At 44.7% G+C, this 57,671-nt stretch carries 48 protein-coding genes and 2 pseudogenes (1 of these 50 running past the window's edge); 26 read left to right on the top strand and 24 right to left on the bottom strand.

Features of this window, described 5'->3' with window-relative positions:
* The 3 genes from malG to malE all read right to left on the bottom strand — a co-directional run.
* Window positions 1-456, bottom strand: partial view of a maltose ABC transporter permease MalG gene (gene malG, locus R8N49_RS00250; RefSeq protein WP_005375275.1) — the 5' portion only. 435 nt of this gene lie to the left of the window's left edge; the window shows 456 of its 891 coding nt (coding positions 1-456); its start codon is at window positions 454-456; the stop codon falls past the left edge of the window.
* A 12-nt stretch (window positions 457-468) separates the two neighbouring features.
* A complete protein-coding gene (gene malF, locus R8N49_RS00245; protein WP_005375273.1) occupies window positions 469-2,043 on the bottom strand; it encodes a maltose ABC transporter permease MalF in 1,575 nt (524 codons plus the stop codon).
* Window positions 2,044-2,122: 79 nt separating this feature from the next.
* Window positions 2,123-3,301: a maltose/maltodextrin ABC transporter substrate-binding protein MalE gene (gene malE, locus R8N49_RS00240; RefSeq protein WP_005375272.1), complete on the bottom strand. Its 1,179-nt coding sequence runs from the start codon at window positions 3,299-3,301 to the stop codon at window positions 2,123-2,125.
* 672 nt (window positions 3,302-3,973) lie between these two features.
* Here malE and malK point away from each other — a divergent pair.
* From malK to R8N49_RS00155, 17 genes are all read left to right on the top strand, one after another.
* Window positions 3,974-5,092, top strand: a complete 1,119-nt coding sequence (gene malK / locus R8N49_RS00235) for a maltose/maltodextrin ABC transporter ATP-binding protein MalK (RefSeq protein ID WP_005375271.1) — start codon at window positions 3,974-3,976, stop codon at window positions 5,090-5,092.
* 421 nt (window positions 5,093-5,513) lie between these two features.
* Window positions 5,514-6,914, top strand: a complete 1,401-nt coding sequence (locus R8N49_RS00230) for an undecaprenyl-phosphate glucose phosphotransferase (protein WP_033906767.1) — start codon at window positions 5,514-5,516, stop codon at window positions 6,912-6,914.
* A 10-nt stretch (window positions 6,915-6,924) separates the two neighbouring features.
* Complete coding sequence (locus R8N49_RS00225; protein WP_186585141.1) at window positions 6,925-8,130, top strand: outer membrane beta-barrel protein; 1,206 nt, start codon at window positions 6,925-6,927, stop codon at window positions 8,128-8,130.
* A gap of 12 nt (window positions 8,131-8,142) precedes the next feature.
* Entirely contained in the window at window positions 8,143-8,676 is a 534-nt protein-coding gene (locus R8N49_RS00220; RefSeq protein ID WP_005375265.1) for a polysaccharide biosynthesis/export family protein, read from the top strand.
* A 15-nt stretch (window positions 8,677-8,691) separates the two neighbouring features.
* Entirely contained in the window at window positions 8,692-10,872 is a 2,181-nt protein-coding gene (locus R8N49_RS00215) for a GumC family protein (RefSeq protein WP_047102586.1), read from the top strand.
* Window positions 10,850-11,659 carry a putative capsular polysaccharide synthesis family protein gene (locus R8N49_RS00210; RefSeq protein ID WP_065275440.1) on the top strand — a complete coding sequence of 270 codons (810 nt, stop codon included), beginning with the start codon at window positions 10,850-10,852 and terminating at the stop codon, window positions 11,657-11,659. The genes R8N49_RS00215 and R8N49_RS00210 overlap by 23 nt, the downstream gene beginning before the upstream one ends.
* A gap of 2 nt (window positions 11,660-11,661) precedes the next feature.
* Window positions 11,662-12,714, top strand: a complete 1,053-nt coding sequence (locus R8N49_RS00205) for a glycosyltransferase (protein ID WP_065275441.1) — start codon at window positions 11,662-11,664, stop codon at window positions 12,712-12,714.
* Window positions 12,680-13,927 (top strand): O-antigen ligase family protein, encoded by a 1,248-nt coding sequence (locus tag R8N49_RS00200; RefSeq protein ID WP_031780999.1) that lies wholly within the window; start codon window positions 12,680-12,682, stop codon window positions 13,925-13,927. Before R8N49_RS00205 ends, R8N49_RS00200 begins: the two co-directional genes overlap by 35 nt.
* A gap of 15 nt (window positions 13,928-13,942) precedes the next feature.
* Window positions 13,943-14,776 carry a putative capsular polysaccharide synthesis family protein gene (locus R8N49_RS00195; protein WP_005375258.1) on the top strand — a complete coding sequence of 278 codons (834 nt, stop codon included), beginning with the start codon at window positions 13,943-13,945 and terminating at the stop codon, window positions 14,774-14,776.
* Complete coding sequence (locus R8N49_RS00190) at window positions 14,773-15,804, top strand: glycosyltransferase family 4 protein (RefSeq protein ID WP_042521584.1); 1,032 nt, start codon at window positions 14,773-14,775, stop codon at window positions 15,802-15,804. The genes R8N49_RS00195 and R8N49_RS00190 overlap by 4 nt, the downstream gene beginning before the upstream one ends.
* Window positions 15,805-15,812: 8 nt before the next feature.
* Complete coding sequence (locus tag R8N49_RS00185; RefSeq protein WP_258490058.1) at window positions 15,813-17,120, top strand: oligosaccharide flippase family protein; 1,308 nt, start codon at window positions 15,813-15,815, stop codon at window positions 17,118-17,120.
* Window positions 17,121-17,122: 2 nt separating this feature from the next.
* On the top strand, window positions 17,123-17,518 hold the full coding sequence (locus tag R8N49_RS00180) for a VanZ family protein (protein WP_031781000.1): 396 nt from the start codon (window positions 17,123-17,125) through the stop codon (window positions 17,516-17,518).
* Window positions 17,519-17,585: 67 nt separating this feature from the next.
* The gene (yqfB, locus tag R8N49_RS00175) at window positions 17,586-17,906 is read left to right on the top strand and encodes a N(4)-acetylcytidine aminohydrolase (protein WP_005385855.1); all 321 of its coding nucleotides are present in this window, start codon (window positions 17,586-17,588) and stop codon (window positions 17,904-17,906) included.
* 50 nt (window positions 17,907-17,956) lie between these two features.
* A complete protein-coding gene (locus tag R8N49_RS00170) occupies window positions 17,957-18,556 on the top strand; it encodes a TetR/AcrR family transcriptional regulator (RefSeq protein WP_005375241.1) in 600 nt (199 codons plus the stop codon).
* A gap of 151 nt (window positions 18,557-18,707) precedes the next feature.
* Window positions 18,708-19,742 carry an NADP-dependent oxidoreductase gene (locus R8N49_RS00165; protein ID WP_158155420.1) on the top strand — a complete coding sequence of 345 codons (1,035 nt, stop codon included), beginning with the start codon at window positions 18,708-18,710 and terminating at the stop codon, window positions 19,740-19,742.
* 14 nt (window positions 19,743-19,756) lie between these two features.
* The gene (locus R8N49_RS00160) at window positions 19,757-20,374 is read left to right on the top strand and encodes a glutathione S-transferase family protein (RefSeq protein WP_005375238.1); all 618 of its coding nucleotides are present in this window, start codon (window positions 19,757-19,759) and stop codon (window positions 20,372-20,374) included.
* Between the two features lie 289 nt (window positions 20,375-20,663).
* Window positions 20,664-22,103 carry a catalase gene (locus R8N49_RS00155; protein WP_017821260.1) on the top strand — a complete coding sequence of 480 codons (1,440 nt, stop codon included), beginning with the start codon at window positions 20,664-20,666 and terminating at the stop codon, window positions 22,101-22,103.
* A 194-nt stretch (window positions 22,104-22,297) separates the two neighbouring features.
* Here the strand turns inward: R8N49_RS00155 and R8N49_RS00150 are convergent, their stop codons facing one another.
* From R8N49_RS00150 to norV, 4 genes are all read right to left on the bottom strand, one after another.
* Window positions 22,298-23,176 (bottom strand): NAD(P)-dependent oxidoreductase, encoded by an 879-nt coding sequence (locus R8N49_RS00150; protein ID WP_005375233.1) that lies wholly within the window; start codon window positions 23,174-23,176, stop codon window positions 22,298-22,300.
* Between the two features lie 184 nt (window positions 23,177-23,360).
* Window positions 23,361-23,699, bottom strand: coding sequence for a DUF1971 domain-containing protein (locus tag R8N49_RS00145; protein ID WP_005375231.1), 339 nt, complete (start codon window positions 23,697-23,699; stop codon window positions 23,361-23,363).
* Window positions 23,700-23,741: 42 nt separating this feature from the next.
* Window positions 23,742-24,890: an NADH:flavorubredoxin reductase NorW gene (norW, locus tag R8N49_RS00140; protein ID WP_065275445.1), complete on the bottom strand. Its 1,149-nt coding sequence runs from the start codon at window positions 24,888-24,890 to the stop codon at window positions 23,742-23,744.
* 8 nt (window positions 24,891-24,898) lie between these two features.
* Window positions 24,899-26,401: an anaerobic nitric oxide reductase flavorubredoxin gene (norV, locus tag R8N49_RS00135; RefSeq protein WP_065275446.1), complete on the bottom strand. Its 1,503-nt coding sequence runs from the start codon at window positions 26,399-26,401 to the stop codon at window positions 24,899-24,901.
* A gap of 190 nt (window positions 26,402-26,591) precedes the next feature.
* Between norV and norR the strand changes: the two genes are divergently transcribed.
* From norR to azu, 4 genes are all read left to right on the top strand, one after another.
* A complete protein-coding gene (norR, locus tag R8N49_RS00130; RefSeq protein ID WP_258490062.1) occupies window positions 26,592-28,124 on the top strand; it encodes a nitric oxide reductase transcriptional regulator NorR in 1,533 nt (510 codons plus the stop codon).
* A gap of 397 nt (window positions 28,125-28,521) precedes the next feature.
* Window positions 28,522-29,040 carry a hypothetical protein gene (locus tag R8N49_RS00125; protein WP_053307894.1) on the top strand — a complete coding sequence of 173 codons (519 nt, stop codon included), beginning with the start codon at window positions 28,522-28,524 and terminating at the stop codon, window positions 29,038-29,040.
* A 269-nt stretch (window positions 29,041-29,309) separates the two neighbouring features.
* The gene (locus tag R8N49_RS00120; protein WP_065275449.1) at window positions 29,310-29,960 is read left to right on the top strand and encodes an HAD family hydrolase; all 651 of its coding nucleotides are present in this window, start codon (window positions 29,310-29,312) and stop codon (window positions 29,958-29,960) included.
* 335 nt (window positions 29,961-30,295) lie between these two features.
* A complete protein-coding gene (azu, locus tag R8N49_RS00115) occupies window positions 30,296-30,748 on the top strand; it encodes an azurin (protein WP_005375211.1) in 453 nt (150 codons plus the stop codon).
* Window positions 30,749-30,974: 226 nt separating this feature from the next.
* On the opposite strand, the gene R8N49_RS00110 is transcribed toward azu, so the two are convergent.
* The 6 genes and pseudogenes from R8N49_RS00110 to R8N49_RS00085 form a co-directional block, all read right to left on the bottom strand.
* On the bottom strand, window positions 30,975-31,325 hold the full coding sequence (locus tag R8N49_RS00110; protein WP_017635301.1) for an ethanolamine utilization protein EutQ: 351 nt from the start codon (window positions 31,323-31,325) through the stop codon (window positions 30,975-30,977).
* Window positions 31,322-32,638 (bottom strand): NAD(P)/FAD-dependent oxidoreductase, encoded by a 1,317-nt coding sequence (locus R8N49_RS00105; RefSeq protein ID WP_005385877.1) that lies wholly within the window; start codon window positions 32,636-32,638, stop codon window positions 31,322-31,324. Before R8N49_RS00105 ends, R8N49_RS00110 begins: the two co-directional genes overlap by 4 nt.
* Before the next feature lie 12 nt (window positions 32,639-32,650).
* Window positions 32,651-33,934, bottom strand: coding sequence for an NAD(P)/FAD-dependent oxidoreductase (locus R8N49_RS00100; protein WP_240694223.1), 1,284 nt, complete (start codon window positions 33,932-33,934; stop codon window positions 32,651-32,653).
* Window positions 33,923-34,084, bottom strand: a pseudogene (locus R8N49_RS00095) (rubredoxin); the annotation flags it as partial. The gene R8N49_RS00100 and the pseudogene R8N49_RS00095, both read right to left, overlap by 12 nt.
* Window positions 34,085-34,226: 142 nt before the next feature.
* A complete protein-coding gene (locus R8N49_RS00090; protein WP_258489893.1) occupies window positions 34,227-35,663 on the bottom strand; it encodes an aldehyde dehydrogenase family protein in 1,437 nt (478 codons plus the stop codon).
* 1 nt (window position 35,664) lies between these two features.
* Window positions 35,665-36,852, bottom strand: a complete 1,188-nt coding sequence (locus tag R8N49_RS00085) for an aromatic ring-hydroxylating oxygenase subunit alpha (RefSeq protein ID WP_005375185.1) — start codon at window positions 36,850-36,852, stop codon at window positions 35,665-35,667.
* 319 nt (window positions 36,853-37,171) lie between these two features.
* On the opposite strand from R8N49_RS00085, the gene R8N49_RS00080 reads away from it, so the two are divergent.
* Complete coding sequence (locus tag R8N49_RS00080; protein ID WP_318189844.1) at window positions 37,172-38,908, top strand: BCCT family transporter; 1,737 nt, start codon at window positions 37,172-37,174, stop codon at window positions 38,906-38,908.
* Between the two features lie 92 nt (window positions 38,909-39,000).
* Here R8N49_RS00080 and R8N49_RS00075 read toward each other — a convergent pair whose 3' ends face one another.
* The 6 genes from R8N49_RS00075 to R8N49_RS00050 all read right to left on the bottom strand — a co-directional run bounded on the left by R8N49_RS00075 (window position 39,001) and on the right by R8N49_RS00050 (window position 46,166).
* The gene (locus tag R8N49_RS00075; RefSeq protein ID WP_054578636.1) at window positions 39,001-39,927 is read right to left on the bottom strand and encodes a LysR substrate-binding domain-containing protein; all 927 of its coding nucleotides are present in this window, start codon (window positions 39,925-39,927) and stop codon (window positions 39,001-39,003) included.
* A 247-nt stretch (window positions 39,928-40,174) separates the two neighbouring features.
* Complete coding sequence (locus R8N49_RS00070) at window positions 40,175-41,539, bottom strand: TrkH family potassium uptake protein (RefSeq protein WP_065275452.1); 1,365 nt, start codon at window positions 41,537-41,539, stop codon at window positions 40,175-40,177.
* 1 nt (window position 41,540) lies between these two features.
* Window positions 41,541-42,194 (bottom strand): potassium channel family protein, encoded by a 654-nt coding sequence (locus tag R8N49_RS00065; protein ID WP_025768537.1) that lies wholly within the window; start codon window positions 42,192-42,194, stop codon window positions 41,541-41,543.
* Between the two features lie 151 nt (window positions 42,195-42,345).
* Window positions 42,346-43,044, bottom strand: coding sequence for a response regulator transcription factor (locus R8N49_RS00060; protein ID WP_025768538.1), 699 nt, complete (start codon window positions 43,042-43,044; stop codon window positions 42,346-42,348).
* Window positions 43,041-44,075 (bottom strand): DUF4118 domain-containing protein, encoded by a 1,035-nt coding sequence (locus R8N49_RS00055; protein WP_025768539.1) that lies wholly within the window; start codon window positions 44,073-44,075, stop codon window positions 43,041-43,043. Before R8N49_RS00055 ends, R8N49_RS00060 begins: the two co-directional genes overlap by 4 nt.
* Before the next feature lie 237 nt (window positions 44,076-44,312).
* Window positions 44,313-46,166 (bottom strand): ABC transporter ATP-binding protein, encoded by a 1,854-nt coding sequence (locus R8N49_RS00050; RefSeq protein WP_033906862.1) that lies wholly within the window; start codon window positions 46,164-46,166, stop codon window positions 44,313-44,315.
* 145 nt (window positions 46,167-46,311) lie between these two features.
* Here R8N49_RS00050 and R8N49_RS00045 point away from each other — a divergent pair, with 145 nt between their 5' ends.
* From R8N49_RS00045 to fhuB, 4 genes are read left to right on the top strand one after another with little or no spacing between them, the layout of a single operon-like run.
* A complete protein-coding gene (locus R8N49_RS00045; protein ID WP_318189843.1) occupies window positions 46,312-48,414 on the top strand; it encodes a TonB-dependent siderophore receptor in 2,103 nt (700 codons plus the stop codon).
* A gap of 51 nt (window positions 48,415-48,465) precedes the next feature.
* Complete coding sequence (locus R8N49_RS00040) at window positions 48,466-49,251, top strand: ABC transporter ATP-binding protein (RefSeq protein WP_017635311.1); 786 nt, start codon at window positions 48,466-48,468, stop codon at window positions 49,249-49,251.
* Complete coding sequence (locus tag R8N49_RS00035) at window positions 49,242-50,171, top strand: iron-siderophore ABC transporter substrate-binding protein (RefSeq protein WP_052484250.1); 930 nt, start codon at window positions 49,242-49,244, stop codon at window positions 50,169-50,171. The genes R8N49_RS00040 and R8N49_RS00035 overlap by 10 nt, the downstream gene beginning before the upstream one ends.
* Complete coding sequence (fhuB, locus tag R8N49_RS00030) at window positions 50,168-52,135, top strand: Fe(3+)-hydroxamate ABC transporter permease FhuB (protein WP_258489888.1); 1,968 nt, start codon at window positions 50,168-50,170, stop codon at window positions 52,133-52,135. Before R8N49_RS00035 ends, fhuB begins: the two co-directional genes overlap by 4 nt.
* A 95-nt stretch (window positions 52,136-52,230) precedes the next feature.
* Here fhuB and R8N49_RS00025 read toward each other — a convergent pair whose 3' ends face one another.
* From R8N49_RS00025 to R8N49_RS00005, 5 genes and pseudogenes are all read right to left on the bottom strand, one after another.
* The gene (locus tag R8N49_RS00025) at window positions 52,231-53,079 is read right to left on the bottom strand and encodes a mechanosensitive ion channel family protein (RefSeq protein WP_005375171.1); all 849 of its coding nucleotides are present in this window, start codon (window positions 53,077-53,079) and stop codon (window positions 52,231-52,233) included.
* Window positions 53,080-53,174: 95 nt separating this feature from the next.
* On the bottom strand, window positions 53,175-54,515 hold the full coding sequence (locus R8N49_RS00020; RefSeq protein WP_005383906.1) for an HlyD family type I secretion periplasmic adaptor subunit: 1,341 nt from the start codon (window positions 54,513-54,515) through the stop codon (window positions 53,175-53,177).
* On the bottom strand, window positions 54,490-56,208 hold the full coding sequence (locus tag R8N49_RS00015) for a type I secretion system permease/ATPase (RefSeq protein WP_132936300.1): 1,719 nt from the start codon (window positions 56,206-56,208) through the stop codon (window positions 54,490-54,492). Before R8N49_RS00015 ends, R8N49_RS00020 begins: the two co-directional genes overlap by 26 nt.
* A gap of 152 nt (window positions 56,209-56,360) precedes the next feature.
* Window positions 56,361-56,951 (bottom strand): calcium-binding protein, encoded by a 591-nt coding sequence (locus R8N49_RS00010; RefSeq protein ID WP_005375168.1) that lies wholly within the window; start codon window positions 56,949-56,951, stop codon window positions 56,361-56,363.
* A 206-nt stretch (window positions 56,952-57,157) separates the two neighbouring features.
* Window positions 57,158-57,592: pseudogene (locus tag R8N49_RS00005) on the bottom strand (LuxR C-terminal-related transcriptional regulator); the annotation flags it as partial.
* Between the last annotated feature and the right edge of the window lie 79 nt (window positions 57,593-57,671).

The raw sequence follows: 57,671 nt of genomic DNA, 5'->3' as shown, positions 1-57,671 counted from the left end.
AGGAATGTACTGACCCAGTTTGTCGAACAACGCGTACAGAGCAACCAGTGCCAACACCGCAGGGAACATCTGGAAGATCATCATCGCTTTAAGAATGGTGTTCTTACCTTTGAACTTCATACGAGCAAACGCGTAAGCCGATGTGGTTGATAGCGCCACGATTAGGATTGCAGAAATACCACCCACTTTTACAGAGTTCCACAGCCATGTCATTACTGGGAATGGTGGCGGTGTAACTGTACCGTCTGGATTAGTCACCGAGAAACCTAATGCCAATTTCCAGTGATCAAGTGTTGGGTTGTCTGGGATCAGGCTACCCGTTGCAAAGTTACCTTCACGGAATGAAATCGCGATGATCATCAGTAAAGGGAAAATAATCAGTGCCAAGAATGCCCACATTGCAATATGAGTAGCCCAAACACGATACTTTAATGACTTACCTTGTACCATTGCCATTGTAATTTCTCCTTAGTCCTGAGCTACTTTAGTTACGCGTAGGTTGATAAGTGCCAATGCGCCAACCAATAGGAAGATAAGCGTTGCTACTGCACTTGCTAGACCGAAGTCTTGACCACCAGCACCTTCGAATGCGATTCGGTAGGTGTAACTTACTAGCAGGTCGGTGTAACCCGCAGGCTCTGATGTACCAATCATGTTTGGACCACCGCCAGTCAACAACTGGATAAGTACGAAGTTGTTGAAGTTAAATGCAAAACTCGCGATCAACAATGGTGTTAACGGCTTCAACATCATTGGTAGTGTGATACGTGTGAAGTTCGTGACAAAGTTCGCACCATCAATGGCTGATGCTTCATATAAATCGTCTGGAATCGCTTTTAGTAAGCCCATACACAAAATCATCATGTAAGGGAAACCAAGCCAAGTATTAACAATTAAGATCATGGTTTTCGCCATGAACGGATCAGAGAACCAAGCCGGGCTAATGCCGAATAAGCCTTCCAACAACATGTTGATCTCACCAAAGCTTTGGTTAAACAAACCTTTAAAGATCAAGATAGAAATAAACGCCGGAACTGCATAAGGCAGGATTAGCAACAAACGGTAAACTGAGCGACCTTTAAGTGCTTCCCACTGAACCACACTGGCAAGGACAAGACCAATAACAAGCGTAAACAATACGGTTAGCGCAGAGAAAACAATGGTCCAGATAAAGATACTGATAAACGGCTCTTTGATACCATCATCTTTCCAAACACGCTCAAAGTTGTGGGTACCAATGTTCACCACGAAACCTGGTGACACTGTGCTGCCAACAAATTGACCGTTTTCATCGACAGGCTGGTAGTAACCTACTTCCATATTTGGACGTAGCGTTTCTTCAGTCCGGTTGTTGTAAAGCGTTTCACCATCTTCTTGTAATGTGTACAAAGGCACAACTGCAGCAAATTTGCGCAGCCCACTCATACGGATATCATCACCGCTTGGCAAATGTAAATCGACACTGCTCAACGCACTGCGGTTCTTAACAATCGCCTTGATTGATTCTTTTTCACCCGTCACTTCTTCAATTGGTGAAAGATCAAACTCCGATGCTGAAAGGTTATCAAGCTGAAAAGTCGGGCTTGCAAGTAGCTCACCATCTTTTTCAACCACAAGTTGATGGCCTTGCTCCGTTTTATACAAAGTGAACGGGTAGCTATCACCACTTTGGTAAGTTCGGTCCAAAAGTACGTTCTGAGCGCGATCAAAAGAGAGTTGGTTCTTCGCGCTATAGTTGGTAAACGCCAAACCTATGGTGTACGCCAAAGGAAAAAGAATGAAAAGGATCATCCCTGCTATACCAGGGTAGATGTAACGGTGTGCGTACGTCTTTTTACTACCAAAGATGAACAACGCTAAAGCGGTAAGAATGAGCGTAAGTAGTGCAAACGCAATCTCACCGCGAGAATACATAAGGATTGTTGCGTAGCCATTGATGATGCCGACTGTGCCTAAAAGTGACCATTTCATGAACACTTTTTTGCTGCTCGGAAGGCTGGCTTCTGGTGCTGTCATAGCATTTGTACCTTGAACTGACTGCATAGGGAACCTGCTAGCGAATATAGAATAAATATAGAAAAGTAAGGAGGAGTTGCCTCCTCCTTAAAAAGGTCTTACTTAATTATTTAGTCATTTGTTTTTCTGCATCTGCAAGAGCTGCATCGACAGTTTGACGACCGTCAACTACGTTGATGATTGCGTTCTTAGCCGCACCCCAGAATGCGTTCATTTGAGGGATATTTGGCATGATTTCGCCGTTCATCGCATTGTCCATTGTTGCAGCGATACGAGTATCTGAATCTAGCTCACGTTGGAACGAGTTAAGCGCTACCGCACCTAGAGGCTTATCGTTGTTAACCATACGTAGGCCATCGTTTGTTAGTAGGTAGTTCTCAATGAACTCAACTGCTAGGTCTTTGTTTGGAGACGCAGTGCTGATACCAGCTGTTAGAACACCAACGAATGGCTTAGAAGATTGACCTTGGAACTTAGGTAGCGTAGTCACGCCGTAGTTAACGCCTGACTTCTCAATGTTGCCCCAAGACCATGGACCGTTGATCGTCATCGCTGTTTTGCCTTGGTTGAACGCAGACTCAGACACGGAGTAATCCATATCCGCAGAGATTACGCCTTTATCAACTAAGCCTTTTACGAAGCTCATTGCGTCTTTAACGCCTTCTTTCGCGATACCAGCGTCTTTAACATCGTAACCTTCAGAAGTGTATTTGAACGCGTAGCCGCCATCAGCCGCCATTAGTGGCCAAGTGAAGTACGGTTCTTTTAGGTTCCACATGATTGCAGACTTGCCGTCTTTTTTAAGTTTTGCATCTAATGCTGCAACCTCTTCCCAAGACTTTGGTGGGTTTGGAACTAAGTCTTTATTGTAGATTAGAGATAGAGACTCAACCGCAACTGGATAGCCGATCAATTTGCCGTCGTAACGTACTGCATCCCAAGCGAAATCAACGATACCTTCTTGAATATTCTTAGAAGGTTTAATTTCTGCTAGCAGGCCAGCTTCTGCGTAACCACCGAAACGGTCGTGAGCCCAGAATACGATATCAGGACCGTCGCCAGTCGCTGCAGTTTGAGGGAATTTGTCTTGAAGGCCATCTGGGTGAGCCACAGTCACTTTAATGCCTGTGTCTTCTTCAAATTTCTTACCAACTTCAGCAAGGCCGTTGTAGCCTTTATCACCGTTGATCCAGATAGTAAGTTGTCCTTCTTCGATGGCAGCATTAGCACCAAAAGAACCCAAAGCAACAAGAGTACCTAGTGCTACAGCGCTTAACTTTTTCATGTTCGTATCCTTTTTATATTTTTGATGTAGGGCTAGTCCATTGAGGTTCAGCCGTATTTCGACATATATCATCTGAAATAATCCAATATGTCTCATCCTCCTAATCCCTACGCCCTTACAATTATGACGTATTTTCGTGATCTAAATCGCCAAGGGTAAGAGACTCAAATCACAAAATGGATAGTTCCTGTGATCGGTTTCAACTTTAGGTGGTGCAATAATGTGATTTCCGACCAACTGCTTTCTTCCTCCTCCTTTTTTACTCCTCCCTTTCTACTCCCCCTACAATTATTTCTATTAGGAGGATGTCGCACTACGCACAATCTTAGAAACTGCAGTCATCCAAGAGTGGATGGTAAGAACCCTTTCCCAGCAGTGCCTACGTATTAGGAAAAAGATTTGCTGGTTTTGCATTGCCAGACGAGTGGAATGTCATTATTAGTGTTGTTTGTGGTAATTATTTCACGGGGGAGACAATACGAATAATGTGGGGGAGAGAAACTCGTACTTGGCTATGATGGGTAGCACTTCTATTCAGGACATTTTATTGAAGTGCTACCCTACTTTTCTTACCAACCGCAAGAACTTACCGATTCCTACTGTTACTGCTCGCTAGATAATTCATATAATGATGAGCGGTGAATAATAAAAAATTGATCGAGGACGAGCTACATGGCGAGTGTCACGTTAAAAAATGTTTGTAAAGCGTATGGCGACGTACTGATTTCTAAGAACGTAGACCTAACAATCAACGAAGGTGAATTTGTTGTTTTCGTAGGTCCATCAGGTTGTGGTAAATCTACCCTTTTACGTTGTATTGCCGGTCTTGAAGACATTACTTCAGGTGATTTGTATATTGGTGACCAGCGCATGAATGACGTCGAACCATCCAAACGTGGTGTTGGTATGGTATTCCAGTCTTACGCTCTTTACCCGCACCTTAACTTATATGACAACATGTCATTTGGCTTGAAACTAGCAAAAGCAGACAAGGCAGAAATCGACAAGCGTGTTGAACAAGCAGCAGAAATCCTACAACTAGGCCACTTGCTTGAGCGCCAACCAAAAGCACTTTCTGGTGGACAGCGTCAACGTGTGGCGATTGGCCGAACATTGGTATCGCAGCCAAATGTATTCCTTCTAGACGAGCCACTATCAAACTTGGATGCGGCACTGCGTGTAAACATGCGTGCACAAATTACTAAGCTACAACGCCAACTTGGTTGTACCATGATCTACGTAACGCACGATCAGGTAGAAGCGATGACAATGGCAGATAAAATCGTTGTACTAGACGGCGGTTATGTATCGCAAGTTGGTAAGCCGCTTGAACTTTACCATTACCCACAAAACCGCTTTGTAGCTGGCTTTATCGGTTCTCCGAAAATGAACTTCATGAGCGTATTCATTGATGAAGTAGAAGCAGAGCGCGTCAAAGTTCAACTATCTAACGGCGTATCTTTCTGGATTCCGGTGGATGGTACAACAGTTAACCGCGGCGACCGAATGTCTTTAGGCATTCGCCCTGAGCACCTATTATCCGCTTCTGAAGCTGATGCAAGTATTCACGGTGAAGTGATGATTGTTGAGAAGCTAGGTAACGAAACTCAAGTATACCTAAATCTAGAAGGCGCGGACGCCGACGTTATTTTCCGTCAGCCGGACACGCTTGCAGTCGACACTGGCGATAAAATCGAGATCGGTATTCCAGCTCATCGTTGTCACCTGTTCCACAGTGATGGTCGCGCATGCCGCCGCCTATACAAAGAAAACGGCGTAGAAGTCGAATAGTTCATTCGTCCTTACTCAAAAAAATCCCTCTCACTTGAGAGGGATTTTTTATCTTAATAAATATCAGCAATTCGATACTAAATCATTAATCGTTAACGAATCAAATCACCCGTTTCTTCTACCCTCACATAAACCATTGTCTTTGTACTGATACTTCATTTTTAATACTTTTCCTCATTCCTCATAAGTAAGTACCAGCTTTTTCCTAACCCGCCAAACTTAGCCAAAGGGCCAAATATCATTCTTATTTCCACTTACCTCTACAACGCAAATTTTTACACTTATCAACGAAATTACACGTGACAAAAAACTCAGCAGCATTCAACAGAATGCTCTGTGCACCAACTACTAATAACGTTCACGACACGGCAATTGGGGAAGACACCCAAGGGCGGTAGCGTGTCAGAAGGGAAACTGAGTCATGAAACAAAAAGGACTTATCCGCTCTCATGAGATGGAGTTCGCTTTTTTATATCGCATCTCAGATCTTGCTGTCATCGTCTCTTTTATGCTGCTTTTAGTGTTCAAAGACATGAATACTGCGATGGGGAAAGATTACGTCATATTGGCTTTCGTTGGAGGCATCTCCTTTCTATTTATGGCAGAAAGCGGCAATCTGTATCGCTCTTGGCGAACCAGTTCGTTTAAAGAGCAGATGTTTATTGTCTGTGTTGCTTGGGCGGTGACTTCTGCACTTATCTTTATTGTGCTGTATTTTTCTGAAGTCCATACCTTATTTGATAACACAATTTTAGCGCTGTGGTTTGCGATTACGCCCGCTCTGCTCTTAGCATGGCGAGTAACATTCCGTACCGGATTAGCCTATTTGAGAAAAAAAGGATTCAACACTCGCACTGCGATCATCATCGGCCAAACTCCTCACGGCATTACCCTAGCTAACGAAATTCAAAACCACACAGAACACGGCGTGCTTTTTGATGGCTTTTACGACGAACGATCTTCCGACAGATTGCCAAATTCTGATTATCCTATTAAAGGAGCTGTTGACCACGCCCTTGAGCGAGCTAAAAAAGGGGAAGTAGATTACGTCTATATCGCGATGCCAATGCACGCAAAAGAGCGCATTGCGTCACTTCTTAACCAATTCTCAGATACCACCGCAAATACGTATCTGATTCCCGACTTCTTCACTTATAACCTTTTACATTCTCGTTGGGCGCAGATCGGCCAAGTTCAAACACTAAGTGTCTTTGATACACCTTTTGCTGGAATTTCTTCTTGGGTAAAACGGTTTGAAGACATCTTGTTTTCGAGCATTATTTTGGTCTTAATCGCCCCTATTCTATTCGTCATTGCGATTGGCATTAAGGCAACTTCTAAAGGCCCTGTCATCTTTAAACAACATCGTTACGGTCTTGATGGACGCAAGATTGAAGTCTGGAAGTTCCGTTCAATGACAACCATGGATCAAGGTTCCAACGTGAAACAGGCGACAAAGAACGATCCTCGTATTACGCCTTTTGGCGGATTTCTACGTCGCACCTCTTTGGACGAACTACCTCAATTTATCAATGTACTGCAAGGGACCATGTCTATTGTCGGCCCACGCCCTCATGCCGTGGCACACAATGAAGAATACCGTCAGATCGTGGATCGCTACATGCTACGTCACAAAGTAAAACCAGGCATTACTGGCTGGGCGCAGATTAATGGTTATCGCGGCGAAACCGACACCTTAGAAAAAATGGAAAAGAGAGTCGAATTTGATTTGGATTACATCCACCACTGGTCGGTTTGGATGGACATCAAAATCATCTTTATGACCGTTTTCAAAGGCTTCACTGGTGCTAACGCTTACTAAGGTTAAGATTATGAAGAAACTGACAATGGCAATAGCATTGAGTCTGTTTTCTACTGACTTGCTCGCAGAACCGATGGCTTACCAAACCGAGTCTGGTATAGAGTTGATTCCCCTCGTAAAAACTTTCTACGAGGGAGATGACAACATCAATAAAGCGGAAAAATCCGGCAATGTAGAATCGGTCAATATTTGGGGTATAGAACCAAGCTTACTAGCACGTATAGAACGGAATCGCTATCGCGCAGATATTTTATATAAGTTAAAAGCGGGCTTTTCATCTGACGATCGCAACGACTTCGACGACCACACTTTTCAGTTTTCCAACTTTTTCGAATTTAATCATCGTCATCGTTTAGTGGTTGATTACCGTTTTCGCGTCCAGCATGAAGTTCGAGGAGAAGATATTACCGAAGGTAATGGTAGCGCAATCGACTCACCAATAGAGTTCAACCGTAACGATGTAAAAACCAATTATGTCTTTGGATCTAACGGTGCCAAAGGCAGACTCGAATTCGGTTTAGGCTATAGTGATAAAACCTATCAAAACTATCGTGACGGCTTGCCTGGTCGCACAAACGCTAAAACTAAATACAACGATTTTCGAGCTCCCAATGCACATTTGGAGTTCTATTTAAGAGCGACGCCAAGAACCTATTGGTTAGTCGGAACAAACCAAATCGTAACCGAGTATCAGCACCGAAATTCTGCGCAGCCATCGAAAGATAACAACACCAGTTTCTATTACACCGGTGCCGAATGGGAAGTCACAGGAAAAACCAAAGGCATCGCTCGAATCGGTTATCAAATCAAAGATTTTGACAGCGCTCAACGAGAGACATTTAAAGGCTTTAGTTGGGATATCGGCTTTGAATGGTTGCCTCAAGAACAAACTCTAGTCAGCGTGAAAACCACTCAAGCGGCGGTTAACCCCGATCAAGATGGCGATTACAACCTACAAACTCGTTACCGACTGAACCTGAAGCACGATTGGAATAGTTACCTTGCAACTCGCTTAGGTGCTGTTTATCAACAAGATGATTACACGGGAATCTCCAGAAACGACGATCGGTACACTCTATCTTTTGGTATCGATTATCAGATCAAACGTTGGATACAGCTGCAAGCCGATTGGCAATACCAAGATAAAAACTCTAGCCGATCGGGTTATAGCTTCGAACAAAACATTTGGACTTTAAGCGCACAGTTTTCTCTGTAAAAAGGATTATTAATGAAGGCATTCATCAAATTCATGAGTGTAGCGTTGTTGCTATTTAGCACTTTGGTCAACGCTGACTCAAACGAGGAAGATTACTTACTCGATACTGGCGATACCATTTCCGTGCAGGTCTATGGTGAAGAAGATCTTACGATTAAAAATATTCTAATAACGTCAGATGGCTATTTTGATTACCCCTACCTTGGCCGAATCAAAGCAATCAAAAAAACACCAAAACAACTCAAGTACGAAATAGAAACGGGCTTAAAAGGCGATTATCTCATCAATCCAAAAGTGATGGTCACCATCAATAACTTTCGTCTGTTTTACGTTAATGGCGAAGTCAGGAAACCTGGTGGATTTGAGTACCGTCCAGGGTTAACCATAGAGAAGGCCATCGCTCTAGCAGGTGGCTTGACCGACAGAGCCTCACGCAAAGGCATTAACCTCACCAAGCATAAAACGGGTCAAACGATGGAAGGAGTCAGTATGCACCGCAACGTTGAACCTGGTGACATTGTATTTATTGACCAGAGCTTCTTTTAAGTGACAGGGAATCAAATGAACGGGACTCATCCAAATAATCTCCAGATGAACAAAGTAGAACTGATTCGTTTTGGCCATCACTTCAAAGCGATTAAAAAGAATTGGCTAAGCATCGCAGCATTCACGCTTCTGTTCTCATTAACTTGTACTTGGTATATCTACTCCAAAGCATCGATATACCAAGCTACAGCTACGCTACTCATCCAAGAGGAGCAAAAAAGCGCCCTTTCAATCGAGGAAGTATATGGCGTCGACACGACAAAAAAAGAGTACTTTCAAACGCAAATCGCCATTTTAAAATCGAATCATATTGCAGATAAGGTCATTAGAGAGCTGAACCTCACCCCATTACCTGAATTCACAAGCTCAGGGGGGTTAAATAAAAAAATCGACCAAATAAAGTCGATTCCTTTTGTTCAAGACCTACTGAATGTGGCACCAAGCCCAAAAGAAACCGCGCAGTTTTCAGAGTCCTATTATCAGGCACTTCAAGCTTTCAGAAGTAAACTCGATATTGAGCCAGTACGTAACACCCAATTAGTCAGAATTCGCTTTCGTTCTACCGATCCTAAGCTTGCTACGACAATCGCCAACGCGGTCGGCCAAGCCTATATTGACGCAAATTTTGAAGCCAAATTGGTCGTTACACAAAATGCGGCTACTTGGTTGACAAATAACTCTCAAAAATTGGAGGAGCGATTACGTAACTCGGAGCAAGCGCTGCAAGAATTCTTGTTAAAAGAAGGGTTGATCGATATAAACGGTATTGATGAAATTTACGCAAATGAGCTAGAAGAACTCACTCGCAAGCTGAATATCGCTGTTAATAAGCGTATTGAAGCGCAGACGTTAATCCAACTGTTACGACGTAAATCTTCGCAAAGTTTAGACAGCTTGTTGTCAATTGATGAATTCGCTAATCAAGCGCAAATCCGCGATCTAAAATTGTCGGAAGCACAGGCAGCCAAAAATCTCTCTGAACTGGCACAGCGCTACGGACCTAAGCATGATCGAATGATTCAGGCGAAAGCACAGCTTGCTGAAATTCAATCAAGAACCCAGCAACTCATCCGGGACATTTCCTTCAGTAAGCAACAAGACCTTCTTGCTGCAAAAGCGCAAGAGGACATGCTTCGAGCAGAACTCGATAACAAAAAGTCAGACTTCCAATCGTTAGGGTCACAAAAAGCGCGTTACGAACAGTTAAAACGCGAGGTTGAATCCAATAAGGCACTCTATGAAGCGTTCTTAAATCGTGAGAAAGAGACCAACGCCACCAGCGACTACAAGAATGTCACTGCTCGCTTTACTGATAAAGCCATCATCCCTCTATTCCCGGTGGCACCACAACGAATCAAACTGGTACTAATTGCCACCTTTTTTGGCTTTGCCATTGCTTGCGCTCTGGTCATCATCTTAGAAACGATGCGAGAAGTTATCCGAAGCACAGCCGATGTGCAGGAAAAACTTGGTGTTACGTGTTTAGGTGTGATTCCTATGGTCAAAAAACGCAATTTGCGTAAAAACGGCGTCAGTTATACCGCGTATTTAGATGATGAAGAAAAACTATTTAGTGAAGCTTGCCGCTCGGTCAGAACCTCGCTTCTGCTCAGATTAACCAACACGAAGCAAAAGATATTGCCCTTTACCTCTGCTATTCCAGAAGAAGGAAAAACATCGACCAGTATCAATATGGCGGTGTCGTTTTCAAAAATGGAAAAGGTGTTGATCATCGACTGCGATTTACGTCGACCTTCCATCGCAAAGCGATTCGGTATTGCTGAATCAAGCCCTGGCTTAACGCATATCCTGACGATGGATACGCCAATCAAAGATTGTGTTACACATATAAAAGAAGCCAACTTAGATGTATTACCGGCGGGCCTAATTCCGCCAAACCCACAGGAATTACTGGCTTCTGATCGCTTTAAAAAGTTGCTCGAACATTTTCAAAATAAGTATGACCGGATCATTATCGATACACCTCCACTACTGTCAGTGAGTGACGCACTTATTCTTGGTCAGTATGCCAATGGTCTGATTACCGTCATTCGCTCAGAATCGACAAAATCATCACTGGTTAACCTTGCGTTATCTAAACAAATACAACACTCAGTTCCATCTCTTGGCGTCTTAATCACACAAGCCAAGGCCAAGGAAGGAGAGACGCTTTATGTCCAGAAATACGCCTACTAACGTAAACCTATCTTGGTACCAAACGTTGAAAAGCCAAGAACAGCCAGTATTGATCTATCAAATGGGCAAAGTAGGTTCGAGTGCATTAGAGCATTCCATTCCTAACTCGATTCACTTGCACGACCTTATGACCGTCGATGCGCAAAAACAAATATCCCCCGTTAGAGCGCAATTGCATAAGCCTCAGATCAATGCGTTAAAGCGACGACTAAAGCGTATAACGATGAGCCATATGTTAAAGCGCAAGAAAAAAGTTCGAATTATCTCGCTGGTGCGAGAACCGATCGGACGAAATGTCTCAATGTTCTTTCAAGCACTTCCTTTTTGGATGGCGGACAAATATCTAAAGGATGACAGCGCAATACGTACCGAACGACCGCAATTACTCCAAGAAGCATTTGATAAGCACATGAATCATCAATATGCGCTGCAGTGGTTTGACAACGAGATCAAACAACTAACAGGGATTGATGTGTTTAACGAGTCTTTTAATCACGAAGTAGGCTATCAAACATACCATAACAATAACTTCTCACTGTTGGTCATTCGAAGTGACAAGCTAACGCAGGCTAACTCCGCAGTTGAAGACTTTTTAGGTTACCCCGTGGATGTTGTTTATGAAAATCAATCAGACAACAAATGGTACTCGCCACTAATGAAAGAATTCAAAACGCAATTTCAACCTACACCCGAGTACGTTGAAGAAATGCTGAATTCTAAATTGACGAAGCACTTTTTCTCAAATGCAGAAATCACCGACCTTAAACAGCAATATCTGACCAATTAATCATGAAAACCAAGATTCTACATATTATCAATGATCTTTCTCTGAACGGCGGTGCTCAGAAGTTCTTAGTCGACCTTGTTTTAGAACATAAGCCTGAATACGAAATCAAAATTTTGGTCTTGTGTGATGAAAATGATTACTTACCAATGCTATCCGCCCAAGGCATAGAGTGTTTTAACTGGCGCACATTGCCATTGAGTGAGAAATTCTCTTTGCTGCGTTGGCCGGATGTCGTTCACGGGCACCTCTACCCTTCCATTTACCTAGCGCTATTGGCGGTAGGTAAAAAACGAATCCAGACTGAGCACTGTTCTTATAACCGTCGACGTGACTATCCGCTGTTTAAGTTCATGGAATACATCTTATATTGGGGCCACGACTTGACAGTCAGTATTAGTGAAAAAGTACAAGATGAACTCGTGAAGTTCATGCCTCGCTATCAACATAAATATCACGTGGTGCACAATGGCGTTGATTTAAAAAGGTTTTCTATGACGCCAAGATTCGCCAGCCACCTAATCGACAAACCAGTTATCAAGATTGGAATGGTGGGCCGACTTCACCAACATAAAGACCATGAAACGCTTATCCAAGCACTTATCCATTTACCAAGACGATACGAACTCCACCTTGCGGGAGATGGAGAAAAAAAATCGTCACTGCAAGCATTAGCAACAAAAATCAACGTCGCGCAACGTGTTCACTTTCATGGCGTAGTTTCTGACGTTCCAGCCTTTTTGAACGACATGGATATTTACGTGCAATCGTCGCACGTCGAAGGCTTTGGTTTGGCGGCGGTTGAGGCGATGGCAGCAGGCTTACCCGTACTATCGTCGGACGTACCTGGTTTGGATGACGTCACCGGACGTGCCGAATATTTATTTCAAGTTGGTAACGCCACTGAACTGAGCCAAAAAGTTCTCCAGCTGTGTGAAAGTGTTGAGCGGTATGACGCTGCAAGTCAATACTCAGTCAATAGGGCCTCTCTCTACACCATCGATAAATTTCGTGAAGGTTACTATGGAATCTACCAGCAGCTTTGCGCCAACAAATAGTTCCGCGCCATCGAGCCATCGCGCCTCATTGCTTGCAGCATGCCTATTAGCATTGTTCTTTATTCCTATGAAGTTTCGTGCTGGAGGAATAGCGCTAGCCCCATCTGACATCGCAAGCCTTTTGTCCATTGGTTTTACTGCATTAGTGGTATTGGAAGGAAAAGCTGAAAAACTCATGCATCCCTGTATGGGGTTCCTCGTATTGTTCACTGGGTATGTGTTCATAAATGGTCTGCTAAATCGCGTCCCTTTAATGCCGCTAGTTATAGAAACTGTGCAATGGTTAGCGATTTTGTGCCTACTGAGCCTAATGTACGCCTATGGCGTGTTTGATGACGAACGGGTAATGGTTTATTTCACGTATTTGTTGTTTTTCATCTGTACGCTCGTTGCCTTATGGCACTTTGCTCAGGGCTATCAAAGCGGGTTTAAGTTACTCGGGGTAAGTAAATACGGGTTCGGTGTACTGTGCTCACTACTGTACCTTTATCGAGATAAAATTCGCGCTTTCCACCTTTTGATGCTCGTAGCTTTAGTATTACTGGTGTTATCACAAGAAAGAAAAGCGCTACTTGGTTTTTGTCTGCTTTTCTTCTTTGACCAACTGCTCGTAAAAAACTTAATGAGAAAATCGCTCAGCGAAACGTACACGTGGACGATTTTATTAGCCTTAAGCTTCATTGTGTTTACTGCCGTCACAACCACACTCTACGTTGGGTTTGAAACGCTAGCAGACACATTGGAAATAACCCAAGAAGACGTCTTATTTGCCAACCAAAGTGAAGCCCGATGGGTATCGAATCTTCATAGAAAACTTTTACTTGCCAATGGGCTAGATATTTTATTTCAACACCCGGTGTTAGGTGTCGGCGCGAAAATGTTACCCAACTTTATGATCAGTTACTTTAATTATGATGAGCTGGCGATCTACACCCACAACTTTGTGTTAGATACCGCAATTGAATACGGATTGCTTGGTATCGGTCTGCTGTTTGGTGGTTATTTTCTTTTTATTCGCTTTTGCTTCCGTAGTCTTAATGAAAACAGAAAAAGCCTATTACTTGCGATATACGCCCTCATCATGGTGTTTTTCGTTGCGGTAAACACCACCATAATTTTAATACTCTTATTACCCGTCATGATCAGCATGAGCAACGACTCAAGGGCCATTGCTCATACTTTTCCGGTAAACCATCACCACGAATATGAATAATCAAGGATAGGATAGATGAAGTATTCAATCTCTCGACAATTTGAAAAGAACCGAGAACTCCAAGCTGATAATTTTGTTTTAGTTTACCAAATGGGCAAAGTTGGCTCCTCATCAATTGAGCACACGCTAGGGGAGAAAAATATCCCGAGCTATCACATCCACACCTTTGATGATCACGAAGAATTTCACATGTATCACAATAAAAAAGACGTGAGTAAATTCTTCGACTTCCGAAACCGCGCACTCTATCGCTTAGTGCTCAAGCAGCGAAAACGTATCTTACAAAAACGCGAGCAGATTAAAATCGTTACGCTGGTCCGCGATCCAATCGCAACTGTCTTTTCTCGCTTCTTTCAAGATCTCCATTTGCAATTTATCGAAGGCAAAAAGAACGATGCAATTCACCGAGATATGGAAGTCACGTATCAGCACCTCGAGCATTGCTTTGATAACTATATCAATCTCAACTATTTTGCGGACTGGTTCGACAACGAGTTAAAGCGTAATTTCAATATCGATGTGATGCGCCAAGAGCTGGACAACACTCAACCTTTCTTCACATTCCAGAACGATCAGGCCAACGTCATGCTAATCAAATGCGAACAGCTCAGTTCTCTTGATAAAGAAATCGGTGAGTTTCTTGAGTTGCAAGACTTCGTGCTGAAAAACAGCAACGAAGCGAAAAACAAGTGGTACTCCAATATCCACCAACACTTTAAGAATCACTACGACTTCTCAAAACTGTTCTATATGTACGATCTTCCCTTGTATCGCCACGTTTATTCAGAGCAAGAGCGTGATGCTTTTAAACACAAATGGATGCAAACACCAGGGACAAAATCATCATGAAGAAAGTGCTCCATGTTACAGAAGCATTTGGAGGTGGCGTTCAAACCGCCCTCTATAGTTATGTTCACTCATCCAGAGACGAGCCTTATCAGCATTTCTTGCTAGCCAGAGCCCGAGAAAACGACTTGACCAATGAGAACAACCACCACATTTTCGTACAGACAAAGTGGGTAGAAGGCGGCTTGCTTCAATTTATTCGCGATGCAAACCACATGATTGCATCACTTGCTCCCGACGTCGTGCATTTGCACTCGAGTAAAGCGGGATTTCTCGGCCGATTTCTAAAGCTTGGCAAGGCACGCTTGGTTTACACACCGCACTGTTATGCCTTCGAACGTGAAGATATCTCAGAGCTTGCACGCCAGATCTATAAAGCACTAGAGAAAGTAAAACTGAGCAAAATTGATGTGGTTGCAGGCTGTAGCCAACGAGAGTGTGACCTAGCCATTAGCATTGGTGCGAAACGTGCCGAACTGCTCAACAACTACGTGTCTTATCAAAGTGAAGATCGTATAGAGCGAAACAAGCAAGAAGCGCTGAAGCTCGTTGTACTTGGTCGTGTCGCGCCCCAAAAAGATCCTCAGTTTCTTATCAGCACATTGCAGTTCCTTAATCGGTATGCGCTTAACCGCCCGATAGAGATCACATGGATAGGTGGCGGTGACCACGTACTCGAACAGAAATTACGTACTGAAAATGTGGATGTAACGGGTATGCTGCCTCGCGATGAGGTAGTTGAAAAGCTCAAGGGTTCAGACCTTTATCTACACACTGCAGCATGGGAAGGGATGCCGTTAACCATTCTAGAAGCATCCAAGTTACATCTTCCTATGGTTATTCGGAGCATCGGCGCAACCAAAGATCTCAACTACCCGTTTTTAGCGCTCACACCTGAAGAAATGGCCAAGCAGATCGCGCATTGTGTCAATCATTATGAAGAGATCGGTTTTCGCCAATATACAGCAGAATTAAACGATGCCTTCAGTGAAGAAAAACAGCGCCTCGCACTCAATAATATTTACGGTTAAATGCCCCTATGTTTCACACTGTTCAACAAAAATTACTGTTGATGCCCAGCGGTAAAAAAAGCTTGTTATCTACTGGATTAAAAACCGCAATCACGCGTGTGTTGAGTGCGCTATTTGCTTTTTTACTGACTCTGATTGTATCGAAGACCAGTGACGCTTCGACGGCCGGTCAATTTTTCTTTTTATTCAACCTAGTCTCGCTACTCGCTATCGTTTCTCAGCTAGGTTTTGATGTCTCGTTAGTTCGTTACAATGCGATCGCTTTTAATAACAAAGCGAAGCTTGAACAAAGCCAAAACTATAAAACCGCACTTTATCGAAGTATGGCATTTTGCTTGCTCGCCATAGGCGTTTTGTTGGCAGCGTTTAATCTGTTTCCAGAACAGCTAAACCAGACTCAATCACCAATGTATGCGATTACTTTATGCTTGCTTTGCATACCTTTCTTGGTGCTTGCGCAAACCAACAGTCGGGTGCTTCAAGCATGTAGAAAAGTTGTATCATCTCTGTTTGCGTTGCAGCTTGGGGTAAGCATGTTGATGGTCATTTTTGTCTTTGCCCTAGACTATATCGGTCAGCAAAATATCAACAATCTAATGACCGCACTGCTTTTAGCGAGCATAGGTGTCGCGGTCATATCTAGTGCCAATTGGCTTGGCTCAGATCAATATCAAACATCGGCTTTCGTACCAAACAAAAAAATGGTCGCTTCTGCCAAGCAAGTCTGGGTTGGCAGTATCTTCACGAATGTTCTTCAATGGGGAAGCCTTGTTATTGCGGGCTTTTTTATCTCAACAGCGGAAATCGGTTTGTTAGCCGCAGCCCAACGCACATCACTACTGATTGGCTTTGTGCTGATTACCATTAACTTTGTGGTCGCCCCGATGTTTGCCTCTCTCTACAAAGAGCGTCAAATGCTCAAACTGCAGAACCTGAGCCGCTTGGCGTGCCGAGCCAATGTTGGTTTAGCGATTGTACCCGTAATTATTTGCACCCTCTTCCCCGAGTTTGTAATGCAGTTTTTTGGTGAGGAGTTTCTCGCCGCGGCGCCACTATTAGTCGTCCTTTCTCTGGGGCAGTTAGTCAATGTTGCGACTGGTTCAGTAGGGTTTTTATTATTAATGAGCGGTCATGAGAGAACCATGAAATACATTACAATTTCCTCCGGTACGGTGTCTATCTGCCTACTTGTTACGCTTTGCCAAATGTTTGGGGTGATTGGTGCAGCGTGGGCAATGGCAATTGGCATGGCTATCCAGAATTTAGCTGCACTGTACTTTGTAAAACGTTACTTAGGCTTCTTTCCAATAGGTTAATTATGGCTTTAATACTGGCACGCACGAGTTTTGTTTTAGTCCTGATGCTAACCGCTTCACTCTCTTTGTGGAAAAGCTCTGACCTACACCATACTGCTTACCTGCAAATGGAAACCTACTTAGGCGGATCGAGTACGCTTCACTTTACTTTCAGTTTATTGATCGGCTTTTTATCGGTTTTCACGTTCCCTTCTCTGGTGAGCTCGAATAAAACCGACATTTTTGGGATTCGTCTTTTGCTACTGCTGTTGGCTATCGTTTCAATGGAAGAAATAAGCCAACTTTTTATTCCAAATCGATCATTTAGTTTTGATGATCTCAGCACCAACTGGATAGGTGTTATCTCAGGTTACTTTAGTGCCAAGTTAATTCGCTTCATCCGCGCTCGATCGTTCTAGTAATACAGGAATCTCTGAGGGATTTGGGTATATAATTACGCCAAACAACCAGACTAACGAGTACATCATGCCATCTCATCCAACCAAGATTACTTTTTTTGAATTCTTAACTCCGTTGATCACGTCAGGCAAAAAGACGATAACGATTCGAGATGAATCAGAAAGCCATTACGTTCCCAATACAGAAGTCGAAGTTTTTACCTTAGAAACGGATCGTAAAGTCTGCGATATCAAGATACGTTCTGTAGAACCACTTCACTTTGAAGATATTAATGAGTTTCATGCAGAACAAGAAGCCATCGAACTACCAAAACTCAAGCAGTTAATTCGAGAAATCTACCCAAATACCGACACGCTATTTGTTATTGAGTATGAGCTGATTAAATAACCCACAACAAAGACTAGACGACTGGTCTAATTCATTCTATAGTACACTTCATGAACGCAAAGACGAATGACACACGCCAACATATTCTCGACGTCGGATACGAGTTAATCGTAAACCGAGGGTTCACGAGTGTTGGTCTTTCAGAGCTATTAAAAAAGGCCGCAGTGCCAAAAGGCTCGTTTTATCATTACTTCAAATCCAAAGAACAATTTGGTGAAGCGATGATTCAAGACTACTTTACTAAGTATTTTGAGCGTTTAAACGCACGCTTTACCAATACTGAACTGAGTGGCTACCAACGCCTAATGAGCTATTTCGAAGAAATGGTCAAAGTAGAAGACGACGTGTGTAATGCGAACAAATGTTTATTGGTTAAGTTAAGTGCAGAAGTCTCCGATCTCTCTGAGTCAATGCGCTTGGCATTACGCCAAGGAGCAGACAAAACCATTCAAGCGATAGCGGATTGCATTGACATCGGCATTCAAGATGGCTCAATCCCCAATGGTGACGGTGCGTTATTAGCAAGGCAGATATACTACCTTTGGAATGGCGCTAGCTTGCTGAACAAACTTTATCAAGATCAGGCAGCATTGACGCAAAGTCTGACCTATACTCAACACTTACTGCAGAATACGCGCACTTGCCCATAACGGGCGGCGTGGAAGCAGAATGAACACCCTACACACGTTTCACTGTCAGAAAAAGCGTCAGTGTTAACACAGTAAACCTTCCCGCTTTAAATAAGCGGGATATTTTGAAATAAATACTAGACGACCGGTCTAATCAACAAGTGAGATAGATATGACTAACGCAACAAATCGCAGAATCGTACTCGCGTCACGTCCCCATGGTGCACCGACACAAGAAAACTTTCGTTTAGAAGAGGTAACGAAACCGACTCCGAAAGAGGGTGAAATGCTATTGAGAACGGTTTATTTATCTCTAGATCCATACATGCGTGGTCGCATGAGTGATGCCGAATCATACGCTGACCCTGTTGCAATTGATGACGTAATGGTCGGTGGTACAGTTTGTCAGGTAGAAACATCAAACCACCCAGATTACGAAGCGGGTGAATGGGTTCTTGCCTACACCGTTGGCTGGCAAGACTACGCTATCTCAACTGGTGAGATGGTCATTAAACTTGGTAAAAAACCGCAAAATCCTTCTTACGCGCTAGGCGTTGCAGGTATGCCAGGATTTACCGCGTACATGGGTTTACTCGACATTGGTCAGCCAAAACCAGGGGAAACCATCGTAGTAGCAGCTGCTACGGGGCCTGTAGGCGCAACAGTTGGTCAAATTGGTAAAATCAAAGGTTGCCGAGTTGTTGGTATAGCAGGCGGAGAAGAAAAATGCCGTTACGCTAAAGAGGTGCTTGGTTTCGATGAGTGTATTGATCACAAAGCTGAAGACTTTGCAGAACAACTGAAAAATGCCTGTGACAAAGGTATCGATGTTTACTTCGAAAACGTAGGTGGCAAAGTATTCGAGGCTGTATTGCCACTTCTGAATACAAATGCGCGTATCCCACTTTGTGGTTTGATTTCTCAGTACAACGCGACAGAGCTGCCTGAAGGTACCGACCATCTTCCATTACTAATGGGTAAGCTCCTGACCAAACGAATCAAGGTGCAGGGCTTCATCATTTTTGATGATTACGGACATCGTTACGGTGAATTTGCGCAAGATATTAATCAATGGTTGGCAGAAGGAAAGATCCAATACCGCGAACATCTAGTACAAGGACTGGATAATGCGCCAGAAGCATTCATCGGTCTGTTGGAAGGTAAGAATTTCGGCAAGCTTGTAGTACAGATTAACGACCCATTATAAAAAGGGATATGTAAATGATTAAACTTCACCACCTCAATCAGTCTCGTTCAAAGCGCATCATTTGGTTACTTGAAGAGCTAGATGTAAATTACGAGATTGTACCCTATGTCCGTGATTCCGTGACCTTCATGGCACCGCCAGAACTAAAAAGTGTTCACCCATTAGGAAAGTCACCTGTTCTTGAAGATAACGGCGAGATTATCATTGAGTCAGGTGCAATGACCGAATATTTGATTGAGAAATACAGTGACGGAGCCTTTGCTCCTGAGCGTGGTACAAAAGCACACACAGAATATTTGCAATGGATGCACTTTGCAGAAAGCTCTGCAATTTTACCTATGCTGCTAAAAATCTTCGTAAGCAAAGAGCCAAATGAAACTCAGTTTTTATCAGGCTATGCCGACAAGGAAGCAATGAATGTACTAGGCTACTTCGAGCAATCCTTAGAAGGCAAAACTTACCTAGTAGAAGAGCGTCTGACTGGCGCTGACATCATGATGTCTTTCATTGTCGAATTGGTTCAAAAGTTTGGTTTAGTTAATCACTTCCCTAATATTGAACGTTATGGGAAACAGCTCGCGACACACCCAGCATTTGCAAAAGCTGAACAACTTGAAGTGAAGTACTCTTAATTACTTCCCCCTTTCGCCCCTTTGATGACACGTAAAACTTCATTTAAGGGGCGATATTACTAGCATCGCAGACACGCTAACTGGATAGCGCTCCCCCCAGTCAATCGTATTCGAGAACGTCGATTGTTATGTCAATCAAGCTAATGTAGTAAATTTCTGATTCTAATATAGTTTCGACCATAGTCACCATCTATTGAATTGATAAGCAATATCAGTTTTCTCCTCCAGCTTTTCCGTAATAACCTCCTCTACAGTTTCTAAGGTATTGAGCCCTGGAGGGGGAAGAAAAATGACAAACAAGAAATTGACTACAGCAGCAGGTTGCCCTGTCGCACATAACCAAAACGTTATGACTGCAGGTCCTCGTGGCCCTCAACTATTACAAGACGTTTGGTTCCTTGAAAAATTGGCACACTTTGACCGCGAAGTGATCCCTGAGCGTCGTATGCACGCAAAAGGTTCAGGTGCTTACGGTACGTTCACAGTAACGCACGACATCACAAAATACACTCGCGCTAAGATCTTCTCTGACATCGGCAAAAAAACAGAACTATTCGCTCGCTTCACTACTGTAGCTGGTGAGCGCGGTGCAGCAGACGCAGAACGCGACATCCGTGGTTTCGCACTTAAATTCTACACTGAAGAAGGTAACTGGGACTTGGTTGGTAACAACACACCAGTATTCTTCCTACGTGACCCACTAAAATTCCCAGACCTAAACCACGCAGTAAAACGCGACCCTCGCACTAACATGCGTAGCTCTACCAACAACTGGGATTTCTGGACATCACTACCAGAAGCATTCCACCAAGTGACTATCGTAATGAGTGACCGTGGTATCCCAGCGTCTTACCGTCATATGCATGGTTTTGGTAGCCACACATTCAGCTTCATCAACGCAGAAAACGAGCGTTACTGGGTGAAATTCCACTTCAAAACTCAGCAAGGCATCAAAAACCTAACTGACCAAGAAGCAGAAGCAATCGTAGGTAAAGACCGCGAAAGCCATCACCGTGACCTTTACGAAGCGATTGAGCGTCAAGACTTCCCTAAATGGAAGATGTACGTACAGATCATGCCTGAGCTAGAAGCGGATGAAGTCAACTTCAACCCATTCGACCTAACACGTGTATGGTCTCAAAAAGACTACCCACTGATCCCAGTTGGTGAGTTCGAACTGAACCGTAACCCAGAAAACTTCTACGCAGAAGTTGAGCAATCAGCGTTTAACCCAGCAGCAGTTGTACCTGGTATCGGCTTCTCTCCAGATAAGATGCTACAAGGTCGTCTGTTCGCTTACGGCGATGCTCAGCGTTACCGTCTAGGTGTGAACCACCATCAAATCCCAGTGAACGCACCTCGTTGCCCTGTTCACAGCTACCACCGTGATGGCGCAATGCGCGTTGATGGCAACTTTGGTTCAACACTGGGTTACGAGCCAAACTACAAACAAGAATGGGCAGAGCAACCAGATTACTCTGAGCCACCTCTGCGCATCAATGGCAACGCTGATCACTACGATCATCGTGTAGACGAAGACTACTTCAGCCAAGCGGGTGACCTATTCCGTCTGATGAGCGAAGAGCAACGTCAAACTCTGTTCGATAACACAGCTCGCGCAATGGACGGTGTGCCAGAGTTCATCCAACAGCGCCACGTTCAACACGCATACCAAGCGGACGAAGCGTACGGCAAAGGTCTTGAAATTGCACTAGGCTTAAACAAGTAAGCGAACGCTGCAATCATTACACTGCGTGATTTAAAGACGAAAAAAGGAGGTGCTCTACAGCACCTCCTGATTTCAAATCACTAATCCTTAATCACAAGTCACAAACCATGCTCAAGGAGATTCATTATGATTAACTTAGATTTCTTTAAGCTCTTTGATACCAAAGAACTGTTTATCTATTACTGATTCATCAACTACTGATTTTTAGCTACCGCTTTGATCAGTACTGATGTATCCATGCGACCTAAACCATCACGTTGAAGGTCTGCGTATTGCTCATCCACTTTCTTAGTCAGTGGAAGTTCTAGACCCACTCGCTCAGCTTCTTGCAGACAGAAACCTAAGTCTTTGCGCATCCAATCAATAGCGAAGCCAAAATCGAACTTGTCTTCAGCCATTGTATTTGCGCGGTTTTCCATCTGCCAAGAACCTGCAGCGCCATGCTTAAGCGTTTCTACAACTTGAGCGATGTCCAAGCCTGATTTTTGTGCCAGCAACAAAGCTTCACTCAGACCTTGTAAAACGCCTCCAATACAGATTTGGTTTACCATCTTACAGCGTTGACCCTGACCGTTTTCACCCAGTAGCGTCATCTGCTTCGCGTACACATCCATCGCCGGAGACACACGGTCAAAAATGCTTTGTTCACCACCACACATGATGGTTAGAACACCATTTTCTGCGCCCGCTTGACCACCAGAAACTGGCGCATCAATGAAGTGATTACCATACTTAGCACACGCTTCAGCCAGCTCAACCGCTAGGTCTGCAGAAGTCGTCGTGTGATCGACTAACACTGCATCTGCTTTCAAACCGACCAGAATGCCTTCTTCACCGTAAACAACGCTACGAACGTCATCATCATTACCCACACAGGTAAAAACGATGTCACAGCCTTCTGCCGCTTCACGTGGTGTTTCACAAGCTACGCCTTGGTATTCTTCAGCCCATTTGTCGGCTTTCGCTTTTGTGCGGTTGTATACTTTGGTTTCAAAGCCCGCTTTACTTAGGTAACCAGCCATTGGGTATCCCATCACACCCAGACCAATAAATGCTACTCGTTGTTTTTCCATTGCACGCTTCCCTTAGTTCACCTGACTGAAATGTTTCGTAACATGCTACTAAAGAATTGAAATCATTACTCGTGATTTCTCTTTCCTCGGTCTCGATGATCCTGCATTGCAGTCCGTTTATTGCGCCTTCTACACCCCTTTACTTGACGATTAGCGTAACAGTCAAAGCACTTACAAAGATTCACTACTGCTTAGCGTGGAACATCGCTTGCCCACTTTTGTCCTTGTTCGACCAGAAATTGATGTTGAACTGAGCATCATCGCTCATCTCAATGCGGTGCCAGTACTGCGGTGGGCTTGTAGCAAACTGGCCTGCATTAATCACCACCACAACTTCTGCTTCTGTGGCATTTTCATCAGCAAAGCCGTAGTAAGTCACTTGCCCTTCCATGACGCACAGCTGTCCAAACACTCCCTCAGCGGTATTATGATGAGTCAGTAGCGCTGGTGGCACATTGTCTTTAGTGAAGAAAGGCGTTGAACGTTGAACAGTCCAGTCTTTAGGAATTCTTAGATGCGACATAATGATACCCTCTCTAATTACAATTCTTTTCGTTAAAATCGGTTAAGCCTGAGCGGCTTGAGACAACTCTCGGAGTAGTGGAAATGCTTGCGTAACTTGTTCTCCCGTCACGACGAAGCCCATGAGTCGGCTATTTTCATCTTCTGCTTTCGCGGCAATGCCAGTTTGAGAAATCTGCACGCTCCAGTTCGTCACCGAGCTAAAATCGCCTGCCAATTGAATTGGGTAGCTCGGCGTTTTGACCTTTACCATCATAGGCGGTAGTTTCAGCTCTGCTTCTTGCTCCAGTAGTTGTTTCCCTAAAACATTGGCACTTAGCACGATCGGTTGGAGATAAGGCATCATTCGACCTTGGATCTCGGCGCAATCGCCTAATGCAAATACATTGGCTGCTGATGTCTGTAATCGGGCATCTACCTCGATGCCTTTATTGACACTCAACCCACAAGCCTTCGCTAACCAAGTGTTAGCACGTAAACCCGCCGCTGAAATCACTACATCGGCTTCGATTGCTTTACCTTTGCTCAAGCTTGCCACCAGCGAATCATCTGAACGATTGATCGCAACTACACCAGTCTCCAAGGCAAGTTGAATACCTTGCTGCTTAAGTTGGTTTTCGAGCGGCAATGCGACGAATTCAGGAATCAAGTTAGCGAGCAAACGGGAATTTGGCTCAACCACCGTAACCGCTTTACCACTGGTTGCGAGATCCATGGCGATCTCGACGCCGATCAAACCACCACCCATTACTAGAATTCGTTCCGCGCGGCTAATTTGCTCTTCCGCTAATTGATATTCTTGTAGCGAGTTCAGCGTTATCACCTCAGGTGCTGCACCACCAGATATTGGCGGCACAAAGGCTTTCGCGCCTGTCGCAAACACCAGTTTGGAATAAGGATAGGTTTGGCCGTTGGCGACCACTTGCTGAGCTTGCACGTCGACATGCTCAACCTTGGTATGGGCGAACAGTTCGATGTTGTGTTCCTGTGCAAACGCCTCACCACTTTTAACTACCAAGTCTCGGGCAGTTTGCTTGTTACTGAATACATGACTCAAATCGGGCTTGTTGTATTCCGCGCCATCATCAGCAGTAAACACTTGCAGCGGAATATGTGCGTCCATTCGACGCACTGTTTTCACCAATTGGTAAGCCGCAAAGCCGCTACCAATAATCACAATAGGTGCTTGCATATTCCCTCCTAACCGTTGTATTCAACGAAAACGTCTTTACCCAAGTGACATTCTGGGCACAAGAAGTAATCTGGCACTTCAGACCATGCAGTACCCGGTTCAACGCCTTGATTAGGCTCGCCTTTAGCTGGGTCGTATACCCAATTACAAACGGTGCAAACCATGCATTGGCAATCTGCAGGATGCGCCTCGGCACTAGGGTTGCTAGGAGCAGCATCGACTACCGCTTGTGTTGCTACTTGTGCTGCGGGTTGTGATTGAACTTGTGGTGCAGACGTAGCAATCGCCGGAGAAATAACAGGACTTGTCAGGTCATGCTTCGCCCACAACTTCGCGATGTTCTGACCATGTTCACGGCACTCACGCATCGCATTACCATCTGGTCGCCATTTGGTTTTCAAGCTCACTGCGGTTTCAAAACCTGCGTCAGTCAATCGAGCATGGATACGATCCACCGCGCCACCATTCCAACCGTAACTACCGAATGCAGCGGCCTTCTTCGCTTTAAAGCGCAAACCAGTAATTTCTTCTAGCATGCCTGCGATCTTCGGCATCATGACGTTATTCATGGTAGAAGAACCAACCAAGATGCCTTTTGAGCGGAATACGTTGGCGAGAATTTCATTCTTATCATGCTTAGAGACATTAAAGACTTTGACCGCCACGCCAGGATCGACATCGTGAATGCCTTGCGCGATTGCATCGGCCATCATTCGAGTGTTGTTTGACATTGAATCGTAGAAAATCGTAATGCGATCTTCTTGATAATTGTCTGCCCATGCTAAGTATTGCTCGATGATTTGAACCGGATTATCGCGCCATACAATACCGTGTGACGTGGCGATCATGTCGACAGGCAAATTGAAGCTCAGCACTTCTTTGATTTTTGCGGTTACCAAGCTGCTGAATGGCGTTAAGATATTTGAGTAGTAACGCAAACACTGTTCCATCAACTCATTTTGATCCACTTCATCATTGAACAGACGTTCATCGCAATAGTGCTGACCAAATGCGTCATTGCTGAATAACACTGCATCGCCGGTTAGGTAAGTCATCATGCTGTCTGGCCAATGCAGCATCGGTGCTTCCACGAAGACCAATTGCTTACCGTTACCAATATCGATGCTATCGCCCGTTTTTACGGTTTTGAAGTTCCACTCAGGATGGTGGTGATGACCCACAATCGAATCTATCGCCGCTTCTGTACAGTAAATTGGCGTGTTCGGAATCTTCTCCATTAATGCCGACAATGCACCTGAGTGATCTTCTTCTGCATGGTTTACCACGATAAAGTCGATAGACTTAAGGTCGATTTCCATCTCTAAATTTTGGATGAATTGTTGACTGAATCGATGATCGACCGTATCAATCAATACGGTTTTCTCTTCACGAATTAGATAACTGTTGTAGCTGGTACCTTTTGTCATTTTGTATTCTGTACCGTGGAAGTCTTGAACTTCCCAATCGCGTTGACCTACCCAGTGAATGTTGTTTTTTACGTGAATTGTCATAATTACTACCTTGAATGACGGGATAAACAAAAATAATTTCTTCTTGTATTGCACCGGGCGTGCCAACTTTTAATTTCTATATATTTCAACAACTTAATTAAAATCCAACATTGAAACATGTCATTTAGACACAGTTGAAAATTGTCATTAAGACACTACAATAGTCATATTGACACAATTGGTATTGGCTATGACTTCTTTAATCGCGCAATGGCTACACATCACGCAAGACCTTAACTCGGCGCTCACTCAACAGGCTCGCTTCGATACGTTATTAACCACGATTCGAGAGGTATTGAAGTGTGACTCTTCTGCCCTTCTTTTATATGAAGACCAGCACTTTAAACCTTTAGCAATCAATGGATTGGCGAAAGAAGTGCTTGGACGCCGTTTCTCCATTGAGCAGCACCCAAGATTAGAAGCCATTGCCCGAGCAGGCGATATCGTGCGCTTTCCCTCCGACAGCGACTTACCTGATCCATACGATGGCTTGATTCCAAACCACGATGACAAACTGCATGTCCATTCCTGCATTGGTTTACCTCTGCTGATCGACGATCAACTGATTGGTGCCATCACGATTGACGCCTTCGACCCCAACCAATTTGATGGGCTACGCAACCAAGAGTTACGTTTTGTCAGCGCGTTGGCAGCAGGTGGCCTACACACTGCACTCCTACTAGAACAACTAGAGACACAAGCGAGCCTGCCACGTGACTCTTACGCCGAGAAGCGCACCTTAAGTAATGAAATCATTGGCAACTCTCAGGGTATGAAGAATCTTCAAGAGCAGATTGATGCAGTCGCCGATACGGAGTTGTCTGTATTGGTCATGGGAGAAACGGGCGTAGGTAAAGAGTTGGTTGCCAGCGCTATTCACCATCGCTCTAGCCGCTCTAACAATACCTTGGTTTACCTCAACTGTGCGGCGCTGCCCGAATCGGTCGCGGAAAGCGAGTTGTTCGGCCATATCAAAGGCGCATTTACAGGCGCAATCAGCAATCGCAAGGGTAAGTTCGAACAAGCCGATGGCGGCACACTGTTTTTAGATGAAGTCGGCGAACTGTCGTTAGAGCTGCAAGCCAAGTTACTTCGAGCCCTACAATACGGCGACATTCAACGTGTGGGTGATGACCGCCATATTCGAGTCAATACACGTATTGTCGCCGCCACCAACCGTATATTGCATGAAGAAGTGACTGCTGGTCGCTTCCGAGCCGACTTATATCACCGCCTAAGCGTCTTCCCGCTTCATGTTCCACCTCTTCGTGAACGTGAAGACGATGTGGTGTTACTCGCAGGCTTTTTTGCCGAACGTTTAAGAAGCAAATTGGGATTGAACAGCATTCGTTTGTCCCCCACTTTGGTGCAGGCACTCAAAGACTATTCATGGCCAGGCAACGTGCGAGAGCTTGAACATGTCATTAAACGTGCTGGTGTTTTGGCAAAAGCGCGTACCCACGCCATGGACATTGAGTTAGTTGAGCAAGATTTTGACATCCGAACGCCGAATCAGAACATCAAGAACGTTGAAGAAACGGAACAAAAATCTCGGCTTGAGCTACCAGAAGGCGGATTAAAGCCTGCCACAGACGCCTTCCAAAAAGCGATGATTGTTCGAGTTCTGGAAGAGAACCAAGGTAACTGGGCAGCAACGGCACGTCAGCTTGAATTAGATAACGGCAATTTGCACCGATTAGCAAAACGGATAGGGATAAAATAGACACTAACGAATATCACCTAATATGGCATATTCATCGCCAAATAAAGAGCCGATGCCCAACCGCTCACTCAGCCCACTATAAGTAGTGAGCTGAGTGCTCAGATAGAATAGCCACCTAAGTTTGACGGTATTTTCTTCTAAATTTTATTGTCTTGAACCACCTCACAGATTTAATAACCCTTAACAATAAACACAATAATAGTTAAGGTATTTTTATGAGCCAGATCTAATAAAATTAAATATATAGTATTTATTTTAAGAATCTAAACTTTCAAAGTTCATCATAATAAATACAACCTCTATGTATACACTTTACCTTCAAAAAACATCAAAATATAATCCCTTCGATAAAAACACTTAAATGAATTTAACTGTATAAAAGTGAGGAGAATAAAATATGGGATATGGGGCGACAGTATATTCATTAGATACTGAAAAGGTTTTTAACGTACTAAAGAATGAGCGTAATCCAGAGCTAGAAAAAGCCATCATGGAAAGGTGTCAAGACTCCTTTAAAGTGATTAATGAAATGCTGGAAAGTAGTGGCGAAAGCATCCGAGCTGAAGAGCTTCTTATGCAGATGCTGTCTGAAGAGATAAAATACAGTCACTTGGGTTACGCCTATGCTTACTTGCTTGAAGCTATATGTAAGATCACTGGTTATTACTTATCCAATAACTCTTGGTATCCTTGCGATGTAAACGATTTCTGCGATATTCCATTCACTAATACCGATTATCCCATAAAATTCCCACTCCCTGACGATTTCCCTGTTGTTTTTATGATAAAAAATCAAGATATTCACCAAGATAACGTTGACTTCGGAGGCTTATCAGAGCAACAAATATCTGAAGTCAAGAGCTGGTACACTCATGCAGTCGTAAACAATCGTGACTTGGTATTATTTTATTATTAATTTTAACTATTAATAAATTATCCAATAGTTAAAATAACAATAGAATATTAATAAAACTCTAGCTTATATTAAGATAGAGTTTTATCTATTTAACTGAAATTTTTATAATTTTAAAAATATTATATTTCACACCTAATTTATAGACTCTGTGTATAGTGTGTTCAGAGGCAATGTGAACTCATAGGATCAAAATCAAGTTCTAATTTTTAGAAGAAAAAACGATCTGCTTGTGTCAAAATGCGCCATCCCAACCAAAAAGTCTTAATGTAATGAACTACCAAGCTGCTATTTTTGATATGGATGGTTTGCTCCTTGATACTGAGCGCGTCTGTATGCATATTTTCCAAGAAGCATGTGAAGCCCAGAACCTACCCTTCTATAAAGATGTTTACCTTTCAATCATTGGTCGCAATGCAGCGGGCATTGAAGTGATTTTTCGTAAAGCTTATGGGGATGATCTTGACCGCTTACACCAAGAGTGGCGCGACCGTTACGACGCTGTGGTTAAGCACCAAGCGATACCGGTAAAAGAAGGGGTGATTGAGCTGCTTGAGTGGTTGAAAGGCCAAGGGTTGCCAATTGCAGTCGCCACTTCTACAGCAAAAGAAGTGGCACAGAAGAAGTTGGAGTTAGCGGGCCTAAGCAAGTATTTCGACAACTTAACGACAGGCTGTGAAGTGTCACACGGCAAACCTGATCCAGAGATCTACCTGCTTGCAGCAAGTCGTCTAAGCGTAGATCCAACCAAATGTCTCGCTTTTGAAGATTCAAATAATGGCGTACGTGCTGCGGTAGCAGCGAACATGATCACTTATCAAATTCCTGATTTGGTTGAGCCTTGTGACGAAATAAAGCAATTAGGCCATACTCTCGCACCTTCACTGCATGATGTGTTGCACACGTTAAAGCAAACTCGCTAGGCCTACTTGTCGTCTGTTCTCTAGAAGCTCAGCAATTTAGCTGAGCTTCTTTCTTGAAACCTCTCCAATACCGTAAAACCAAACAATTCTGCCACCCGTTTAGAGAGATTATTTTCACCTTAACTCTGGCTAATCACGACTTTTGATTTAACTCACGCAATCGCATGAAATAAGGCATTTGAGTGATCAAATAGCGGAACTGACCAGTACAAGCTTGCAACAAAACGTCAATATACCGATTGAAGCACGTTTTTGGAGTGAAAATTGGCTGATAATGAGAACTATTGGATAAGATCAATCCAAGTCAGCCTAAAATACAAAATGGAGAGTGTTATATGTCTTTACGTTTATTAGCAACAACCTTCGCATTAGTAGGAATGAGCTTTGGTGCCCAAGCCAGTGCCGAGTGTGAAGTGTCATTAGATGCTAACGATATGATGCAGTTTTCTACTAAAACATTGAGCGTACCAGCCACTTGTAAAGAGGTAAAACTAACGCTGAATCACACAGGTAAGATGCCAGCGCAATCGATGGGTCACAACGTGGTCATCTCTGACACAGCCAACCTACAAGCAGTCGGTACTGATGGCATGGCAGCTGGAGCAGAAAATAACTACGTAAAACCAAATGATGATCGCGTCTACGCTCACACAAAAGTAATTGGTGGCGGTGAAAGCACCAGCATTACGTTCAGTACTGAGAAAATGAAAGCCGGCGGTGACTATTCATTCTTCTGTTCGTTCCCGGGTCACTGGGCAATCATGCAGGGTAAATTTGAGCTAAAATAAAAGCTTTAGCCAAGCCAAAAGAAGACTCATTATAGGGAAGCCAAGGCTTCCCTTTTTGATAGATAAAATAGCAATTGAGAAAGGTCTAACACGTCTGGAAACGTGACCAAGAAACATAGCAAGTATGAAACCCTTGCTCCATTGAGATTAAGTTCTTTTGCGAAAAGTTATGGTTAAAAATCAGATTTTTATTTTGCCTTTCCGAAACACAACTAAATGATAAAAGTCATTCAATACCATGTAACTCTTTCCAGTTTCCTGGATGAACCACATAGCCGAACAGAGCATGCCCACCATAAACCAATTCAGTCCCTTCCGGTATCCACAGCATCTGACCTGGGTGCACAAAATGTGTTTCACCATTTGCGGTCAGCTCGAAACAGCCTTCAATCACGAAAATAACCTCATCATAAAGCACTGTCCAAGCCACTTTAGCGCCTTCCCATTTAGCAAAGCCTACGCCTATGTTTGGTGAAATTTCTGGGCTTAACGCCCTGGCAACATACGCCATTCCTGGCGTATCACCACGAACATTGAAATCTAGACTTTTACTATCAACAAGTTTGACTGGCTTCATAATTCACTCCGGCTTTGCCATTTTGCTAATTGGATACGCGTTTTTACTCCCAAACCTAAAAAAGGCTCTGGCGGATTCAAACAAGGCATTCCTGTCACTTGCTGTATGTCATCCAATGATTTAGATGTCGCACCAACGACATAGTCAGCTAACAGTGTTCCAGAAATGGTTCCCCACGCAGCACCAACACCATTGTCACAAGCGCTGGCATAAACACCTTCATCTAATTGACCGAAAAAGTTAGTAAAGTTACGAGAGATTGCATACACCCCACCCCATGTGTGAGTAAATGGTACGTCGGCCAGCTCGGGATAACGCGCCAGAAAGACCTGACGATGATCGTCGCGAATTTGTTCTCTGACTTTATCGTTCATGCTTGAGCCATATTTCGGCACGTGTTTGTAAGTATTGCGGATCAAAATACGTCGATCGGCGGTCATACGTAACGTCGTTCCCGCATGATCAGCTGGAGTTAACCCCCAATTCAGCTCACCTCCGTATCGTTGCATTTCTGCGTCGGTTAATGGACGCGTCCAGCTTGCAAACGTCATCACTGGAAGTAGTCTGTTTTTAAGATAACCAAACTCCCGAGTAAAAATGCTGGTCCCAAGCAGCAGTTCAGGGGTTTCAACAGAGCCACTATCTCCATGTAATACCCAGCAACCGTTTTCTTTACTGAGCTTGCGGATTGGCGAGTTCTCTAACACCTCGACGTTCTCTGGAAGGCTTTCCCCTAGCCCACGCACCAAAGCAGCAGGTTGCATTAAATAACCACCTGGCGTGTAAATTGCGCGGCTGTAGTAGTTGGTTCCCAAGACTTTCGCCAGCTCACTGCCATTAACATGGAAGTATGGTTCGCCAAGGTCTTTCATTAGGTGCTCAAAGTGATCGAGATACGCTTCACCGCGCGCCCCTACGGCTCCTTGATATTTGCCCTTTGCTGACCACTGACAAGAAATACTGTGCTTCGACACTAAAGTGTTTAGCTGAGCAATCGCAGAACGGTTGAGCGACAATAACTTTTGTTTGTGCTCAGGGTCGGGATGCTCAAGTGAAAACTTATGAGGCAAATCGATAACAAAGCCCGAATTTCTTCCTGAAGCCCCTTGGCCGATACGTTGCGCATCAATCAGTATAATTCGTGCATTAGGCATAAGTTCAGCTAAACGTCTTGCCATAGCTAGGCCTGCGAAACCGGCACCTAACACGGCATAGTCAGCACTTTGTTTACCTTTTAACGCCGATTTTTCTGGAATACTTGGCAACGCATGGTACCAACCACACGTCACGTCATCATTGGGTAAATGAATCATCTTTTTTCTCCGCTACGCTGCTGACAGTTTCAATGACAATTGATCTAGCCAAGGGCCGCGTAATGACTGTACTTTTCTTCCTAGCAACGCAAAACCGAGCATTGCTCCTTCTGGTGAATAAAACGCAGCGGTCAATTCATCTGCTTGGGTCTCGATGTACCATTGTCCCTGTTCTTCAGCGGCTACCGGGAAAATCGTGAGTGGAAGAATCGGCGTTTTTACAATCACTGGAGTTGGTGTTAACGAGATAGGAGCGACATCGCCTAGCAAGCTTTTCGCTACAGAAGGGATCATTTGATTAATCGGTGCAATATAGGGCTGCCAACCTTGCTCAGTTTCAACACAGTCACCTAGCGAGTAAATATTCTCATCACTCGTCTGGCCGAATTGATTCACTTTCATGCCCCGGCCAACTTCAAGCCCCGCGCGCTCAGCCAGAGAAACATTTGGCTTGAGTCCAACCGCGCTCAGCACTAGATCTGCTTCAATCTGCTTGCCACTGTTCAGATGTAAAACCGCACTGGATGCGGACCTTGGCTCGATTCTGGTGATACTGTCTTGTAGAGCCCATTGCACGCCTCGATCGGCAAGTGCGCTTTGTAATGATTCACCCAACTGTTGCGGGATCAAACGCTCCATTGGCCATTGACCCAACCCGATAACTGTTACTTCATAACCGCTTTCGATCAGATCATTTGCGAACTCACAGCCAATTAAGCCATCACCTAGGATCGCGATGCGCTTTTTGTCTTGCAGCTCCGCTCTGAAACGGCGGTAATCAACTAAGTCGTTCACACTCATAACCCAAGAGCGATCGCCCTCAATTGGGATTTCAATCGGTGATGCACCTGTTGCCAGTACCAAGCGGCTGTAGGCGTATTTACCGATGGAGGTATGTAACGTTGAATTGGCACGATCGATCTGTTCAACACGGGTATGCGGGTAAACTCGGATGTTGAGACGGCTTTCCCACTCCAACGCGCTCTCACTTTGTAGCGCGTCGCCGTCTTTATTCATGACCAGTGCATTAGACAAGGCAGGCTTGCTGTACAGTGCGCCATCATCAGCGGTAAAGACAGTGATCGGAACCGTTTCAGATTGTGCTCTAAGTGCCGCTGCCAACTGGTAACCACTGTGGCCACTGCCGATGATAACGATAGGGTCAGCTGAAAATATAGGTTGAGTGACTTCAGATGGAAGTGGCTGAGCCGTATTTGGCTGAACAGACGATCCTACCGATACCGAAGACACTGCCACGACCTCTTCTACTGGCGCATCGTCGGTGATTTCGATCATTTCAAAATCGGCCTTACCCACTAAACAATCGGGGCATAACCAATCATCCGGCACATCTTCCCATGCTGTTCCTGGTGCAATGCCATCGGATGGCCAACCTTGTGCTTCATCATAGATTAAGCCGCAAATAATACAGAGCCACTTTCTCATCACTTATACTCCAACTACCTTGTTCAGAATTTCCGTGTTTACAAACCGCTGTCAGATTTGTTGTGATTCCATCAACCTCGCCCTAGCTTGTGGTCTGAAATCCAAGCCGGTACGAGGTGATGAAAATACAGTTACACGGTAGCTATACGTTGCTGTCTTGCTGCAAACGAATGGCAATATTGCGTGTCTGGACATAGCTATAAATCGCTTCTTGTCCTTTTTCTCGCCCAAAACCGGACAAGCCCACGCCACCAAATGGTGTTTCGATGCCACCAGCAAACCATTCATTGATGAACACTTGTCCACCACGCAGTTGCTGTGCCACATGTAATGTTTGGTTTAGGCTTTCACCAAAAACACCAGCGACCAGGCCAAAATCGGTGCCATTCGCGATCTCGATTGCTTCTTGCTCAGTTTCAAACGGTGTAATCACCAATACAGGACCAAACACTTCTTCTTGTGCAATGCGCATATCTGGCGTGGCTTCAATCACTGTTGGTGCCACAAAGTAACCCGATAGATCAGGTGCGTAGCCACCCGTTAGGATATTCGCGCCGTCGGCTTTTGCTTGTTCTATCATTTCAAGCACGCGTGCTTGTTGATCAGCAGATACCAACGGTGTGATGTCCGGCTGGCTTTCGCCTTGGCCAATGGTTAGGCTTTTTGCCATTTCCACTACTGCCGCTTGTACTTCTTCATAACGCTCTTTTTGAATCAGCAAACGAGACATTGCCGAACACACTTGACCAGCGTTAAAGAAAATACCGACCTGAACGCTTTTCAAAAGTGTTTCGAGGTTCGCATCTTTCAGCGCGATAGCAGCCGATTTACCACCCAGCTCCATCACCGATGGAGTAGCGCGTTGCGCTGAATCTTGCAGGATGTGTTGGCCGGTTGGAACGGAACCCGTAAAGACAATTTGATCGACCTCTTGGTGCTGCACCAAATGACTGCCAACGACTGAGCCTTTACCGCATAGAAGGTTAATCGTACCTTTCGGGAAGCCCGCTTTTTCAATCGCTTGAATCAACAGAGTCATGGCAAGTGGGGAAATCTCTGGCGATTTGATCACCACTGCGTTACCTGCGGCTAATGCAGGTGCCAATGAGCGTGCACAAATAGAGACAGGGAAATTCCACGGCACAATCTGCACCGACACGCCAAACGGCACATATTGAGTGAAGTCGACATAGTCTTTACCCAACGGAATTGACGTGCCTTCCAGCTTGTCGGCCATGCCTGCGTAGTATTCAAAGTAACGTGCCGACTCTAAAAACTCATCTTTGGCATCTTGCAAAGATTTCCCATTTTCACGACAGGCAACTAACCCACCCTCATCAACCATTTCACGAATAGCTGCGGCGGCTTTTAACATCCACTCGGTTCTGACGGCTGGACGAACGTCCGAAAGAAGGCCTTGATTGACCACTCGACGTGCCGCTGCCATTGCGCGGTCGGCATCGGTGATAGTGGCTTCTGCAATCGTCGCATACGCTTCGGCTGTGCCAGGGTTAATGACGGTCAGCGCTTGATCTGAATCGCACCACTCACCATCAATATAATTAAGGTAATGCATCATATTACTGCTCCAGTGCCGCTTTCACTTGCTTTGCCAACCAGGTTTGAAAGAAATGCGTCGGAACATCCATTTCTGGTGAGAACACACCACCACCAAAGCCAGGTGAGTAACGACCTTCCTGCATGCCCTCGACCGCTCCAATATCTTCGCCGAATACGACTCGCCATGACTCAACGGTAGCAGTACGGCACGCAGCGAACTCATCTTTCGTTGCTTCATCACCCACATAGAAAACACGTAGGTGCTCAACACTTTTATTCGCAGTGATTGGTTCAATCATCATTGCAAAGGCATGATCGGCTTGAATACCAAGCAACACGTTTGGAAAGAGTGCAACATATTCTGCATGACGCAGTTTATCTTCTGGCCAGCTTGGAAATTTAGGTAAGTGTGTTCCTGCAGTATCAGAGAGGTTGTATGCGAGACTACCTTGGCCAGCAAAACGCTCTGCAAACATGATGTTGTAGTGATCCTCTAGGCGAGAATAACTGTTCAAACTCGGATGCACCCAAGGTAAGTGGTAAGCTTCACAGTAGTTTTCTACGGCAAGCTTCCAGTTACTTTTCACTTCTATCTCTAAGTTGCCACCCATGTTCACGCGGCGAAGAAGCCCTAATCCTTCTTCACCTAAGAATTGCTGCCAACGTTGCTCTAGCGGCGCGATATGCTCTTCAAAGCTTTCTGCATTGCCCGATAAGTTGACGAATACCATGTCCATCCAAACGGCTGAACGAAGTGGCTTAAGGCCGTGCTTTTCACACTTAAATCGGTCATCTTTGTGTTTTGCGATACCACCGATGTGTGGTGTGCCTTTTAGATTGCCGTCAAGATCGTACGTCCATGAATGGTAAGGACAGCGAATCATGCCTTGAACTTCGCCTGCCTCATGAACCAGCTTCATACCTCGGTGGCTACACACGTTGTGGAAGACTTGGACTTCACCTTGACGATTTCTCATCATGAGTAGTGGAAGATTCATGAAATCAAGTGGCATTACATAACCATTTCTAAGCAGGTCTGATGCAAAACCAATACATACCCAAGTGTTACCAAACACCTGATCACGCTCAAAAGTAAAATACTCTTCGCTGGTGTAGGCCTGATTCGGCATTCCTGTTGCTTCACTGATTGGGTTCAGTACATTATCAACAAGTTCAACAGGAATAATGGTTTGGTTGACATTGCTCATATTCTTATCTCCGAGAGTCGAGTTGCATCCAGTGCGTACAACATCGTGTTGTGTTAGTGGAGATAATTTTGATTAACAACCCGGCAACAAACAAACGACTTTTTCGCCGGGCTTGGATGAGTTTTTGTCATTCATGCATTGATCTCGAACAAAAAAATAACCTCTTAATTAACAATGATCTTCTTGTCATGATTAATACTCATTAACCGATGAGTATTAATCAGTTGAAACACAAAAGCCCTCTCTCTACTCTCTTTCAAAAATTAACAATAACGCAACAAACAATAACGTTAAAACAAACGCACTGTGAGGGATGCTTATGAGAGCAACATCTGGGATATTGAAAGGACTCAATCCGACTGTGACAATCGCATCAAAGATCGTCGTTATCGGTTTTGTACTTTTCTGCGCCATTCTCGCCAATCAAGCGGGCCAATACTTCGAAACGATTTCCGGCATTTTGCTACAGAATATGAAGTGGTTTTACATCGGACTTGTTTCACTCGTTGTCGGTTTTCTTCTTTACCTTATGGTTAGTCGATATGGGCATATTCGTTTGAGTAAAGATGACGAAAAACCAGAGTTTAGTTATTTGTCTTGGGTATCCATGCTTTTTTCCGGAGGCATGGGGATAGGCTTGATTTTCTGGTCGGTCGCCGAACCGATGTGGCATTACGCTGACAACCCATTTACTCAAGGCCTGACCAATGAAGCCGCAACAACATCAATGAAACTGACATTCTTTCACTGGGGTCTACATCCTTGGTCTGTCTTTATTATTGTTGCACTCGCATTAGCCTACTTTTCCTACCGTAAAGATCTGCCTTTTACCCTACGCTCTATCTTGTACCCTTTGATTGGTGATCGTATTTATGGGCCTATCGGACACACGGTTGATATCCTAACAGTCGCGGTGACTGCTTTCGGTATCTCTCAAACCTTGGGGATGGGAGTTATCCAAATAAACTCTGGTTTGAATCAAGCCTTTGGTCTAGATATTAGTTTGGGGATTCAACTCTTTATTATCGTTTCCCTTTGTACTTGTGCGGTTGCGTCGGTGCTATCTGGTGTAGGAAAAGGTATTCGCCGTTTATCAGAATGGAATATGCTGCTCTCACTCGCACTCGTGCTAGTCGTACTTTACATTGGTCCAACTCGCTATATCTTAAATACGCTACTCGAAAGTACGGGGCTTTATGCACAAAACATTGTCGGTATGAGCTTATGGAGCGATGCACAGAATGACTCTGGCTGGCAAAACTGGTGGACGGCTTATTACTGGCCTTGGTGGATGACTTGGGCGCCTTTCGTTGGCATGTTTGTGGCTCGTATCTCTAAAGGACGCACAATACGTGAACTTATCGGCGGTGCTCTCATCGTACCCACGCTAATCACGTTTTTATGGATTTCAGTATTTGGTGGTGCAGCGTTGAAGGTAGAGCAAGACGCTCGTGTTGCTCATCAAGAGCAAGTCACTGCGGCACAAGAAGCCAAACAAACACCACCTGCGGCTTTTTCTGGCGGCCCGATTCTTGAAGCGACTAAAGCTGATACGACACGCGCTTTGTTTACGCTATTCGACAATCTAGATACAGGTATGTTTGGTAAACTACTTAGCGTGCTTGCGTGTTTATTACTCGGTACTTATTTCATTACCTCCGCTGACTCAGGTACCTTAGTTCTATGTACCCTCGATGCCGCTGGACACAGTGAGCCTCCTACGTCTATACGCGTATTGTGGGGAATCATGATCGCTGCCATTGCGGGAGTGCTTCTATATGCAGGAGGGTTAAAAGCAATGCAAACGGCCTCCATTATTGCCGGTTTCCCTATCGCGATTTTTATCGCGGTGATGAGCTTAACGCTGTTCCATAGTATTCGACGCGAACCTAAGCCATGGGCAATGCTTCCTGAACATGTTCACCCAGAGCAAGAGAAACTTGATGGTCCTGTTGAACCGCTTGTTGAAAACAAAACTGTGGCTTCCGAGCCTATCGCTTCAAGATCCTCGCTGGAAGATGATTCCACACTTAATCAGGGACCAGTACTAAGTTAGTGCGTCGTTTCATCAATCAATTAAAAAAGCGGGAACTGATATTCCCGCTTTTTTAACATGACCAAACTCTGTTATTTTCTCTGCTTATTGATTTAAGCTAAGCCTCGATCACCTACCTCATCTGGCAACTGATGCAAAAGCCATTCTCTAAAACGTTTGACGCTGGCTGGGATTAAACCTCTATTTTTAGGTTCAAGCATAGAAAAATTGGAAGGTGTTGAAAGCACGTGTTCGACTGGCCTAACCAAAGCGCCGCTTTGTAAATAGTCGTCCACTAATGACCCCCAGGCTAACGCGATTCCCTGACCATTAATTGCCGCTTGTAACAGCATTGGATAGTTATTGATGTTCATGCGATTACGAGGCGAAATATTTGGCAACCCCACACTTGCAAACCACTGCTCCCAATTCACCCAATCTCTTTGAGACTCTTCCAGATAGAGTAACGTTTTATTGAAGATTTCTTCTGGCTCACTAGGCTGGCCGATTTTCTCTAAATAAAGCGGGCTACACACAGGGAATACTTCTTCTGAAAATAGCGTTGTCACATCCATTTCCGCAGGTGGAGTGCGACAATAAAACAAGGCGAGATCGCAATCTAATCGGCGTAAGTCCAACACATTATCTGAGGCCAATATCCTTATATCGATGTCATCATGTTCATTTTGAAATTGAGCAACCTTAGGCAACAACCACAAGGCTGCCATTGCATTTGTCGTCGCAACCGTGATCTTTTGTTCGCCCTGCCATTTCTTCACTTCACCCGTGATTTGAGCAATATCGAGCAAAGATTGGCTGACAGCTTGATAATATTGAAGACCTGTAGGCGTTAAATTAATGCTTCGATTGGCTCGCGTGAACATAGCCTTGCCTAAGTATTCTTCTAATTGTCTAATTTGACGACTGATAGCACCTTGGGTCACGTTTAGCTCGTCAGCGGCTAATGTAAAACTCAAGTGCCGCGCCGACGCTTCAAACGCAACGAGGCTATTTAAAGGTGGGAGGGGTTTGATTTTCATGTATCTTCCAGTAAGGCAGTATTGTAATTATTTTTATTCCCGGCAATCTTATGTTGCACGTGGATAATGCCATTCTGGACAACACCCCAAAAACGACAATTTATAAATGATAAAAAATAGAGATGAATCATAAATTGTTGTGAGAGAGACTGCCGTATACAGTTTCGTGGCTACAACGAGCACAAAAAGAGGAGCAGTTACTCCTCTTTTGCCTAGCCTTTTGCTCACTTTCTTCGAGTTAGCCCATTTACCCTATTGCCAATTTAGTGCTCGCGTAACGCGCTTTTTTCTTTCTTGGACTGGCTAAGAAGTACGCCAAAGTAAGGGGGCCTAATCGTCCCATAAACATCATGAAGATGATCACTAACTCACCCGGTTCGGATAAACTGCCCGTTAAGCCTCGCGACAAACCAACCGTACCCAGTGCCGAGACTGCTTCGAACATAATGTCTAACATAGACGCTTTCTCTGTCAGTAACAGCGTGAATATGGCAAACCAAGTCACCCCCACCGAGATCAGAGTCAGCGCCAATGCCTTGCTGATGGTCTCTTTGGGAATCTCGCGTTGAAAGGCATAGGTTGCTTCATCGCGACGCAAATAGCTGTAAGTTGCCAAGACCAATACCATAAATGTCACAACTTTAATGCCACTTGCCGTACTCAATGATCCACCGCCGATAAACATCAACACCAGAATGATCGCCGTTGTGGCATCTTCCAACTGATCGATAGCTAAAGTGTTGAACCCTGCCGTTCTTGGCGTCACCGCTTGAAACCACGATGCCCACCATTTCCCTGCTTCGCTCAAAGGGCCAAGCGTGTTGGGGTTCTCATATTCAATCAGGTAAATCGCGATAAGTGCCACCACGTTAATGATCACCGTGCCTAAGATCATCATTCGACTGTAAACGGTGAGTCGGTGCCAACGGCGATTGCGTTTTAAGTCAATCCAAACCGAGAAGCCTAAACCACCAATAATGAACAAACTGGTAATGGTGAAGTTAACGATCGGGTCGTCCACGTAAGGCATTAAGCTATCGGCACTCAACGCAAAACCTGCATTGTTAAACGCACTGATGGTGTAGAAGAAACCATGGAACAAACTGGTTTTCCAACCCAGCTCTTCACTCCAATAAACGCTCAAAATAGTGAAACCAATAAGTTCAACGAGCAGAGCGAACATCAATACAGATTTAGCGGTGGCAATGAGTGTCGATGAGTCAGTTTGGTTGAACGCCTCTCTCGCGACGGCTCGCTCCAAAAAGCCAATTTTTCCGCCCAGAGCCAGCAAGGTCACGATGGCAAACGTCATTAAACCTAGGCCACCACATTGAATCAGGAAAGCAATAACCACTTGCCCAAAAGGCGTAAACGCCGTGCCCGTGTCTACCACAACTAATCCCGTCACCGTAATGGCCGATGTCGCAGTAAACAGGCTTTGAATCCAAGTGATGGGCTCTGTGGTGGCAATCGGCAGTTTGAGTAAGACCGTGCCGAGCATGATCAAGCACGCAAAGCTGAGGCTAAGTATTAATGGCGGTGCGCCCAACAATTTTTTGCCCGCTTTGGGTTTTCGCTCGATTGGGATAATAGAGGGATGCCACAAAACCATGTTACACCAACCTTGGAGCGACGTATTTCAGCTCAGCGCGACTACCACAAAGCAACAGCGTGTCGAACTCATTAAGCACAAACTCATCATTGATATTGGTGTAGATGGCTTCTTCGCGCTTCACCAAGATCGGCTGAATGTTGTAACTGCCTCGGCTGATCAACTTAGAAAGCGGCGTATCGTGCAGATTGGATTTAACGTGGATTTCCACCACATACAAGCCATGCCCCATTTCCAAATAGTTGTTCACCATCGGATAGTTGAGTGCCTGTGCGACTCTTACGCCCATCTCCTCTTCCGGATGAATAATGCGTTGTACACCAAGCTTAGACACTATGGTGTGGTGTGCTTTGGTGCTCGCTTTGACCCAAATGGATTTCACACCCAGATTTTTCAGCGCCAGAGTACACAACAAACTGGCTTGCATGTCTTCGCCAATCGCCACCAACACCACATCACTGTTTGCTAACGCTAACTCTCTGAGTGCACCTTCGTCTGTTGCGTCACATATGACCGCTTGCGTTAACTCCTCGACGTATTTTTCGACGATTTTCGGGGCGCTATCCACCCCCGTTACGGTGTGTCCAAGATGAATAAGTTCTAAGCTGGCGGCAACGCCAAATCGCCCTAGACCAATTACTGTAAAGTGAGCCATATCAATACCTAACTGTGTTTTATGTATAGAAAATGCTAATGCGTTAAGGGCTAGACTGATTTTCCGTCACGGAAAATAGGCAACACGAATCCTGTTCGAGTGCCGATAACCAGCACTAAACCTTGGCATTAACGTTGATTAAATTTGGAATTTAGTGGTGCTTGGACGCCTCTAGCACTAAACGATAACCCAGCCCCGGCTCGGTTTTTAAAAGTCGCTGTTCGTCAGCACTATCGTTCAGTTTTTTGCGTAGTTGACTCACTAACACGCGTAAGTAGTGAGTATCTTCGACATGACTTTTTCCCCAAATCACCGCTAGCAAATGAGTTTGCTCAATGAGTTTTCCCGGCTTGAGAATCAACTGTTCAATGAAAGAAAATTCTTTCTTGGTGAGTGGAATTTCCCTCTGATCCAACCAAAATTGGTGGGTGCTTTTGATGATTTTGACTCGGCCAGCCACCAGCTCATCAGCGATGGATTTCTCATCCACCAAATCTCGAACCAGCACTTTGATGCGCGCGATGAGCTCTTTTACGCCAAAAGGCTTGCTCAAGTAATCATTCGCGCCCGCTTCTAAAAGGCGGATTTTTTCCTCTTCTTGATCGCGAGCCGTCAGCACTAGCACTGGCGTTTTATACGTCTGACGAAGCGTAGTGAGAAACTCCTTCCCATCGCCGTCGGGCAAGCCTAAATCTAGCAGAATGACGTGCGGCGAATGCGCTTCGAAACACGCTTTGGCTTCTGCAATGGTACTCGCGCCAATGTAATCAAACCCTTCAGCAGACAGCGAAATTCGAATAAAGGTATGAATGCGAGGCTCATCGTCCACGACTAAAACTTTGTAACTCACGCCTGCTCTGCTCCTGGATTGAGTGGAAGTCGAATGCGGATCAGCGTCCCTTCTGATACTGGCATAGATTGAATCTCTCCTTGGTGTGCGATGATGATGCCTTTGGCAACCGCGAGTCCCATTCCGGTGCCTGAATCGGCCGATTTGTTGTTCGCGTCGGAATAGAAAAGGCTGAATATTTTTTCCGCATCTTCAGCTTTGATGCCAATCCCCATGTCCCGAACATCAATCACGCACGACGAACCCTGCTTAGAAAGTGAAACCTCGACAGATTCATTCTCTGGTGAAAATCGCATGGCATTATCCAACACATTAAAAATCGCTTGCTCGATGAGCGAACGACTTACTGACAAATAATCAACGGAATCATCCATATTCATGGACACTTTCTCGGTGTAATTTGGCAAACGAGAAACCGCATCCCGAACAATATCTGCAATCAACTCATCTTTTTTGGTAATTTTTAATGTGCCGTGCTGGAGCTTAGTCGCCTGTAAGAGGTTCTCGATATATTGATGCAAGCGATGGCTTTCTGAAGTCGCACTGTCGAGCAATTCTTTACGCTCTAAGTCATTGAGCTTGGGCATGTACTCGTTGAGTGTGGTCAATGTTCCAATAATGGTTGCCAGCGGCGTGCGTAAGTCATGGGACACCGATAGCAGGATGCTGTTTTGCAGCTTGGTTTGTTTTAACTCGCCCTGCTGGCGACGATAAAGATCCGCAAAGGTGCTGGTGATAAATGCCACCACCATAAACACGACTAAATTAAAAATGTCTTCCGGACGAAACATCTGCAAAGAGTAACGAGGTGTCGTAAAAAAGAAGTTGAAGCTCAGCGCTTCGATCACCGCCGCCGCATAAGCGAATCGCGAGTTGCATTGAAACGCCACTACCACGACCGCTAACTGTAAAATCAGCAGGACGGCAGCCGTAGAGCCAAACAGTTGGTCTAACAACCATGAGACGACAACCGCGCCAACAATCACGGTAGTAGAAAAGAGAAAGGTGTTATCTCGCCATTGAACAAACATAAAATACATCAACCAAAATTCGATGTAGAAAACTTTAGCAAAAGCCCATTCGGAGTTCGCGTAAAAAAAGCGTAAAAAATTCAATAACGACAGTGAGTTATAAACATAATCATCATTAAGTTGGCCTAACTTAATGAATAATCACAAGTTAACGTTGCCCATTAACGCCTACTTACTCGGTATAAACGACAGACACAAAAAAGAGGAGCATTTGCTCCTCTTTCGTGTAGCGTCATATTAGATGACTTGCAGTTGAGCATCACCTTGCTCAGACAAAAATCCGCCGGTTTGATGCTTCCACAACTGAGCGTAAACACCACCCAATTGCAGCAGCTCGTAATGCGAGCCTTGCTCAATGATTTTGCCGTCATCCATTACAATCAAACGATCCATCGCGGCAATCGTTGATAAACGGTGAGCAATCGCAATCACTGTTTTTCCTTCCATCAGAACTTCAAGGTTTTCTTGAATTGCCGATTCTACTTCTGAATCAAGTGCAGACGTTGCTTCATCCATGATCAAAATTGGCGCGTTTTTCAGCAGAACGCGAGCAATCGCCACACGTTGACGCTGACCACCAGACAGCTTCACACCGCGTTCACCCACTTCAACGTCATAGCCAACGTTACCTTGCTCGTCTCGTAGAGATTGAATGAAATCATGAGCATGTGCTTTCTCAGCAGCTGCGATAACGGCATCCATTGAAGCATCTGGATCACCGTAAAGAATGTTCTCTTTAATTGAACGATGCAGCAAAGAGGTGTCTTGCGTGATCATACCGATGTGTTGGCGAAGCGACTCTTGTTCGACTTGAGAAATGTCCTGTCCATCAATACAAATCTTACCGGTATTTACGTCGTAAAAACGCAGCAACAAGTTGACCAACGTGGATTTACCTGCCCCAGAACGACCGACAATGCCGACTTTTTCGCCCGGTTTGATAGTCAGGTTCAAGTTCTCAAATACCGCCTTCTCGTCACTGTAGTTAAAACCTACGTGATCAAAGCAGATCTCACCTTGGGAGATTTGCAAAGGCTTAGCATTTGGTACGTCTTTCACTTCAACATCGTTTGAAATCGTATTAATACCGTCTACTACTGTACCGATGTTTTCAAACAGTGCGCTAACTTCCCACATGATCCACTTCGACATACCTTGTACGCGCAATGCAATACTGATGGCAATCGCAATAGCACCAATTGTTACAGCGTGATCTAGCCATAGATAAACCGAAATGGCACTAATAGACATCAGCAGCAAATAGTTGATGGCATCCACACTAAACAGTAAACAAGTCACCATGCGCATTTGGCGGTAAACCGTCACCAAAAATTGCTTCATGCTGCTTTCTGCGTATTCCAACTCTCGTTGCGAGTGCGCGAATAGCTTTACGGTAGATATGTTGGTGTAAGAATCGACAATGCGCCCAGTCATTACAGAACGAGCATCCGCTTGCTCTGTCGCTACTTGTTTCATTTTAGGGATAAAGTAGAACTGGATAACCGCGTACATTCCTATCCAAATCACAATAGGTAGCATTAGCAAACCATCGGCTTCGCCCATCATCCAAAGCATCGAAAGAAAATAAACGCTGATATAAACCAGTACATCCACCAGCTTCATGACCGTTTCTCGTACCGCTAACGCACTTTGCATCACTTTGGTCGCAACTCGGCCTGCAAAGTCACGCTGGAAAAATCCAACCGCTTGTTTTAGCAAGTAACGGTGAATCAACCAACGGATAGACATCGGGTAGTTACCCAATAACGTTTGGTGCATCACCATTGAGTGGACAAAACCGAGAGCTGGCATCACAACCGCCACTAAGAACAGCATCATTAGCATGCGATCACCCTGGTCTTGCCAGAATGTTGCGCGATCTTGATTAGAGAGAATATCGACGAGCTCGCCCATATAACGCAACAGCGTCACCTCAGTAATGGCAATAAGCGCACTGAACACAGCCATAACGAGTAAAGGGGCTTCAAAGCCACGAGTGTAAAAACGACAAAAGCCAAATAGCGTCTTCGGTGGCTTTTCGGTTTCCATCTGGGGAAAGGGTTGGGTCAGCTTTTCAAACCAATTGAACATAACAATGACTTTAGGTACCGCGAATGAATTTGCGAACGTTTTACTATCTTTTGATACAAAAGTCAGTAAAATACCGAAACAAAAGCTCAAATGATAATAATTACAATTAAGCTTAGCGTTAATCATAATTATCGGGAATAGATTTATGCAAAAGAATAACTCACTGACCATCGCTATCCGCAACGCGTTGGTTTGTGCTTTAGCACCTACAGCAGTGGTTGCATTCACAGCACAAGCTCAAGAAGACGTCGTACAAGATGACGTGATTGCCATGGAGACCATAACGGTCACCGCGCAAGCACTTAAAGTAGAAACCCCGGCAGCAGAAACGCCGCGCAGCGTATCTATCATTTCTGAAGATGAACTTCGTGTTCGTGCACCGAAAAAGCTAGATGAAGCATTACGCTACACGTCTGGTGTAACCGCTCAGCCTTATGGCGCAGACAACGACACTGATTGGTTCAAAGTTCGTGGATTTGATGCAGCGACTTACCTAAACGGCAACCGCCTATTCCGCGATGGTTACTACACATGGTTGGTCGAACCTTACGGCCTAGAAAGTGTAGAAGTCGTTAAAGGTCCATCGGCTATTCTGTTTGGTGAATCGGCACCAGGCGGTATCGTGAATGCTGTTCAGAAAAAACCAACGTTTACGCCTCAAGGCGAAGTAAAAGTCGAAGTTGGCAACAACCAACACCAATCCGTAGGTTTTGACATTGCTGACGAAGCAAACGACGCAGGCACTGTGCGCTATCGTTTGGTTGGCTTGATGACAAGCCAAGATGGTGAACTGGACGGCACAAATAACGAGCGTTTCTACCTAGCGCCAAGTGTCGAGTTCGACATTTCTGACCGTACAATGCTGACCGTTTTGGCAACTTACCTTCATGATGACGGTGTACCAACTAACCCATTCTTCCCGGCAGCAGGTACTCTGATTGGTTCTAACTTTGGCAAAATCGATCCTTCGACTAACCTTGGTCAGCCAAACTACGATAAATACGAACGCACGCAGTTTTCTCTAGGTTACTTACTAGAGCACGACATCAATGACATGTGGTCACTCTCGCAAAACCTCAATTACGGTTCGAATGAGTTGTACTTGCGCAGCTCTTACGCGTTCTCAAACAACGATCCAGCGAAAGAAGAGTTAACGCAAGGCATCGTATTCCGTGACGGAAAAAACCAGAGCATCACGTTCGATAACAATGCTGTCGGCAACTGGATGACAGACAACGCAGAGCACACAGTGCTTATCGGTATGGATCTGCAATTCCACAAAACCGATGGCGACGAGCAAGACAACTATGCATTTGGCACTATCAACCCGTGGAACCCAGTTTACGGCAACTTCACCCCTCTTGATCCTGCCAACAACGTGAAACGTGAGATTGAGAAATCTCAAGCAAGTCTCTATTCACAATACCAATTGAAACTGCATGAACAGTGGGTTGGTAACATAGGTGCTCGTTACGACTGGGTGAAAACAGAAAACTCTGGCAAAGGCGCTACCGTTGATCAAAGTGAATCTCGTGATGATGGTCAGCTCTCTCTAAGTGCGGGTGTGATGTACCTTGCAAACAATGGCCTGTCACCTTACGCAAACTACTCTCAGTCGTTTGAAGTGATCAGCACTATTGATGCGGCAACCAATGAACTTTACAAACCGCTGGAAGGCGAGCAAGTAGAAGTGGGTGTAAAGTATGAGCCAAGCTTTATGGATGGCTTTATCAACCTTGCATGGTTCGACATCACGCAAAAGAACGCGTTGGTCACTAACCCATCAACATGGATTGCGACACAAACAGGTGAAGTGACATCTCAAGGTATTGAGCTAGAAAGCACGGCGCAGCTAACCGACGATCTAAAACTGATGGCAAGCTACACCTACACTAAAGCGAAAACAGATGAGAGCTTTGGCCAAGGTAAAAAACAAGCCGCACTTATTCCTGAGCATCAAGCGTCTGCATGGGTAGACTACAGCGCCTACAGCCTGATTCCAGGCCTCAATATCGGTACTGGTGTGCGCTACGTAGGTGAGTCAAAAGATAACCCTAAGAGCTCGAACCTAACGGTTCCTTCTGTCACTCTTTGGGATGCGTCAGTCACTTACGACATCACTTCACAGTGGCAAGCACAGCTAAACGTGAACAACATCCTAGATAAAGAGTTTGTTTCAGGTTGCGATTACTGGTGTTACTACGGCCAGTCTCGCTCTGTTATGCTAAACGCAAACTACCGCTGGTAATTGTACTTCTACTCCCCTCTATTGAGGGGAGTTTTCTCCTAAGAGCCATCCATGTTTCAACTGTCTAATATTGAGATCGTGCGAGGTGGACGTCAGATCCTCGGCATCGAACAACTTAACATCCCAACAAATGAGCTAACGGTCGTTTTAGGCCATAACGGTTCAGGTAAGTCGACACTGGTGAACCTGCTTTCTGGTCAAATGCCACCAGATAAAGGCACGGTAACACTAAACGATACTTCCCTTTCATCACTCAAAACCAAAGAGTTGGCAAAACAGATCGCCTATTTGCCACAAAAGCTGCCCTCTTCGGCTGGTTTAACGGTAGAAGAGCTAGTGCGCTTAGGTCGCTTTCCGTGGCGTGGGGCACTTGGTCGTTGGAAAGCTGAAGACAAACAGATCATCACGCAGGCTATGGAACGAACAGGGGTTACACCTTTTGCTCAAGCTTTGGCGGATGACTTATCGGGCGGCGAGCGCCAACGCGCTTGGGTGTCTATGCTACTGGCTCAACAATCGCCAATTTTAATTCTCGATGAGCCAACCTCGGCGCTCGATGTTCACCATCAGTTTCAACTAATGGCGCTGCTGGCAGAACTGAATCGAACCGAGAACGTAGGCATTATCGTGATCCTGCACGATCTGAACTTAGCCCTGCGCTACGCCACCCACATTGTTGCGCTCAAAAAAGGTAAAATTGCCTTTGAAGGCAACGCCGACATGTTGTTAGACGAGGCACGCCTTTCTAAACTATATGAGTCACCAATTAAGCTGATTGAGCACCCAAGCCCGGCTAACACATTAGCGAGCCAAAAGGTGGCTGTTGTATGCGCATAATGGCTCGTTTACTTACTGTGGTTACACAATCTGCTTTTCTCCTCGTATTTTTTATGACCAATGCACATGCAGTCATCACCGTTACCGATGAATATGGTGAGCATAGTTTTGAGCAAGCGCCTCAACGCGTTGTTGCCTTAAACTGGGACATCTTAGAACAAGTTTTGGCGCTAAACGTAGAACCAATCGCAGCCCCAAATTTACCAGGCTACCGCCAATGGGTCGTCAATCCAACAGCACCAGAGTCAATTGAAGATATTGGAACCCGAGCAGAGCCCAACTTAGAAAAAATAGCCAGTTTGAAACCAGATGTCATCCTTGCTGCGTCTCCACAGCAAGACTTGATTCCGTTACTCAAACAAATTGCTCCGGTAATCTATTTACCTAATTTTTCTGAAAATGAGGCCGCAGCTGAAACGGCCATTCGTCACTTTCGTACACTCAGCAAGCTATTCAATAAAGAGGCACTTGCTGAACAGAAACTGGCAGAATTAGATGCTTCATTTGCGCAGATGCGCCAGCGAATTCGCCACTATTACTCTGCTCCACTCAGCGTTCTTGTGATGCGATTTTCAACCCCGAATACTGTATTACTTGCAACCGAAAACTCCACCACTGACTACGTGGTTAGAAAACTGGGATTACAGGCTCCAATTAAAGAGGACCCACGTGCGTGGGGAGTAAAGCAAGATCGAATCAATCGGCTTCAGAGCCTTCAAAACAGCTACGTTCTCTACGTACAACCTTTCCCAGAAGAACGAAAACTGAAAGAGTCGCCACTTTGGCAAGCGATGCCGTTTGTGAAAAAGCAGCGGGTAAATTCAGTCAGAGCAGTGTGGGCGTATGGCGGTGCCATGTCTTTGCAATACACCGCTGAAGCGATTACCGACAGTCTAATAGAGTTGGCACCAGAACAATGAGAACGAAACATTATATTGGTTATCTGGCGCTGATTACATTACTTAGCGTCTTTAGCCTACAAATTGATACTAATTTATCACTTTTCGAACAATGGCAATTATTAACAAAACCAGAGGTAGCAACCGAGTTTCGTGACGTATTCTTTACGCAAGCGCAGCTTCCTAGGTTAAGTATGACCCTGCTTGTTGGTGCCATGCTTGGTCTCACCGGCAGCTTAATGCAGCAATTAACGCAGAATAACCTCACCTCGCCGTTGACTCTTGGCACCTCTTCTGGTGCTTGGCTTGCATTAGTCGTGGTAAACATTTGGTTCGTCGATTGGGTCGCCGATTACTCTGCATTAGCCGCAATGTTTGGGGCTTTAGTGGCGTTTGGCCTGATCGTATCAATTGCCGGTGTGCGTAATATGACAGGTTTGCCGTTGGTCGTTTCGGGGATGGTGATCAATATCTTGCTCGGTTCTATCGCCACAGCCATTATTATTTTAAACGCCCAGTTCGCACAGAATATTTTTATGTGGGGAGCAGGAGACCTCTCTCAATACAGCTGGGATTGGTTTGAGTGGTTATTGCCTCGCTGCGCTATCGCAATCGTAATTTTGATCGTCGCACCACGTATTCTGACCTTAATGAAACTAGGACAAGAAGGCGCAGCAGCCCGAGGCTTAGCGGTATTACCCGCGTTTGGTGCGTTAATGGTGATGGGTATTTGGCTGGTATCTGCCTCCATCACCGCAGTTGGTATTATCAGCTTCATCGGATTACTGACACCCAATATTGCCAGAGCGATGGGGGCAAGAACACCGCGCGACGAATTGATCAGCAGCATGCTTTTGGGCGCAATGCTACTAATCATCACAGACTCTGCCGCTATCTCGCTGAGCTTATGGTTAGAGGAAACCATTCCTAGCGGCGTAGCGGCTGCAGCTATTGGCGCTCCCGCTTTAATTTGGTTTACTCGTAAAAAACTGACGGCAACCGATCAACTTAACCTTTCAATGAGCCAAGGAAAAACGGCGCTTTCTAAACGCGCGGTATGCAGCATTGCGCTATTCAGTCTGGTTGGGATTCTAGCTTACTCATTCGTTACCCATGGTATAAACGGAATTCAATGGTCTGTGCCAGGTGAGTTCCAATGGCAATTGCGCTGGCCGCGCATGTTAACCGCACTTTCTGTCGGTATTGCGCTATCCGTTGCCGGAATCATTTTGCAACGCATAGTTTACAACCCTCTGGCAAGTCCCGATATTCTCGGTGTGTCTTCCGGAGCCACGTTTGCCATTATTACGACAGGAGTCATCGCTGGGTCGCTTCTCTCCGCATTTAGCTGGGGTATCGCTTTTTTCGGAAGTATGTCCGTATTGATGTTATTGCTGGTTATCGGTAAACGAAGCCATTTTAATCCATCTAACTTCGTGTTGTCCGGCATCGCACTAACGGCACTATTAGAAGCCCTCGTTCAATTTTCGCTAGCTCAAGGCTCAGGTGACAGTTACAAAATTTTATTGTGGCTAACTGGTTCTATTTATCGAGTCACAGCCGACACCGCACTGATGTTATGTTTGGCCATAATAGTTCTGCTTGCCGCTGTATTCTCGATTTCTCGTTGGCTAACACTAATTTCCATCGGGCGACAATTCTCAAATGCACGAGGGCTTAACCCTACCGTAGCCAATACGCTTATGCTCACCATCGTTGCTTTGTTATGCGCCTTTTCTACCGCTACAGTTGGACCAATATCTTTTGTTGGCTTGATCGCTCCCCATATGGCGATGATGTTAGGAGCAAGAAAAGTGAAAGAGCAACTGTGTGTCGGAGCCTTAATTGGCGCAACCCTAATGTTGTGGGCAGATTGGCTAGGACAAATCGCTATTTATCCAAGTCAGGTCGCAGCTGGCACGTTGGTCGCTATTATAGGCAGCACTTACTTCCTATTTTTAATGCTGAAGAGTAAATTCAGCTAAGTTGGGAATATTTTGACTGCCTAAAAATACGCTAAGAAACACAAACCCCGCTATTTTGATAGCGGGGTTTGAAATTAAAGGCGAAGTACGATGCTCTATTCTTCTCGCACTACAGGAAAACGTTGCTCATAAAGTTCCATAAAGTCCTTACGAATTAAATGCTCTAAGTGGTTCGCTTTATCGGTTGGGCAGAAAATCATCACGTGCAGAATTTGTTCGCCATTAATGTTACTAGAAATATGCATATGTGGCTCAGAACCAGGAAGGTCAACACCAGCATGTTTTTCAATCATCGCATTGTAACGATGTGCAACATCAGCAAAGTAACTGCAATGTTCTTCAATTTTATCAGTTAAAATCGGTAACAGTGGATACAAATTGACGAAGTCTTTCACCACTACAGAAAAGTTGTGGTAAACGTACCGCTTCATGAAGTTGAGGTTCTTTACTGGATAGGTAAAGAACATACTATTAGGCAATGTCGCTGTTTTGCCGGTGTAATGATATTGCCCGTGATGCAGGTCGATCTCTTGAATCACCGTCGCCATCATATTGTGCTCAATCACTTCACCGCATAACTTCCCGACCTCAATCCAGTCCCCAACGCGAAAAGAACGTGAACTTGCTCTTTGAATCGAACCCGTAAAACACAAAATGATTTCTTTGGATGCCACTACAATGGCAACGGCAATCGCCGTTACACTCAGAGCAAACTCGTTAATTTCTGATTGCCATAAAATAAATAAAATCAGTAATGTAACAGCAAAGGTGCCATTTTTAGTTCTGGACATCCAACTACGCTGATCTTCTGAGAGAAAAGCGTGATCACCACGAATCATCGATAAAATTGCACGACGAATTAACCACATAATCGCAAAGATCAGTGCGGTAAAAATCAATTTATGAGTGAGAAGAAAATCGACAACTAACTGCACTTTCTCCATTCCACGGCTCCCTCGAATAAAAATACGGCCCAGTAACAGCTAACGATAACAAATTATTTTGTCTGTTGTCCGTGCTCACTCAAGTCTTTTTGAAATTACTCCTCTCTGAAGGCGCGATTCATGCTTTCTGTAATTGGCTTTATTAGGTAGCTCAATGGCGTTCGTGGCTCAGATAAAATAAGCACTTCGGCATTCATGCCTGAGGTTAAACGATGTTTTGTCACATCTTCCGGTGAAATTGCAATTCTAGCGAGATAAAAATCTTCTTGGTTTTCTTGCGAGAGCTTATCGGCAGAAATCGTCAGCACAGTACCGTCTAAAGGTGCCAACGTCCGTGCATTCAGAGCGGTCAGACGAACATGCGCTTGCTGGCCTGGATTCACTAAATCAATATCCTGAGGATTAACACGAGCCTCGACTAACAACTTATCGTCTTGCGGGACCAGTTCTAGTAACGTTTCACCCGAGCCAATCACACCTTTTTCGGTAAACACTTGCATGTTGACTACGCGACCAGAAATAGGTGCGTTGATCGTTGTTCTTGCGACAATATCTTGAGCGGAGCGATATTCTTCCCGAATTGCGACAATTTCCGTTTTGGTATTTCGTAGTTCCTCGACAATCTCATTCAGCCTTTCAAGCTTCAACTCTTCAATTTGCGCTAGGTTCTCATCTAACCTTTTTCTAACGGTGAGCGACTGCCTATCTAACTGGCTTAAGGTACTTCTCACCTCCGCTGCTAAGCGCTTGAGTTGAAGTAAAGTAGATTTTCCCGAGAAACCTTTTTGCACCAAGGCTTGGTTGCTGTCTATTTCTTCAGCAATAAAGTTGAGCCGTTCCGTCTCAATCACTTTGGTTTGCTGAAGGTTTTCAAGCTCTAAGTTTGCTCCAGAAATACTCTGCTCAATGATACTCAGTTTACTATCAAAGAATCGCTTTCTCGCTTCAAAGATCTTGTTTTGAACCAGTTGTGCTTCTTGTACGATATCGACACGGGGAATGCTTTCAAGATCATCAGACCATACAATCGTTGGAAGCTCATCAAGCTCCGCACTTAAACGGTTTTCCTTTGCTAGAGTATGGATAAAACGACCACTTAACGAATCCAACTTAGCCATAGCTTGACGCTTAGAAAGTTGAATTAATAACTGACCTTTTTCGACTAAATCCCCTTCCTGTACATATAGCTTTTCAATAATACCGCCTTCTAAATGCTGAATTTCTTGTCGCTTAGTGAGAACAGACAAATCACCATAAGCAATCGCTGCACTTTCTAATTTGGCTGTTGCAGCCCAGTAGCCAAGGCCTCCAAGAAAAACACTTAAGGTCACCACACCAAGTAAAATTGGTTTTCGAAAGCTTAGTCTCGCTTTGGGGCTAAAACGGTATACGATCTCGGTAGAACTCTGATTAACGGTTGGCAGTTGATTGCTCATTTCTTACCCTTGGGATATCTGTTCTTTCTTCGCCCATCAAACGTTTTAATACTTCATCTTTAGCGCCGTATAACTTGACTCGGCCGTCAGCCAAATACAACAGCCTATCCATTTGTCGTAACGTACTCGGATTGTGGGCAATGACGATAATCGTTGTACTCTGTGCTTTTAAATGGGCAATCAAACGTTGATACGCAGCCTCTCCCTCACCATCGAGGTTGGCATTCGCTTCATCGAAAATCACAATAGGTGGGTCGCCATAAACGGCTCTTGCAAGAGCGATTCTCTGCCTTTCCCCCCCAGATAAACCACGGCCATTTTCACCAATAATGCAATCATAGCCTTTGTTTTTCTTGAGTATTAATTCATGACATCCTGCTAGTTGCGCCGCCTTGATGACTTTAGCGGGGTCTTCTTCTTTAAAGCGCGCGATGTTCTCTCGAATTGTGCCAGGAAATAACTCCACCTCTTGAGCGAGATACCCAAAATGCACGCCGCGATCTTCAGATGCCCATACGGAGACTTCCATTCCATCAAGAGTCACTTTACCCGCTAATGGCTTAACCGTACCTAATAACAGCCGAGCAAACGTCGATTTACCCGTACCAGAAGGGCCAATCACCCCAACAGCAACACCCGGAGGAATCGATAAGCTGATCGATGAGAGCACTGGTTCGGTTGCTCCAGGATGGCGATAGGCCAGTCCGGTAAGCTCATAGTGTCCTTTTGGTTTAGGCAGTGGCATATCTGATTCATCTTGGCGCACGATCGCATCGATTTCTTTCAACCTTTTATAGGCGCCTTTAGCAGACATCGCGCTTCGCCACGTGCCTATCGCCTGCTCCATCGGCGATAATGCCCGACTCATTAATATGGAGCTCGCGATCATCGCCCCTGCCGTTATCTCATGTTGGATAACTAACCATGCACCACCTCCCAGTAAAAATATCTGTAATGAGCCACGCACAAACTTAGAAAAGTTAGCCATGTAGATAGACTTACCTGCAACTCGCTCTTCAAGCACATTCACTTCGCTCACGCGCGACTGCCACTTCTCTAAAAATGCATTCATCATCCCCATTGCGAGAATTGAATTGGAGTTTTGCGTGGCTAATTCTGCGTTGTTGATATGAGAAATCGCTCTGACTTCGCTCTCTTGCATTGTTTTACGCGTCATTAGCTCATTAAGTAGACCTAGGCTAAACAATACGATAGATCCAAGTAACGCGATGTGACCTAGTATCGGGTGCAATAAATACACAAATAAAATAAATAGCGGTGTCCAGGGCGCATCCAACAGTGGATAAGGTGCTTGACTGCTCAAAAAGCTTTTGATGTTCTGAATGTCTCTCAGAGTTTGCGAGGTATAACTCTTCCCAGTATGTGATTGATATTGAATCGTGCGCTTGAGCATGAAAGCGGAGAGTTTTGTGTCCATCCAATAACCAAAAGATTTACTCATTTGTGCTCGTGCAATGTCGATAATGGACATGGTTAACAGCGCAACAATTACGATGACAGTGAGCAAGAATAAAGTATCGGTTGAGTAGGAAGATATCACTCGGTTGTACACTTGAAGCATGTACAACGGAATCGAGAGAACCAATAAGTTGATAAAAAGGCTAAAAACGATCAGCAAGCCCGCAAGCGTGCATAGTTTTTGTTTCACTTCTTTGAAAACCGTTTTTTGCACGACTACTTCCGTTTAACGTGAAAATTGTAGGCGCCAGAAATACTAGCGCCTAGCTTAAGGTAACCTCAAATCGCTCTAGAGTGTCCGATTAGTGCACCTCAGCATGGCAGAGCCACGCAAACTAATTCCCATCCAGAGTTATTTTCAGTCGTTTAGATTACGAACAGATCTGCACCATAGGTGTTGATGTCAGTTTCAGTCACGCCAATAAGTTTCACTGTTAGATCAGCCCCATCGGTAAACACTGCATTCCCAACTGCATCGTAGCTAAAGCTTAAATCACCAAAGTCAGTGACAGAGTCGCTAATGATGTGCAAAGAGTCTTCACCAATGGTGAAATCAACAACTTTGGCTTCGCCATGGCCACCAAACTTATCCGTGAACACAAACTTATCGCCATTGCTGCCGCCAACTAAAACGTTGTCACCAGAACCAGCAACAAGAATATCTTCACCGACACCACCATTTAATTTATTGTCACCCAACAAACCCAACAGCAAGTCATTACCGGTACCACCGCCGAGGTAGTCGTTTCCTGTACCAGCCCTAAGGATGTCATCTCCAGCACCACCAGTTAGGCGATCGTCGCCGTCGCCGCCGATCACATAATCATTACCGCCACCGCCAACAAACGAGTCATTACCACCAAAACCGATAAACAAATCATCGCCGCCATCGAAATCAGCAAATTGGTTATTTACACCTGCATCGCCTAAATACGTGTCATTGTCACTTGCGCTCATTTTTATTCCCTCTTAGCTTATTAATTGAATAGACCTTCTGTTCCACGTCTGACTAGATTCGTCACGACATGAGAAGTCTAATAGTCAACTGAATAGGAATAAGTTTGAATATGGGATGATATTTCAGACTGACATTTTAATAATAAATATAAAATTTAGTACTTTATAGAGTATTTTCTTTTTATTACAGCAAGTTAATACTAGTACTACAGGTTTCTCTTAGCCCAACTTGTAGCTTGCGTACGGTTCTTTACTTCTAACTTTCTAAAAATATTGTATAGATGTGATTTAATAGTATGCTCGCTGATAAATAAAGAATCAGCGATTTCCATATTTGAACCACCTTCTTTCAACATTTTTAAAACCTGAACTTCACGCCGAGTAAGCTCAACCTCAATAGCAGGTTCGATAATGCTATTTACTTCTCTGCCTCGATAATAATTTACTAGCTGATCAAGTAATCTTCGAGACAGCCAATTATCCCCTTTTATTATTGCTTTTAATCCCTGACAAACCTTGTCCATTGAATCTCCTGGACCAAATATACCTTTTACATGAGGCCAAGAAGCGAGTTCTTCTGTGTCTAAGTCATAACCTAGATTAAGCATTATGGTTCCTAGCACTTTATTACTATCTTTTAAATCCCGATTTCAGATAATAAGTGCGACATTCATGGATAGGTGTAGAAGAGGAAGTCAACTACTGAAAGTGGTACGCTCT

It is taken from the genome of Vibrio sp. 1978 (assembly GCF_033344345.1).
The sequence above is the reverse complement of the archived record's forward strand: the minus strand, read 5'-3'. Positions and strand labels throughout refer to the sequence as shown.

Bases quoted from the DNA above. Each gene is read 5' to 3' on its own strand.
- R8N49_RS00225 (WP_186585141.1), top strand. From the start codon at position 6,925: ATGAAGAAACTGACAATGGCAATAGCATTGAGTCTGTTTTCTACTGAC.
- fhuB (WP_258489888.1), top strand. From the start codon at position 50,168: ATGAGAACGAAACATTATATTGGTTATCTGGCGCTGATTACATTACTT.
- R8N49_RS00080 (WP_318189844.1), top strand. From the start codon at position 37,172: ATGAGAGCAACATCTGGGATATTGAAAGGACTCAATCCGACTGTGACA.
- R8N49_RS00145 (WP_005375231.1), bottom strand. From the start codon at position 23,699: ATGTCGCATCTAAGAATTCCTAAAGACTGGACTGTTCAACGTTCAACG.
- R8N49_RS00180 (WP_031781000.1), top strand. From the start codon at position 17,123: ATGGCTTTAATACTGGCACGCACGAGTTTTGTTTTAGTCCTGATGCTA.
- R8N49_RS00210 (WP_065275440.1), top strand. From the start codon at position 10,850: ATGTCCAGAAATACGCCTACTAACGTAAACCTATCTTGGTACCAAACG.
- R8N49_RS00230 (WP_033906767.1), top strand. From the start codon at position 5,514: ATGAAACAAAAAGGACTTATCCGCTCTCATGAGATGGAGTTCGCTTTT.
- R8N49_RS00090 (WP_258489893.1), bottom strand. From the start codon at position 35,663: ATGATGCATTACCTTAATTATATTGATGGTGAGTGGTGCGATTCAGAT.
- R8N49_RS00215 (WP_047102586.1), top strand. From the start codon at position 8,692: ATGAACGGGACTCATCCAAATAATCTCCAGATGAACAAAGTAGAACTG.
- R8N49_RS00075 (WP_054578636.1), bottom strand. From the start codon at position 39,927: ATGAAAATCAAACCCCTCCCACCTTTAAATAGCCTCGTTGCGTTTGAA.
- R8N49_RS00105 (WP_005385877.1), bottom strand. From the start codon at position 32,638: ATGATTCATTTACCCAATGATGACGTGACGTGTGGTTGGTACCATGCG.
- R8N49_RS00150 (WP_005375233.1), bottom strand. From the start codon at position 23,176: ATGGAAAAACAACGAGTAGCATTTATTGGTCTGGGTGTGATGGGATAC.
- norW (WP_065275445.1), bottom strand. From the start codon at position 24,890: ATGCAAGCACCTATTGTGATTATTGGTAGCGGCTTTGCGGCTTACCAA.
- malF (WP_005375273.1), bottom strand. From the start codon at position 2,043: ATGCAGTCAGTTCAAGGTACAAATGCTATGACAGCACCAGAAGCCAGC.
- norR (WP_258490062.1), top strand. From the start codon at position 26,592: ATGACTTCTTTAATCGCGCAATGGCTACACATCACGCAAGACCTTAAC.
- malK (WP_005375271.1), top strand. From the start codon at position 3,974: ATGGCGAGTGTCACGTTAAAAAATGTTTGTAAAGCGTATGGCGACGTA.
- R8N49_RS00110 (WP_017635301.1), bottom strand. From the start codon at position 31,325: ATGAAGCCAGTCAAACTTGTTGATAGTAAAAGTCTAGATTTCAATGTT.
- R8N49_RS00065 (WP_025768537.1), bottom strand. From the start codon at position 42,194: ATGGCTCACTTTACAGTAATTGGTCTAGGGCGATTTGGCGTTGCCGCC.
- R8N49_RS00050 (WP_033906862.1), bottom strand. From the start codon at position 46,166: ATGTTCAATTGGTTTGAAAAGCTGACCCAACCCTTTCCCCAGATGGAA.
- azu (WP_005375211.1), top strand. From the start codon at position 30,296: ATGTCTTTACGTTTATTAGCAACAACCTTCGCATTAGTAGGAATGAGC.
- R8N49_RS00195 (WP_005375258.1), top strand. From the start codon at position 13,943: ATGAAGTATTCAATCTCTCGACAATTTGAAAAGAACCGAGAACTCCAA.
- malE (WP_005375272.1), bottom strand. From the start codon at position 3,301: ATGAAAAAGTTAAGCGCTGTAGCACTAGGTACTCTTGTTGCTTTGGGT.
- R8N49_RS00125 (WP_053307894.1), top strand. From the start codon at position 28,522: ATGGGATATGGGGCGACAGTATATTCATTAGATACTGAAAAGGTTTTT.
- yqfB (WP_005385855.1), top strand. From the start codon at position 17,586: ATGCCATCTCATCCAACCAAGATTACTTTTTTTGAATTCTTAACTCCG.
- R8N49_RS00010 (WP_005375168.1), bottom strand. From the start codon at position 56,951: ATGAGCGCAAGTGACAATGACACGTATTTAGGCGATGCAGGTGTAAAT.
- R8N49_RS00120 (WP_065275449.1), top strand. From the start codon at position 29,310: ATGAACTACCAAGCTGCTATTTTTGATATGGATGGTTTGCTCCTTGAT.
- R8N49_RS00160 (WP_005375238.1), top strand. From the start codon at position 19,757: ATGATTAAACTTCACCACCTCAATCAGTCTCGTTCAAAGCGCATCATT.
- R8N49_RS00085 (WP_005375185.1), bottom strand. From the start codon at position 36,852: ATGAGCAATGTCAACCAAACCATTATTCCTGTTGAACTTGTTGATAAT.
- R8N49_RS00055 (WP_025768539.1), bottom strand. From the start codon at position 44,075: ATGTTTGTTCAATGGCGAGATAACACCTTTCTCTTTTCTACTACCGTG.
- R8N49_RS00045 (WP_318189843.1), top strand. From the start codon at position 46,312: ATGCAAAAGAATAACTCACTGACCATCGCTATCCGCAACGCGTTGGTT.
- R8N49_RS00205 (WP_065275441.1), top strand. From the start codon at position 11,662: ATGAAAACCAAGATTCTACATATTATCAATGATCTTTCTCTGAACGGC.
- norV (WP_065275446.1), bottom strand. From the start codon at position 26,401: ATGACAATTCACGTAAAAAACAACATTCACTGGGTAGGTCAACGCGAT.
- R8N49_RS00170 (WP_005375241.1), top strand. From the start codon at position 17,957: ATGAACGCAAAGACGAATGACACACGCCAACATATTCTCGACGTCGGA.
- R8N49_RS00220 (WP_005375265.1), top strand. From the start codon at position 8,143: ATGAAGGCATTCATCAAATTCATGAGTGTAGCGTTGTTGCTATTTAGC.
- R8N49_RS00200 (WP_031780999.1), top strand. From the start codon at position 12,680: ATGGAATCTACCAGCAGCTTTGCGCCAACAAATAGTTCCGCGCCATCG.
- R8N49_RS00190 (WP_042521584.1), top strand. From the start codon at position 14,773: ATGAAGAAAGTGCTCCATGTTACAGAAGCATTTGGAGGTGGCGTTCAA.
- R8N49_RS00165 (WP_158155420.1), top strand. From the start codon at position 18,708: ATGACTAACGCAACAAATCGCAGAATCGTACTCGCGTCACGTCCCCAT.
- R8N49_RS00035 (WP_052484250.1), top strand. From the start codon at position 49,242: ATGCGCATAATGGCTCGTTTACTTACTGTGGTTACACAATCTGCTTTT.
- R8N49_RS00100 (WP_240694223.1), bottom strand. From the start codon at position 33,934: ATGATCGAAATCACCGACGATGCGCCAGTAGAAGAGGTCGTGGCAGTG.
- R8N49_RS00155 (WP_017821260.1), top strand. From the start codon at position 20,664: ATGACAAACAAGAAATTGACTACAGCAGCAGGTTGCCCTGTCGCACAT.
- R8N49_RS00025 (WP_005375171.1), bottom strand. From the start codon at position 53,079: ATGGAGAAAGTGCAGTTAGTTGTCGATTTTCTTCTCACTCATAAATTG.
- R8N49_RS00040 (WP_017635311.1), top strand. From the start codon at position 48,466: ATGTTTCAACTGTCTAATATTGAGATCGTGCGAGGTGGACGTCAGATC.
- R8N49_RS00070 (WP_065275452.1), bottom strand. From the start codon at position 41,539: ATGGTTTTGTGGCATCCCTCTATTATCCCAATCGAGCGAAAACCCAAA.
- R8N49_RS00020 (WP_005383906.1), bottom strand. From the start codon at position 54,515: ATGAGCAATCAACTGCCAACCGTTAATCAGAGTTCTACCGAGATCGTA.
- R8N49_RS00185 (WP_258490058.1), top strand. From the start codon at position 15,813: ATGTTTCACACTGTTCAACAAAAATTACTGTTGATGCCCAGCGGTAAA.